General features: G+C 69.2%; 58 protein-coding genes, 1 tRNA gene and 9 pseudogenes (1 of these 68 only partly in view). 40 read left to right on the forward strand and 28 right to left on the reverse strand.

All coding sequences use genetic code 11. From position 1 onward, the window contains the following. The 3 genes from ABZ656_RS16015 to ABZ656_RS16025 form a co-directional block, all read right to left on the reverse strand. On the reverse strand, positions 1-253 hold a 253-nt coding region (locus ABZ656_RS16015; RefSeq protein WP_360268406.1), incomplete at its 3' end, for a GPP34 family phosphoprotein. Positions 254-367: 114 nt separating this feature from the next. Then, entirely contained in the window at positions 368-1,027 is a 660-nt protein-coding gene (locus ABZ656_RS16020) for a response regulator transcription factor (protein ID WP_360268409.1), read from the reverse strand. After that, positions 1,024-2,193, reverse strand: coding sequence for a sensor histidine kinase (locus ABZ656_RS16025; RefSeq protein WP_180362242.1), 1,170 nt, complete (start codon positions 2,191-2,193; stop codon positions 1,024-1,026). The genes ABZ656_RS16020 and ABZ656_RS16025 overlap by 4 nt, the downstream gene beginning before the upstream one ends. A 124-nt stretch (positions 2,194-2,317) precedes the next feature. Between ABZ656_RS16025 and ABZ656_RS16030 the strand changes: the two are divergent. Further along, positions 2,318-2,593: pseudogene (locus tag ABZ656_RS16030) on the forward strand (transposase); the annotation flags it as partial. Between the two features lie 143 nt (positions 2,594-2,736). Next, positions 2,737-3,064 (forward strand): annotated as a pseudogene (locus ABZ656_RS16035) (hypothetical protein); the annotation flags it as partial. A gap of 108 nt (positions 3,065-3,172) precedes the next feature. On the opposite strand, the gene ABZ656_RS16040 reads toward ABZ656_RS16035, so the two are convergent. Continuing rightward, a complete protein-coding gene (locus ABZ656_RS16040) occupies positions 3,173-4,225 on the reverse strand; it encodes an Lrp/AsnC family transcriptional regulator (protein WP_360268413.1) in 1,053 nt (350 codons plus the stop codon). A gap of 303 nt (positions 4,226-4,528) precedes the next feature. Between ABZ656_RS16040 and ABZ656_RS16045 the strand changes: the two genes are divergently transcribed. Further along, the gene (locus ABZ656_RS16045; RefSeq protein WP_360268416.1) at positions 4,529-5,443 is read left to right on the forward strand and encodes an alpha/beta fold hydrolase; all 915 of its coding nucleotides are present in this window, start codon (positions 4,529-4,531) and stop codon (positions 5,441-5,443) included. A 98-nt stretch (positions 5,444-5,541) separates the two neighbouring features. Here the strand turns inward: ABZ656_RS16045 and ABZ656_RS16050 are convergent, their stop codons facing one another. Both ABZ656_RS16050 and ABZ656_RS16055 read right to left on the reverse strand, forming a co-directional pair. Beyond that, positions 5,542-5,850: a hypothetical protein gene (locus ABZ656_RS16050; RefSeq protein WP_360268419.1), complete on the reverse strand. Its 309-nt coding sequence runs from the start codon at positions 5,848-5,850 to the stop codon at positions 5,542-5,544. A gap of 673 nt (positions 5,851-6,523) precedes the next feature. Next, positions 6,524-6,597, reverse strand: a tRNA-Met gene (locus ABZ656_RS16055). A 466-nt stretch (positions 6,598-7,063) separates the two neighbouring features. On the opposite strand from ABZ656_RS16055, the gene ABZ656_RS16060 reads away from it, so the two are divergent. The 3 genes from ABZ656_RS16060 to ABZ656_RS16070 all read left to right on the forward strand — a co-directional run bounded on the left by ABZ656_RS16060 (position 7,064) and on the right by ABZ656_RS16070 (position 11,525). After that, positions 7,064-9,898 (forward strand): DEAD/DEAH box helicase, encoded by a 2,835-nt coding sequence (locus tag ABZ656_RS16060; RefSeq protein WP_101404011.1) that lies wholly within the window; start codon positions 7,064-7,066, stop codon positions 9,896-9,898. After that, positions 9,895-11,133, forward strand: coding sequence for an SWIM zinc finger family protein (locus ABZ656_RS16065; RefSeq protein WP_101402760.1), 1,239 nt, complete (start codon positions 9,895-9,897; stop codon positions 11,131-11,133). Before ABZ656_RS16060 ends, ABZ656_RS16065 begins: the two co-directional genes overlap by 4 nt. 263 nt (positions 11,134-11,396) lie before the next feature. Continuing rightward, on the forward strand, positions 11,397-11,525 hold the full coding sequence (locus tag ABZ656_RS16070; RefSeq protein ID WP_360268422.1) for a hypothetical protein: 129 nt from the start codon (positions 11,397-11,399) through the stop codon (positions 11,523-11,525). Between the two features lie 351 nt (positions 11,526-11,876). Here the strand turns inward: ABZ656_RS16070 and ABZ656_RS16075 are convergent, their stop codons facing one another. After that, entirely contained in the window at positions 11,877-12,419 is a 543-nt protein-coding gene (locus tag ABZ656_RS16075) for a transposase (RefSeq protein ID WP_360268542.1), read from the reverse strand. Positions 12,420-12,455: 36 nt separating this feature from the next. Continuing rightward, positions 12,456-12,956, reverse strand: a complete 501-nt coding sequence (locus ABZ656_RS16080; RefSeq protein WP_360268425.1) for a hypothetical protein — start codon at positions 12,954-12,956, stop codon at positions 12,456-12,458. 658 nt (positions 12,957-13,614) lie between these two features. Between ABZ656_RS16080 and ABZ656_RS16085 the strand changes: the two genes are divergently transcribed. The 3 genes and pseudogenes from ABZ656_RS16085 (at position 13,615) to ABZ656_RS16095 (ending at position 15,271) form a co-directional block, all read left to right on the forward strand. After that, positions 13,615-14,049 carry a hypothetical protein gene (locus tag ABZ656_RS16085; protein WP_101402757.1) on the forward strand — a complete coding sequence of 145 codons (435 nt, stop codon included), beginning with the start codon at positions 13,615-13,617 and terminating at the stop codon, positions 14,047-14,049. Between the two features lie 115 nt (positions 14,050-14,164). Beyond that, a pseudogene (locus ABZ656_RS16090) lies at positions 14,165-14,299 on the forward strand (dihydrofolate reductase); the annotation flags it as partial. A 657-nt stretch (positions 14,300-14,956) separates the two neighbouring features. Beyond that, positions 14,957-15,271, forward strand: a complete 315-nt coding sequence (locus tag ABZ656_RS16095; RefSeq protein WP_360268428.1) for a hypothetical protein — start codon at positions 14,957-14,959, stop codon at positions 15,269-15,271. A gap of 1,141 nt (positions 15,272-16,412) precedes the next feature. Here ABZ656_RS16095 and ABZ656_RS16100 read toward each other — a convergent pair. Next, a complete protein-coding gene (locus ABZ656_RS16100; RefSeq protein ID WP_360268431.1) occupies positions 16,413-17,351 on the reverse strand; it encodes an alpha/beta hydrolase in 939 nt (312 codons plus the stop codon). Positions 17,352-17,435: 84 nt separating this feature from the next. Between ABZ656_RS16100 and ABZ656_RS16105 the strand changes: the two genes are divergently transcribed. Further along, entirely contained in the window at positions 17,436-18,023 is a 588-nt protein-coding gene (locus ABZ656_RS16105) for a TetR/AcrR family transcriptional regulator (RefSeq protein WP_360268434.1), read from the forward strand. A 36-nt stretch (positions 18,024-18,059) separates the two neighbouring features. Here ABZ656_RS16105 and ABZ656_RS16110 read toward each other — a convergent pair whose 3' ends face one another. The 8 genes and pseudogenes from ABZ656_RS16110 to ABZ656_RS16145 all read right to left on the reverse strand — a co-directional run bounded on the left by ABZ656_RS16110 (position 18,060) and on the right by ABZ656_RS16145 (position 23,615). After that, on the reverse strand, positions 18,060-18,185 hold the full coding sequence (locus ABZ656_RS16110; RefSeq protein WP_360268437.1) for a hypothetical protein: 126 nt from the start codon (positions 18,183-18,185) through the stop codon (positions 18,060-18,062). Then, positions 18,180-18,302, reverse strand: a pseudogene (locus ABZ656_RS16115) (ISAs1 family transposase); the annotation flags it as partial. The pseudogene ABZ656_RS16115 and the gene ABZ656_RS16110, both read right to left, overlap by 6 nt. A 353-nt stretch (positions 18,303-18,655) precedes the next feature. Continuing rightward, positions 18,656-19,414: pseudogene (istB, locus tag ABZ656_RS16120) on the reverse strand (IS21-like element helper ATPase IstB); the annotation flags it as partial. Next, positions 19,411-19,728, reverse strand: a complete 318-nt coding sequence (locus ABZ656_RS16125; protein WP_360268440.1) for a hypothetical protein — start codon at positions 19,726-19,728, stop codon at positions 19,411-19,413. The gene ABZ656_RS16125 and the pseudogene istB, both read right to left, overlap by 4 nt. Before the next feature lie 256 nt (positions 19,729-19,984). Continuing rightward, complete coding sequence (locus ABZ656_RS16130) at positions 19,985-20,368, reverse strand: helix-turn-helix domain-containing protein (protein ID WP_360268443.1); 384 nt, start codon at positions 20,366-20,368, stop codon at positions 19,985-19,987. A 468-nt stretch (positions 20,369-20,836) separates the two neighbouring features. Further along, positions 20,837-21,514: an SDR family NAD(P)-dependent oxidoreductase gene (locus ABZ656_RS16135; protein ID WP_360268446.1), complete on the reverse strand. Its 678-nt coding sequence runs from the start codon at positions 21,512-21,514 to the stop codon at positions 20,837-20,839. Positions 21,515-21,896: 382 nt separating this feature from the next. Then, entirely contained in the window at positions 21,897-22,898 is a 1,002-nt protein-coding gene (locus ABZ656_RS16140; RefSeq protein ID WP_360268449.1) for a helix-turn-helix transcriptional regulator, read from the reverse strand. An 18-nt stretch (positions 22,899-22,916) separates the two neighbouring features. Beyond that, positions 22,917-23,615, reverse strand: a complete 699-nt coding sequence (locus ABZ656_RS16145) for a helix-turn-helix domain-containing protein (RefSeq protein ID WP_360268452.1) — start codon at positions 23,613-23,615, stop codon at positions 22,917-22,919. Between the two features lie 153 nt (positions 23,616-23,768). On the opposite strand from ABZ656_RS16145, the gene ABZ656_RS16150 reads away from it, so the two are divergent. The 6 genes and pseudogenes from ABZ656_RS16150 to ABZ656_RS16175 all read left to right on the forward strand — a co-directional run. Continuing rightward, positions 23,769-24,446 (forward strand): SDR family NAD(P)-dependent oxidoreductase, encoded by a 678-nt coding sequence (locus ABZ656_RS16150; RefSeq protein ID WP_360268455.1) that lies wholly within the window; start codon positions 23,769-23,771, stop codon positions 24,444-24,446. Between the two features lie 486 nt (positions 24,447-24,932). Further along, positions 24,933-25,283 carry an LLM class flavin-dependent oxidoreductase gene (locus ABZ656_RS16155; RefSeq protein WP_360268458.1) on the forward strand — a complete coding sequence of 117 codons (351 nt, stop codon included), beginning with the start codon at positions 24,933-24,935 and terminating at the stop codon, positions 25,281-25,283. After that, on the forward strand, positions 25,258-25,680 hold the full coding sequence (locus tag ABZ656_RS16160) for an LLM class flavin-dependent oxidoreductase (protein ID WP_360268545.1): 423 nt from the start codon (positions 25,258-25,260) through the stop codon (positions 25,678-25,680). Before ABZ656_RS16155 ends, ABZ656_RS16160 begins: the two co-directional genes overlap by 26 nt. Further along, a complete protein-coding gene (locus tag ABZ656_RS16165) occupies positions 25,655-25,990 on the forward strand; it encodes a hypothetical protein (protein ID WP_360268461.1) in 336 nt (111 codons plus the stop codon). Before ABZ656_RS16160 ends, ABZ656_RS16165 begins: the two co-directional genes overlap by 26 nt. A 99-nt stretch (positions 25,991-26,089) precedes the next feature. Next, positions 26,090-26,386, forward strand: a complete 297-nt coding sequence (locus ABZ656_RS16170; protein WP_360268464.1) for a hypothetical protein — start codon at positions 26,090-26,092, stop codon at positions 26,384-26,386. Between the two features lie 126 nt (positions 26,387-26,512). Next, positions 26,513-27,085: pseudogene (locus ABZ656_RS16175) on the forward strand (FAD-dependent monooxygenase); the annotation flags it as partial. Here the strand turns inward: ABZ656_RS16175 and ABZ656_RS16180 are convergent. The 4 genes and pseudogenes from ABZ656_RS16180 to ABZ656_RS16195 form a co-directional block, all read right to left on the reverse strand. Continuing rightward, positions 27,063-27,443 (reverse strand): annotated as a pseudogene (locus tag ABZ656_RS16180) (alcohol dehydrogenase catalytic domain-containing protein); the annotation flags it as partial. The pseudogenes ABZ656_RS16175 and ABZ656_RS16180 sit on opposite strands and share 23 nt — an antisense overlap. A gap of 90 nt (positions 27,444-27,533) precedes the next feature. Then, positions 27,534-28,709, reverse strand: coding sequence for an FAD-dependent monooxygenase (locus ABZ656_RS16185; RefSeq protein WP_101402746.1), 1,176 nt, complete (start codon positions 28,707-28,709; stop codon positions 27,534-27,536). A gap of 172 nt (positions 28,710-28,881) precedes the next feature. Continuing rightward, positions 28,882-29,910 carry a LysR family transcriptional regulator gene (locus tag ABZ656_RS16190; protein ID WP_360268468.1) on the reverse strand — a complete coding sequence of 343 codons (1,029 nt, stop codon included), beginning with the start codon at positions 29,908-29,910 and terminating at the stop codon, positions 28,882-28,884. A gap of 88 nt (positions 29,911-29,998) precedes the next feature. Further along, complete coding sequence (locus ABZ656_RS16195) at positions 29,999-30,910, reverse strand: LysR family transcriptional regulator (RefSeq protein WP_101402744.1); 912 nt, start codon at positions 30,908-30,910, stop codon at positions 29,999-30,001. Positions 30,911-31,040: 130 nt separating this feature from the next. Between ABZ656_RS16195 and ABZ656_RS16200 the strand changes: the two genes are divergently transcribed. From ABZ656_RS16200 to ABZ656_RS16245, 10 genes are all read left to right on the forward strand, one after another. Then, entirely contained in the window at positions 31,041-32,042 is a 1,002-nt protein-coding gene (locus ABZ656_RS16200; protein WP_360268472.1) for a fumarylacetoacetate hydrolase family protein, read from the forward strand. Then, the gene (locus tag ABZ656_RS16205) at positions 32,039-33,001 is read left to right on the forward strand and encodes a cyclase family protein (RefSeq protein WP_360268475.1); all 963 of its coding nucleotides are present in this window, start codon (positions 32,039-32,041) and stop codon (positions 32,999-33,001) included. Before ABZ656_RS16200 ends, ABZ656_RS16205 begins: the two co-directional genes overlap by 4 nt. Positions 33,002-33,026: 25 nt before the next feature. After that, on the forward strand, positions 33,027-34,157 hold the full coding sequence (locus ABZ656_RS16210; protein WP_360268478.1) for an FAD-dependent oxidoreductase: 1,131 nt from the start codon (positions 33,027-33,029) through the stop codon (positions 34,155-34,157). Beyond that, positions 34,154-35,158, forward strand: coding sequence for an amidohydrolase family protein (locus ABZ656_RS16215; RefSeq protein ID WP_360268481.1), 1,005 nt, complete (start codon positions 34,154-34,156; stop codon positions 35,156-35,158). The genes ABZ656_RS16210 and ABZ656_RS16215 overlap by 4 nt, the downstream gene beginning before the upstream one ends. Positions 35,159-35,171: 13 nt before the next feature. Continuing rightward, positions 35,172-36,110 (forward strand): VOC family protein, encoded by a 939-nt coding sequence (locus tag ABZ656_RS16220; RefSeq protein WP_360268484.1) that lies wholly within the window; start codon positions 35,172-35,174, stop codon positions 36,108-36,110. 93 nt (positions 36,111-36,203) lie between these two features. Beyond that, positions 36,204-37,175: a fumarylacetoacetate hydrolase family protein gene (locus ABZ656_RS16225; RefSeq protein WP_101402738.1), complete on the forward strand. Its 972-nt coding sequence runs from the start codon at positions 36,204-36,206 to the stop codon at positions 37,173-37,175. Continuing rightward, positions 37,172-37,924, forward strand: a complete 753-nt coding sequence (locus ABZ656_RS16230; protein WP_101402737.1) for an SDR family oxidoreductase — start codon at positions 37,172-37,174, stop codon at positions 37,922-37,924. Before ABZ656_RS16225 ends, ABZ656_RS16230 begins: the two co-directional genes overlap by 4 nt. After that, a complete protein-coding gene (locus ABZ656_RS16235) occupies positions 37,921-38,688 on the forward strand; it encodes an SDR family NAD(P)-dependent oxidoreductase (protein WP_360268489.1) in 768 nt (255 codons plus the stop codon). Before ABZ656_RS16230 ends, ABZ656_RS16235 begins: the two co-directional genes overlap by 4 nt. Positions 38,689-38,704: 16 nt before the next feature. After that, positions 38,705-39,460 carry a CoA transferase subunit A gene (locus ABZ656_RS16240; RefSeq protein WP_360268492.1) on the forward strand — a complete coding sequence of 252 codons (756 nt, stop codon included), beginning with the start codon at positions 38,705-38,707 and terminating at the stop codon, positions 39,458-39,460. Then, on the forward strand, positions 39,460-40,110 hold the full coding sequence (locus tag ABZ656_RS16245) for a CoA transferase subunit B (protein ID WP_101402734.1): 651 nt from the start codon (positions 39,460-39,462) through the stop codon (positions 40,108-40,110). Before ABZ656_RS16240 ends, ABZ656_RS16245 begins: the two co-directional genes overlap by 1 nt. 222 nt (positions 40,111-40,332) lie before the next feature. Here ABZ656_RS16245 and ABZ656_RS16250 read toward each other — a convergent pair whose 3' ends face one another. From ABZ656_RS16250 to ABZ656_RS16265, 4 genes are all read right to left on the reverse strand, one after another. After that, the gene (locus ABZ656_RS16250; RefSeq protein WP_360268495.1) at positions 40,333-40,809 is read right to left on the reverse strand and encodes a hypothetical protein; all 477 of its coding nucleotides are present in this window, start codon (positions 40,807-40,809) and stop codon (positions 40,333-40,335) included. A gap of 439 nt (positions 40,810-41,248) precedes the next feature. Then, a complete protein-coding gene (locus ABZ656_RS16255) occupies positions 41,249-42,262 on the reverse strand; it encodes an NAD-dependent epimerase/dehydratase family protein (RefSeq protein WP_360268498.1) in 1,014 nt (337 codons plus the stop codon). Positions 42,263-42,272: 10 nt separating this feature from the next. Then, positions 42,273-42,992: a DUF998 domain-containing protein gene (locus ABZ656_RS16260; RefSeq protein ID WP_360268501.1), complete on the reverse strand. Its 720-nt coding sequence runs from the start codon at positions 42,990-42,992 to the stop codon at positions 42,273-42,275. Beyond that, positions 42,989-44,038, reverse strand: coding sequence for an aldo/keto reductase (locus tag ABZ656_RS16265; protein WP_101402730.1), 1,050 nt, complete (start codon positions 44,036-44,038; stop codon positions 42,989-42,991). Before ABZ656_RS16265 ends, ABZ656_RS16260 begins: the two co-directional genes overlap by 4 nt. 75 nt (positions 44,039-44,113) lie before the next feature. Here ABZ656_RS16265 and ABZ656_RS16270 point away from each other — a divergent pair, with 75 nt between their 5' ends. Both ABZ656_RS16270 and ABZ656_RS16275 read left to right on the forward strand, forming a co-directional pair. Further along, a complete protein-coding gene (locus ABZ656_RS16270) occupies positions 44,114-44,650 on the forward strand; it encodes a TetR/AcrR family transcriptional regulator (protein ID WP_360268504.1) in 537 nt (178 codons plus the stop codon). Positions 44,651-44,701: 51 nt separating this feature from the next. Beyond that, entirely contained in the window at positions 44,702-44,944 is a 243-nt protein-coding gene (locus tag ABZ656_RS16275; protein WP_360268507.1) for a hypothetical protein, read from the forward strand. 126 nt (positions 44,945-45,070) lie between these two features. Here the strand turns inward: ABZ656_RS16275 and ABZ656_RS16280 are convergent, their stop codons facing one another. After that, positions 45,071-45,952: a LysR family transcriptional regulator gene (locus ABZ656_RS16280; protein ID WP_101404008.1), complete on the reverse strand. Its 882-nt coding sequence runs from the start codon at positions 45,950-45,952 to the stop codon at positions 45,071-45,073. A gap of 598 nt (positions 45,953-46,550) precedes the next feature. Between ABZ656_RS16280 and ABZ656_RS16285 the strand changes: the two genes are divergently transcribed. The 4 genes and pseudogenes from ABZ656_RS16285 to ABZ656_RS16300 form a co-directional block, all read left to right on the forward strand. Beyond that, positions 46,551-47,093 carry a hypothetical protein gene (locus ABZ656_RS16285; RefSeq protein WP_360268510.1) on the forward strand — a complete coding sequence of 181 codons (543 nt, stop codon included), beginning with the start codon at positions 46,551-46,553 and terminating at the stop codon, positions 47,091-47,093. Beyond that, a complete protein-coding gene (locus tag ABZ656_RS16290; RefSeq protein ID WP_101402726.1) occupies positions 47,090-47,425 on the forward strand; it encodes a carboxymuconolactone decarboxylase family protein in 336 nt (111 codons plus the stop codon). The genes ABZ656_RS16285 and ABZ656_RS16290 overlap by 4 nt, the downstream gene beginning before the upstream one ends. 96 nt (positions 47,426-47,521) lie before the next feature. Continuing rightward, positions 47,522-47,854: pseudogene (locus ABZ656_RS16295) on the forward strand (MFS transporter); the annotation flags it as partial. Positions 47,855-47,960: 106 nt separating this feature from the next. Beyond that, a pseudogene (locus ABZ656_RS16300) lies at positions 47,961-48,257 on the forward strand (zinc-binding dehydrogenase); the annotation flags it as partial. Between the two features lie 27 nt (positions 48,258-48,284). On the opposite strand, the gene ABZ656_RS16305 reads toward ABZ656_RS16300, so the two are convergent. After that, positions 48,285-48,764 carry a diadenosine tetraphosphate hydrolase gene (locus ABZ656_RS16305; RefSeq protein WP_360268513.1) on the reverse strand — a complete coding sequence of 160 codons (480 nt, stop codon included), beginning with the start codon at positions 48,762-48,764 and terminating at the stop codon, positions 48,285-48,287. 189 nt (positions 48,765-48,953) lie between these two features. On the opposite strand from ABZ656_RS16305, the gene ABZ656_RS16310 reads away from it, so the two are divergent. From ABZ656_RS16310 to ABZ656_RS16320, 3 genes are all read left to right on the forward strand, one after another. Beyond that, positions 48,954-49,181: a hypothetical protein gene (locus tag ABZ656_RS16310; RefSeq protein ID WP_360268516.1), complete on the forward strand. Its 228-nt coding sequence runs from the start codon at positions 48,954-48,956 to the stop codon at positions 49,179-49,181. A gap of 76 nt (positions 49,182-49,257) precedes the next feature. Next, entirely contained in the window at positions 49,258-49,431 is a 174-nt protein-coding gene (locus ABZ656_RS16315; protein ID WP_360268519.1) for a hypothetical protein, read from the forward strand. Then, entirely contained in the window at positions 49,428-49,634 is a 207-nt protein-coding gene (locus tag ABZ656_RS16320) for a hypothetical protein (RefSeq protein ID WP_360268522.1), read from the forward strand. The genes ABZ656_RS16315 and ABZ656_RS16320 overlap by 4 nt, the downstream gene beginning before the upstream one ends. A 362-nt stretch (positions 49,635-49,996) precedes the next feature. Here ABZ656_RS16320 and ABZ656_RS16325 read toward each other — a convergent pair whose 3' ends face one another. After that, the gene (locus ABZ656_RS16325; protein ID WP_180362238.1) at positions 49,997-50,296 is read right to left on the reverse strand and encodes a hypothetical protein; all 300 of its coding nucleotides are present in this window, start codon (positions 50,294-50,296) and stop codon (positions 49,997-49,999) included. A gap of 219 nt (positions 50,297-50,515) precedes the next feature. On the opposite strand from ABZ656_RS16325, the gene ABZ656_RS16330 reads away from it, so the two are divergent. The 5 genes from ABZ656_RS16330 to ABZ656_RS16350 all read left to right on the forward strand — a co-directional run. After that, positions 50,516-52,192 (forward strand): cellulose synthase catalytic subunit, encoded by a 1,677-nt coding sequence (locus ABZ656_RS16330; RefSeq protein WP_360268525.1) that lies wholly within the window; start codon positions 50,516-50,518, stop codon positions 52,190-52,192. Continuing rightward, entirely contained in the window at positions 52,189-53,190 is a 1,002-nt protein-coding gene (locus ABZ656_RS16335; RefSeq protein WP_101402720.1) for a glycosyl hydrolase, read from the forward strand. Before ABZ656_RS16330 ends, ABZ656_RS16335 begins: the two co-directional genes overlap by 4 nt. Beyond that, the gene (locus ABZ656_RS16340) at positions 53,187-54,944 is read left to right on the forward strand and encodes a glycosyltransferase family 39 protein (RefSeq protein WP_101402719.1); all 1,758 of its coding nucleotides are present in this window, start codon (positions 53,187-53,189) and stop codon (positions 54,942-54,944) included. The genes ABZ656_RS16335 and ABZ656_RS16340 overlap by 4 nt, the downstream gene beginning before the upstream one ends. A gap of 120 nt (positions 54,945-55,064) precedes the next feature. Next, positions 55,065-55,304: a hypothetical protein gene (locus ABZ656_RS16345; RefSeq protein WP_129592193.1), complete on the forward strand. Its 240-nt coding sequence runs from the start codon at positions 55,065-55,067 to the stop codon at positions 55,302-55,304. 2 nt (positions 55,305-55,306) lie between these two features. Continuing rightward, positions 55,307-55,443 carry the 5' portion of a hypothetical protein gene (locus tag ABZ656_RS16350; RefSeq protein WP_360268530.1) on the forward strand. It continues 2,068 nt past the right edge of the window, so 137 of the gene's 2,205 nt are visible here — the first part of the coding sequence; the start codon lies at positions 55,307-55,309; its stop codon lies beyond the right edge, outside the window.

Genomic DNA, 55,443 nt, shown 5'->3' on the forward strand with positions numbered 1-55,443 from the left:
GAGCAGGACGGCGAGGGGGATCAGGGCGACGGAGGGGATCGGGCGCAGGAACTCGATCGTCGAGGCGGTGGCCTCGCGCGGACACGGCACGACCGGTGAGAGTGCCCCCGTCCTCCCTCAGCCGGCCGCGCAACGCGAGGTCGGCGAGGGCGGCGGCACGGACCAGCAGCTCCGTCCGGGAACGGTCGTAGGGGCCTTCGGCCGCGTCGTCGTGGGCCAGCAGATACATGAGGCAGGCCAGGTCGTGGTTCACGCCTCGACGTTATGGCCGGGTACCCCGGCCGCGGATCGGCCACGGGAACGGCCTGGCGCTGGGAACGCAGGAGGACCGCGGCCCGGTCTCCTCCCTGAGGAGGAGGCGGTGCCGTCAGGGGCGGCGCGGCCGCACGAGACCGTGGTCGTAGGCGGCGACGACGGCCTGGACGCGGTCACGCAGGCCCAGTTTCCTCAGCACCGCGGTGACATGGTTCTTGACGGTGGCCTCCGACAGCCGCAGCCGCCCAGCGATCTCCGCGTTCGACAGGGCTTGCCCGATCAGGGTGAGCACCTCCCGCTCGCGGCCGGAGAGGTCCTGCAGGGAGGGCGGCGGCGCCGGGTCGGACGTGGTGCGCAGGAACCGGTCGAGGACGCGGCTGAGCACGGTCGGCGCCAGCAGCGCGTCGCCGCGCGCTGTGAGACGGATCGCGTCGACGAGTTCGGCGGGGCGCATGTCCTTCAGCAGGAAACCGCTCGCCCCGGCCCGCAGGGCAGCCACCACGTGCGCGTCCGCGTCCCAGGTGGTCAGCACGAGCACCCGGGTCCGACTACCCGACTCCGCGATCTGCCGGGTCGCCTCGATGCCGTCCACTACGGGCATGCGTACGTCCATCAGCACCACGTCGGGCGCCAGTTCCCGCGTCAGCCGCACCGCCTCCCGGCCGTCGGACGCCTCACCGACCACCTCGAGGTCGTCCCGGGCATCGATGATCATGCGGAATCCGGTACGGACCAGGACCTGGTCGTCGGCCACCACCACACGCAGCGTCACGGCGCGCCCTCCACCGGCAGCTGCGCCGCCACCTCGAACCCGCCTTGGGGCAGCGGACCGGCGCGCAGGCTGCCGCCCACGAGCCGTGCGCGCTCCTTCATCCCCACCAGACCGCGTCCCTCTCCCGCCGCTGCCGAACCGCCCTGCGGCGCACGCCCGTTGTCGACCACCGTGACCTTCACGCACTCCCCTTCGGCCGTCACGCGCACGCTCACCTTGTCGGCGCCGGCCGCGTGGCGCAGCGTGTTGGTGAGGGCCTCCTGAACGATCCGATACGCCGCCAGGTCCACCGCGGCCGGCAGCCCGTCCGCGGCGCCCTCGCGCTGCACATGCACGGTCATCCCGGTTGCGCGCACCGTGTCGGCCAGCTCGTCCAGACGCGCGAGCGAGGGCCCCGGCTCCCGCTGCTCCCCGGCCCCGTCGTGCCCCACGTCCGGCCGGAACGCACGCAGCAGCAGGCGCAGTTCGCCGAGCGCCGAGCGGGCTCCCGTCTCGATGGCCCGCAGCGCCTGACGGGCCTGCTCGGGCCGTTCGATGAACACGTCGTCGGCGGCGCCCGCCTGAATGACCATCACCGACAGGGTGTGCGCCACGACGTCGTGCACCTCGCGCGCGATCCGCGCACGCTCCTCCACCACAGCCCGGCGCAGCTCCGCCCTCATCCGTGCCTGCTGCGCCCTGCGCCACTGCCCCACGGTCCACGCCAGGACCACCGCCAGCACATAGACCATCAGACCCGCGCCGCCGCCCGACCCGAACGCCAGCGGGGCGGGCAAGCACATCGCCGCGAGCGCCCGCACCGACACCCGCCGCTGCCTGGTGGCCGACAGCACGCACAACGCGACCTGCGCCGCGAGCAGCGCCCCCGTCAAGGTCACCGCGGGCAGCAGCGCCCACACCGTGAGCCCCGTCGCCGCGTTCGCGGCCAGTACGGCGACCGGGGCGCGCGCCTGCCACCTCAGGACGCAGGCCTGCGCGAGGACCAGAGCCACGGCCACGGGCAGTCGTCGGCCGTGCTCCACGCCGGCGACGAGCACCGAGGTACCCAGGACGGTGAGCACCAGACCGGCCGACCCCCACCACAGCGCCCGGGTCGCCCGGAGCGACAGCTCGCCCTGCGCTTCCCCGGCGAACGCGTCGTCGGGCTCTCTACTGCTGCGGTCCACACCCCGAGCCTATCGGCGTGGGACGGGGGCGTTCAGGAGACCAGCGTCTGCACGATGGCCGTCGAGACCGACGGACGGCGACTACTGGACCTGGTCCGACTGTGGAACGCTGGAGGCAGGGGTCCTCCAAAGAGTCGACCTGGGACACATATTCAGGCTCGCACAGCAGACGCTCGGCTGGACCACCCCGAAGCTCCGTACCCCCGAGGCGACGGGACCGGCGGATCTGGCTCCTGGTCGTCGCGCACACCCAGCTCAGGCTCGCCCGGCCCTTGGCCGCCGACCTCCGGCGGCCCTGGGAGAAACCGGCCGAACCTGCACGGCTCACCCCGGCCCGGCTCCGCCGAGGGTTCAGAACATCCGCGCTCACCTGCCCAGCCCGTCCCGTGTTCCCCAACCCCACTGCGCCGGTCCATCACGCGCGTCACACACCCCCGGCTGCGGCAGCCCTGACGATCAGCTCCCATGTGCGGGTGACATCAATTCTCATCGATATTGATCACGGAAACGCGCCCCAAGTGACTCCCGGCGCAGCGCGGACACGGCAGGCCCCTGCCCTGGGCCGAGCCCTACCCGCAGGAGATGATCACGCGGATCACCGACGTGACCCACACCGTGACCACGTACCGCACCCCCCGCGGGTCCGCACCACGACCTCAGCGCGGCCCGACAGGCAGTCGCGACCGGTCTCGACGTCGACGACGCGGCAGAGCTGCTCTACCGGGACTGGATGAGAATCGAGGCCGCCGCCGGGAACCGACAGGGCCTGCACACCGCCATCACCCGCGTCCAGCAGGTCAACCTGGCTTTGGACTTCTCACTGGAGATCGAGACCGAACAGCTCATCAACGACCTGCTCAACGACTCGGGTACGGCAGTGCGCATCCAGGATCCGCAGTTCCGTGAGCAATTCCGCGTGATCATGAGCACCGTGGAGCAAACCCTGGTGATCACGAGCAGCGGTTACGTTCCGCCGTTGTCAGTTGTAGCTCTTCGACGCGGCGTTCACCCGGCCCTGGCCCACTGGTACCGGCTGGACTGGCGCGGGAGTGCGTTTGGCGGCGCGGCTGACGATGGCCGTCTCGACGTGGGTGATGCCCAGGCCGACCAGGTCGCGGGAGAGGAAGCCGTAGAGGGCTGTCAGGTCCGGGAAGTACGCGGCCGCGTGCAGGTTCGAGGGTCCCGACGTCGCGAACGCGCCGTGCACCGAGGGGTGGTCAGCCAGCGCCTGCCCGGCGGCGGCCAGATGGTCGGGGGCCACCTGCAGCAGGAGCTTGGCCTCGATGGGCAGCCCGAGGCGGCGCGGATCGACCAGGACCTGGGTGATCAGGCGGCCCTGGGCGGCCAGTTGGGCGAGGCGGCGGCGCACCGTGCTCTCTGGGTGGCCGGTGCGGGCGGCCAGGGCCGCCGCGGTCAGGCGCGCGTCGGGGGTGAGGGCGTCGATGAGGGACTGTTCCAGGGCATCGGTGTCGACGCCGTACGGGCCCGGAGAACCGGAAGCGGTCGCCCCGGGGACCGGCTCGGCCGGGCTCAGCGCCGCGCGTTCGGCCGCGGTCAGCAGTTGGTGACGCCACTCGGAGGTGAGTCGGAAGACGTGCAGGATCGTGGCGCTCTCCAGGGACGTCACCGCCTGGGTGGAAGGCAGTTGACGGAAGACCAGCGGGTCGCGTGAACCCGGCTCGGTGCGGGCGACCGCGAAGATCTCGTCACCTGAGGTGGTGACGTCGATGAACGGGATGTCCTCGCGTGCCGCGAGCGCGGCCACGATCGTGTCGAGCTTTCCCCGCAGGACCCGGATGCGCAGGAACAGGGCCCCGGCCGAGCCACCGTTGCGCGGTCGCGCGACCGATGAGATCACCACGCGCACGGTGCCGTCGGCGCCGAGCGCGTGCAGGCGGCGGCGCACGGTGGTGGGGCTGAGTCCCAGCACGTGGGCCGCCCGCTCCGCGGTGAGGCGGCCGTTCCACTGCAGCGCGGCCACCAGCCGCTGATCCGTGAGGCTCAGTACGGAATCCGCCGATGCGCGCGCCATGAAGGCAAGTTTCGCTCATTCCGTCGCCGTGCGGAGCTCATCTCGGGGACAGCGCCCCAAGCATGGATCGCATCCACTCCGCCCCGTCCCTGACGCGCGTCAGCGTCGGCGGGCCCGCGCCACGGAAGGAGCACCCGATGATCCTCGACCCGCGCATCTGGTTCCCCGGCCTGATCGGCTGACCGTCGGCACCTCCAGGGCCGCCACCGGCGGCCCGGCGAAGAGAGCCTGCGGCGCGACGACGCCGCAGGCCCGCGGTTTTCAGAGAACCCCGTAAAACGACGATTCACCACGGAGGTCCGTGTGCCCGCGTTCAAGCAACGGGAGAAAGTACGCTTCGCCAGCGGTGACACCTCGTGTGCCGCCTGGCACTATCCGGGGTCCAACGGCGGCTGCGTGATCATGGCCGGCGGAACCTCGGTGACGAAGGAGCCAGCCTCGGACCTGTTCGCCGCGCGGTTCAACGACGCCGGTTTCGCGGTCCTGGCCTTCGACCACCGACGGTTCGGGGAGAGCGGGGGCGCACCGCGCCAGATCGTCAGCTTCGACGAGCAGGTCGCCGACTGGCACGCCGCGATCGAGTGCGCAACCGGTCTGCCGGACGTTGACCCGGACAGGATCTCGGTCTGGGGCTTCTCGCTCGCGGGCGGCCACGTCTTCCATGTCGCGGCCGACCACCCGCGGCTGGCCTGCGCGATCGCGCAGACCCCGATGGTCGACGGCCGCGCGCTCGCTCCCCACGCGCTGCGCTCCATGACGCCCCTTTCGGTGCTACGTCTGTTCGGCCGGGGCGTCGTGGACGCGCTCGGGGGCCTCGTCGGGCGTCCGCCACTGCTGGTCCCGACCGCAGGACCGCGCGGCGCGGTCGCCTCGCTCACCACGCCCGACGCCATGGACGGCGACCGGGCCCTCGATCCCGAGCGTCGCCACGCGAACTGGGAGCAGACGGTCGCCGCACGGATCGCCCTGCGGATCGGCGGGTACCGGCCCGGCCGCCATGCTTCCCGGATCCGGTGCCCCCTGCTGGTCGTCGTCTGCGACCAGGACCAGAGCGCGCTCCCCGGCCCCGCCGTCCGGGCCGCCCGGAACGCGCCTCGGTCCGAAGTGGTTCACCTGACGGGCCGTCACTACGCCCCATTCCTCGAGTCGCACGAACAGGCCGTCGCGGCGGAGATCTCCTTCCTGGAGAAGCATCTGGATTCCCGCGATCCCAGGTGAGGCAGAATCACCCGCTCGATCGACCTGACCAACGGCTGGAACGACAACCGCTGCCGGGACGGCAGCCGGTACTCGGAGTGACCACCGAGGCCATGCTGCTACGCCCCGTTCGGGAGTCGGCCTCGCGCTCCGCCCAGCAGGACCCTGTACGAGCAGGCCCGCTTCCCCAACCTGGCGGGCACCGCAATCGCCCCGGTCAGCCCTCCTGGGCGGGTGAAACCCGCCCGTGCATCCTGAACGAGCGCTACCGCTTTGAGGAATTCCGGGTCTGCCTCGGTCATGTGCCCGGGCAGTGCGCCCACGGTCCCCGGCAGCTCCGCCTCCGTGTCCCCGGCCGGCCGCAGCAGCGGGAGCAGTTCGTGGCGTACCGCCTGGCCGAAGGGGAGGCTCACTCCCACCGCCCGCATCTGGCCTCCGCGGTGCGGCAGGCCGAGGATGAGGCAGCGGGACCACGGCCACTCACCCCGAGGACCGCGGCCACGCTGGTGTGTATCTGCCGCCAGTTCCCCGTTCCGCTTCGCCCCCAATCCGTTCCGGATTCGTCTCCGCGAAGCGTCGCCAGTGCCCGTAGTCGTCCAGGCCGCGGCTCCACTGTGGAAACGCGGAAGACGTTTGACTGTCCGTAACAACTCAGGAGCGGATCCACCCGGGAGTCCGGCGACAGGAAGATGGGGTCGCAAGCTCGCACCCCTACCGCTTGCTTCCGAGCCGGCAGGTCCTCCCACTGCCCAGGCAGCGACCTCCGTACTCCAGCCCGCACCGCGTCACGCGGCACCCAGAAAATCCGCCAACTCATCGCGCCGGCACCTCTCTTGAACGGCTTCAACACGCCGATTCAACAAAGAAGTAAGCAGTTCCGCGTGATCAGGAGCACTGTCCGAGCAAATCCGGGTAACCATGAGCACTGGCTCAGCGACCGCCCTGGCTCCCGGGGCCAGATCACCGAGGTGTCAGAACGTACGGGTTCGTGCCCAGGATGTCGACGTCTTCTTCGTCCCGGAGCCCTGTCGCCTGAGGGCCAGGTTCGAGCGGGACCAGACACAGTGAAGGCCCGGTATCCACCGGGCCTTCACGTTTGAGTAGCGGGGACAGGATTTGAACCTGCGACCTCTGGGTTATGAGCCCAGCGAGCTACCGAGCTGCTCCACCCCGCGTCGGTAGGGTGAACTGTACGGTACCGACCCGGCTCGGCCGAATCGTCTTTCGCCTGCCAGCAGGGCCAGGGCGTGAAGCCGCCCTCTCCGAGCAACACGGTGACGCCCCCTTCACGCAGGACGTCGACGTGCCCGGCGACGGCCGTATGCGGCCCGGGCCTCGTTGAAGCGGGGAAGGACAACGATCGGCAGGCCCGTACCGATGCCCTCGTTGACCAGGCCGAGCGCCAGGGTGTCGGAGACGCCGACGGCCCACTTGGCGAGCGTGTCCCCATCCGCCCGACCTCCACGAGCCCGCGGCCGGTGAACCCTCCTCCCCACCCGTGACGGTATGGCCCGAACTTGCCGATGGGTGACGGTGCATGGTGAAGTCCGGTGGTGGGCGTGTGCGGGAGGACCGCCCCTGATGGCGATGGAGCGGAAGAGCGTGGCACGGATCGTCGTACGAGAACCGGGCACGGGCACGATGAGCGCACCGCCGCTGGCCGCCCCCGAGGCTGCCACTTGGGCACGGGGGCTGCTCGACGGGGGCTGGGCGGCGGTGTTCCTGCCCGGAGAGCCGGCCCGTCTCGGGCGTGTGCTGCTCTGGCAGCCTGCCGGGGCGGTTGCCGAGGACAACGGCATGCGTCCGAGTGTGGAGACCGACTCGGTGGAACTGGTGCTGCCGCACGGCCGCTCGGTCAGACGGCGCAGGGTGGAGGGCTACGCGCTGCCCGTCGCTGTCGCCGTGTCTGCCCTGGAAGGGGCGCGGCCATCGCATCCGTCCGCCACCGCCTGGCAGGCCGCAGCCCGGTTCGCGCTGCGGCTGCTGGCCGACGGCCGCCTCCACCCGGCCCTCACCCCCGCCGGTTACGACACCTGGCAGGCGGGCCCCTTCACCGCCGCCCAGCGGCAGACGCTGGACTCCCTGGCCGCCGCGTTCCCGCCGCACGCCCACTGCCTGCCGGAACCGGGACCGCCACCGCTGCGGATCGCCGAACCGGCGGCCCTGGTACGCCAGTTCTGCGACGCGGTCGCCGACGACCTGGTCCGTACCCCGGCCGCGCCACTCGCCATGGGAGCACTGCCGTACGCCTGGGGTGAGGTGCGTGCCGTGCCCGCCCTGCGCGAGTGGTCCGAAGAGACCACCGCTGCGCTCACCGCCGAGGTCGGTGTCTCGCTGCGCGTCGACCTGCCCGAGGGGCGGCGCCGGCAGTTCAGGGCCGTCCTGCAGTTGCACACCGCGGCGGATCCGGCGCTCCTCGTCCAGGCGGCACGGCTGTGGAGCGAGCCGGCCGAGGTCGAGCGGCTGCTCGGTCCGCGTGCCGAGACCGAGACGCTGCTCGCGCTGCGTCGCGGTGCCCGTGTCTGGCCCCCGCTGCAGCGGCTGCTGAAAGACGCCGCCCCCGACGAACTCCGGCTGACCGACGACGAAGCCTTCGACCTGCTGGGCGACGCTACCGACACGCTGCGCGCGACCGGTATCGACGTGCACTGGCCGCGCGAGCTGGTCAAGGCACTCACCGCGACCGGGGAGATCGGGCAGCGCACCGCCCCCGGCTCCAGCGCCGGCGGTCTCCTCGACGCCGACGCCCTCCTCGACTTCCGTTGGCAGATCTCGCTCGGCGGCGAACCGCTCGCCGACGCCGAGATGGACGCCCTCGCCGAGGCCCGCCGCCCCCTCGTCCGGCTGCGTGACCAGTGGGTGGTCGCCGACCCGAAGCTGGTGGCCCGCGCCAGGCGCCGCCGGATGCAACCGCTCACCCCCATGGAGGCGCTGAGCGCCGCGCTGACCGGGGAGGTGGAAAGGGAGGGGGAGCCGATCCCCTGCGCGGCGGTCGGCCAGTTCGGCGACCTCGTCGCTCGTATCCGCGATCCCGAATCCCGTACCCCCGCCGAGCAGCCGGCCGCGCTCAAGGCCACGTTGCGCGACTACCAGAAGCGGGGCCTTGCCTGGCTGGCCGAGATGTGCGAGCTCGGCCTCGGCGGCTGCCTCGCCGACGACATGGGTCTGGGCAAGACCATCACCCTCCTCGCCCTGCATCTGCACCGCCAGACCGACCCCTCCACCGCGGGCCCCACCCTTGTCGTATGCCCTGCCTCCCTGCTCGGCAACTGGCAGCGCGAGGCGGCCAGGTTCGCGCCGTCCACGCCCGTGCGCCGCTACCACGGCGGCAGCCGCCACCTCGACGACCTGGCCGGCGATGAAATCGTCCTGGTCACCTACGGAGTGCTGCGCCGCGACCGCGAAGCCCTCGCCGAGAGGGCTTGGTCGCTTCTCGCCGCCGACGAGGCCCAGCACGTCAAGAACCCCTACTCCGTCACCGCCCGCGAGCTGCGCGCCCTGCCCGCCCTCGCCCGCGTCGCCCTCACCGGCACCCCGGTGGAGAACAACCTCTCCGAACTGTGGGCGCTGCTCGACTGGACCACCCCCGGACTCCTCGGCCCGCTCTCCACCTTCCGCGACCGGCACGCCCGCCCGGTCGAGACGGGCGAGGACCCCGAGGCCGCCGAGCGCCTGTCCCGTCTCGTCCGTCCCTTCCTGCTGCGCCGCAGGAAGTCCGACCCGGGGATCGCGCCCGAACTGCCGGCCAAGACCGAGACCGACCGCGTCGTGTCGCTGACGGCCGAACAGACCAGCCTGTACGAGGCGGTGGTCCGCGAGACCATGGCGAAGATCGAGGAGTCCGAGGGCATCGCCCGGCGCGGCCTGGTGCTGAAGCTGCTCACCGCTCTGAAGCAGATCTGCAACCACCCGGCCCAGTACCTGCGCCAGTCCACGCCGCTGCGTGGCCGCAGCGGCAAACTGGACCTGCTCGACGAGCTGATCGACACGATCACCGCCGAGGGCGAATCGGTCCTGGTCTTCACCCAGTACACGAAGATGGCGACCCTCCTGGAGAAACACCTCGCCGAACGCGGCATCCCCACCCTCCTCCTGCACGGCGGCACCCCCGTCGCGCAACGCGAGGACATGGTGGACCGCTTCCAGCACGGTGAAGTACCGGTATTCCTGCTGTCACTGAAAGCGGCAGGCACCGGCCTCAACCTCACCCGCGCCACCCACGTCGTGCACTACGACCGCTGGTGGAACCCTGCCGTCGAGGACCAGGCCACCGACCGCGCCTACCGCATCGGCCAGGACAAACCCGTCCAGGTACACAAGCTCGTCGCAGAGGGCACCGTGGAGGACAAGGTGGCCAAGCTGCTGGAATCCAAGCGCGCGCTCGCCGACGCCGTCGTCGGCTCCGGCGAGGCCGCCCTGACCGAACTGTCCGACGCCGACCTCGCCGAACTCGTCGCCCTGGGGAGGCAGTCATGAGCGCCTCGCTGCCCGGCCAGCGGCGTGCGCCCGCCCGCGGCAGGCACGCCTTCGCCGCAACCTGGTGGGGCCAGGCGTGGGTCACCGCCCTGGAGGACTCCACCCTCGACGCCGCGCGTCTGTCCCGCGGACGCACCTACGCCCGCAAGGGCATGGTCGGCCCGACCACCGTCGCCCCCGGTCATGTCAAGGCCTCTGTCCAGGGCAGCCGGCCGCGCCCCTACCGATCCTCGGTCCACCTGCCCGTCCTCACCGACACCCAGTGGGACACACTGCTGGATACCGTCGCGGCCCGTGCCGGGCATCTCGCCGCGCTCCTCGACGGCGAGATGCCCGCCCAACTCGTCGACGACGCCCGCCAGGCAGGCGTCCCCCTGCTGCCGCAGCCCACCGAACTCGACCCGGACTGCTCCTGCCCCGACTGGGGACACCCCTGCAAGCACGCCGCCGCGCTCTGCTACGCCATCGCCGCCACCATCGACACCGACCCGTTCGTGCTCTTCGCGCTGCGCGGTCGCAGCCGAGAGGAGGTCCTCGCCCAACTGCGCGCCCGCCGCACCGCGGGCCAGGCGACGGACACCCTGCCGGCTCCGGCCGGGATCCCCGCCGCCGGCGCCTACGCCGCCTGGGCCGAACACACCCCCGGGCTGCCCGACCTCCCCGCACCATCCCCCCACGCCGTCGCACTGCCCGTCCCCCCACCGTCCGACAGCGGCCTGTCCCTCACGGACCTGGAACGGCTCATGGCCGACGCAGCGGCACGCGCAGCGCAGCTGTTGTCCGGCGACACCACTTGCCTGCACCTGACCCAGCACCAGGACGCCGTACGGATCGCCGCGAGCAGCCCCGGACCCGAGTGGTTCCATAACCTGATCCAGAACACCGGCACCGCACCGACCGCGTTCGCCCGCCTCGTGCGCGCCTGGCGCCACGGCGGTCCCACCGGTCTCACCGTCGCCGAACAGCCCCATACTCCCGACCCAGCGGTGATGGCAGCCGCCCGCACCGCCCTGACCATGACCCTCGCCGAGATGGTCACCGCCCCTGTCCCTCTCAGGGCCTGGCGCAACCGCCTCACCCTCCCCGGCCAGGGCATCCAGCTGCGTCTGGGCCCCGACATCCGCTGGTACCCCTACCTCCAGGACGACGACCGCGAATGGTGGCCCGCGGCACCAGCCGACACCGACCCCGTCGCAGCGCTCACCTCCGTCTGGCAACAGCGGTCACCGACCTGAACAACACCTGGCCAACGCCGCGGATCCCCAGGCGAAGCATCCGGACCAGGAAGCCGGGAGGCACAAGGTCACGGCAGTCAAGCCTTGTCGGGTCTTCGAGCTTGAGCGGGGTCTGGCGCCGATCGGCCTACCCTGCCGTCACTGGTGGTGAGTATGGGGCGAATTGGGCCCTGGATGCAGGAAGCCCGTGATCGCGGGTGATCACGGCTCTTCTCCACGCAGCTTGATCACTTGGACGCACGGGCTTGGATCACAATACGACGTTGCTGCTCGACCTGGACGGCCCGGCCGTCACGAAGGTCGAGCTGCTCGCGAACGGCACCCGGCGGGCGCACCTGATGACCACGGACGTGACCGCGCGGACCTCCCCCGACTGCGGGGTATTCGCCTGACTCACCAAGGGATTTGTGCACACCCGTCCGCATGATCTGCCCTACGGCGAACGGCGGCTGAAGCTCGTGTGGCGCAAGCGTCGCTGGTACTGCACCGAACGGGCTTGTCCGCGCGATTCGTTCACCGAGCAGGTGGGCCAGGTCCCGGCTGGAGCCCGGATCGCCACCCGGTTACAGAAGGCGGCCGGCCGACGGGTCTGCGACGCAGGATCCACGGTCGTCCGACGCCCCGGGACCTGGGCCTGGGCCTGTCCGAGCACGGCTTCGCCCACGTCACCCCCCGGGAATGGATTCCCGGGCTTGCAGCTCGTGACCACCACTGGCGGTGATGGGTCCGGACGCGTCCATAACTCACGCGATGAGCGTGAGTTCAGGGGCCGCTGACCGGGCCCCGCAGACCCACGCCGTCCACCCGCGGTGGGCGATGTTGTGGGAGGAGTTGCGGTCCGCGTGATCAACGAATCCGCAGGACCGCCAGGCGAACCGAGCCTGTGAGGGCCGGTTGCCGCGTTCGATGTGATGACATCGGGAGCATTCCCGGCTGGTGTACGCCGGGTCGACGTACACCACCGGCACCCCGGCCCTCTTCGCCTTGTAGGCGATGAAGACACCCAGTTGCGCGAAGGTCCAGGAGTCGAGCATGGTGCGTTGGGGCTTTCTCAGCCGGGTCCGCGCGCGCATGCCCTTCAGGTCTTCCAGGGCTACTCCGCGACCGGAGTGTTCAGCCTCCGCCACGATCCGTTTCGACATCTTGTGGTTGATGTCCTTGTTACGGCGGGCCTCTTTATCCGCGTGCTTCCTCGCCCGCCGCTTGGCCGACTTGGTCTGCTTCTGCTGCAGCTTGCCTCGCAGCTTGCGGTCGTTCTCCCGCTCCGGTTCACGCCGGTGCCGAATGGGGGTCCGGCCCTGGTGGCCGGACCCCCACTCGTCTCACCGGTTGCCGTTGTAGTACAGGATGTCCCAGTGGGAACCTTCCCTGGCGTAGACGTTGCCTGCCGGGGACTTGTACATCTTCGCGTTGTCACCAACCCTCCGTCCCGCGTAGCGGAAGTTGCCGGTGATGTAGTTGTCCGCGCACTGGTTTGGGCTGATGTCCACCTTGTAGCCGTTCCAGTGGCTGTAGGTGCCCGGCGAGTGCCCCTTCTCGGTACCACCGGTGATGTTCACCGCGCACCTGCTGGCCTTCTTGAACGCGATCACACCCGCGATGGTGGCCTTGTTGATCTGCGTGAAGGAGGTACAGGTGCTCCTGTTCCGGTCGCTGCAGCGACCGGACGAGGACCAGGTGATGCCCGCTTGCCTGAGCTGCTGCGCGGCGGCGTCGTGCGTAGGGTACTTCGCCGGATCAGCGCTGACAGAGGGCACGGCTGCTGCGAGCATCCCAGCAGCCAGCAGGGACGCGCACGCCGTCAGAGTGGCATGGTGCTTCATCAACAGTGCTTCCTTCCGGATTGGGGCTTTGACCCCTGCACCCTGTCCGCGCCCCCTGCCCACTGAACTTCTCACTCAGGGGCGCGATATGGCATCGGGCGCACTGCCCTGCGGCTCGCGCGCCGTAACTCCGCATCAACACTCCGATCATCTGATCGAACCCGCGCGGAACGCTCGGGTGGCAGCGGCTCACTGCTGTGTGATCAAGCGGCACTTCAAGGCGACGGGCAACAGTGTCGGAGTTCCTCGGACCAGTTCCGGAACTGGTCGGCGAAGGTGAGGTTGTCTCCGCGAGCCAGAGCCTGGAGCGGCATGGCGCACACGGTCGCTTCGGCGGCGAGATCAGCCGGACTCTGCCCAGGACCGGGCCGAATGCAGCGGTGCTCCATGCATGCTCACTCTTGGTACCCGACGTTGCCGCTCGTGTCTTCGAAACGTTGGCCGCCGTGCTCGACACCCCGCCCAGCAGCCAGAACCAGTTGTTCGCGCCGCGGCGGAACTGCCGGTGATGGTCGGCCGGAGTGATCGTCCCCATCTTGAAGGCCCGTTGTGTCAGCAGGGCGACCGCTGCTCGCGGCAGGCGACATCGGCTGACGGCTAAGGCATGTCCGGCAGATCTTGCTGGTCAAGTGACCGGGACGCCGTGCATGATGCCGAAGTGGACGACTGGGCGGATTTCTTCAGTGCACCCGATGACGAGTCGGCGGCCGCAGTCAAGGGCTTCAGCCCGCGCAGAGCGTTCAAGATCGTTCCTGTGGGCATCTACGATCCCGCAGACGCCGCAGTTGAGTGGGAGAGCCTTTTCACCGGAGAAAGTCCGCAAGAACTCATGCGGGCCGGTGAGCCGCAGGTGCTGACTCAGATCACGAACGAAGGCTGCTACGTCTTCGTGGTATCGGAGCGGCTCCAAACCCTGCTCGCGACCGAGGGTCCTCGGCGACTTGAAGATGTGGCCCGTAGGTGGTCGCGTCTACGGCGAGCCGATGGCGAGTTCATCGAGGAAGGCGAGGCCGCCAGCCACCTTGCTGAGCTGGCATCTCTGGCCAGCACTGCCGCAGGCCAGGGAGCCCGGCTCTATTGCTCCGTGCGGTAGCGGTCTGGAAGACACCACAGCCTGATCGACGCAAGGGTGAAACAGACGCGGTGATGTGACGCCACGCACCAACGGCCCACCCACGGAGAGTCGTTCTCTAACCCGGCATACGGCCGACGTGCTGGGCCTACACCTCGCGCCCGTCGTGCTCGGTGCCGGGACGCCACTGTTCACCAGCGGCGCGCCGCGCACGCTGGTGCAGCGGAACGTGACCTCGACATCGACTGCGACGCACCTGACCTGCGACGTTCGTCCGCGTGCGCGGCCGCGTTCCACTCGTAGACCAGCCGACTTCACACTCAGGCGCAGCCGCCGGGCGGCCTCGGGTGGTTTGACCTGCTGAGCGAACAACTCCGCCGCCTGCATCCGCGCCGCTTCCCGGCGCCACCGTGCTGTCGGCGTCGGCCCGCCCCCATCCGCATACCTCACACACCACGGACTACCGCCAGCACCACACCCACCCCAGGAAGTTCAGCAAAAATCACCCTGCCGAGCCGAGATCAGTAACGCCACTGCGGAAGCCTGGCCCGCGTCGGGTGGACTTCCCGGGCTGAGGCGTGCGGTTCCCAGGTGAACTTCCGTACGTCGGCGTCGTCGGTGTGGGTGGTTCCCGCAGCTTCCCAGATTGGAACCTGCGGGATGGGCCCCGGACTCCTACCTCGGACACCAGCCGCAAATCCGATCATCCGAGCGTCAGCATAGGTGGTCCGTCCGGGCGGCAAACTACCCCGGACGGCAGAGTCACCGATGGTGCAGGATTGCGATCATGAAGTCACCATGAACCACTCATTACATGATCAGACACGCGATGCGTACGCTCTGCGCCGCCACTCTCGTGGCCGCTCCCCTCGCCCTGACCGCGACGCCTGCACAAGCCCTGACTTCATGTACGGTCAACGGCCGTCCCGTGTCCGGTACGACCATCACTGGTACTGCCGGCGCCGACTACATCAGCTGCGGCGCCCTTGCCGTGGGCGATAGCGTCGACGGCTTGGGCGGGGGCGACTACATCGTCATCAACGGCATCGTTGCCGGCACCGTCGACGGCGGCGCCGGCGGCGACTCCATCATGGCCAACGCCGGTACCACGGCGACCGGCAGGCTCCTCGGCGGCGCCGACGGCGACTTCATCTTCGTCGGCCCGAACGCCGGCACCGTCGACGGCGGACTCGGGTCGGACTTCTGCCGAGTCGCTTCCGGTAACCCCCCCATCAACTGCTGAGCAGCACGCACTCCACCGTCCTCGGCTGGTTCGGCGACGTCTCCCTAGCTGCACGGTCACCGACTCGGCGGTCTCGGTGAACCCGGTGACACGATGCCCGCGCGCGATCGTGCCCCCCAGCCTGAGCGCGTGCTCCTGAAGCAGGGCCTCGGTGCGAGCCCGAGGCAGGACGAGGGAGTACGGGCTTTGGGGTGCGAGCGAGTCGGGGACGAGCATGAGCGATGAGACGGACGGCGTGCTCCGTCTCCGGCTTGAGCCGTGAGGGACCCACTACCGGTCACGCCCACGTCGGCGAAAGGAGCGCCGGCCAGTCACATGACCGGCGGGACAAGCCGCAGAGGACGGTGCAGAGCGAAGCGGTTCTGCTCGGCGGTCAGGCGGGAACGCCGGCCCGGTTCAGGACGGCGGCCATCTCGTCCTCGGGGAGCGCGGGGTTGGCACCCGCGCTGGAGGCCAGTTCAGGGACGTAAAGGACCTCGCGGAGCCGGTGGAGCGGCAGGCGCCGGTCGCCGGCCGCCGCCTGACGTGTCCAGACCGCGGAGTCATGACTGAGCCGTTCGATCAGCGCGTGGCCGCGCGCCCGTCACGGCGGTGATCCTGTCCGCGTGGATCGACGAGGAAGGCACCGTCACCGAACTGCCCGAGACCACCCGGGCCGCCGCCTGGACCGAGGGCTTCCCCGGCGACTGGGACCGGCACGCCCGGCGCGCCGCCCAGTGGATCACCTGCGTGCCCGACCCGAAGGACCCGTTCAACTACACTCGAACGGGAATGGATCAAACCGCGCTTCGACCCGCGCCGCGTGATGAGCATGCCCCTGTCCCTGCGGGCCCAGATGGGGCCGAACCCCAGGATCATCGACGACGCGTCATGGGCCAAGCTCATGGCCGCCGGACTGACCCTGAACGCCGAGGACCTCAAGCCCTACGGCTCCGGCCGGGCCCGCGAAGCCGGCTGGAAGGCAACCTACTACCCCGGTCGAGATGGTCCGCGCGATGGCCGGCGTCCGGCTGTTCGGCGGCTGCCGCGTCGACGAGATCCGCCGCCTCGAACCGCCGTCGATTCTTGGCGCGCGGGAGGAGCCGCAACGTGAATGAGCGGGGGCGCAAGACAGACATGGCGAAACTCCGCCACGAATGTGTCAGCCGTGCGGCACGCCTGCTACCGGTTTGCCACCGAGGAAGTCCTCCAGGATCTCGGTAAACCGCGCCGGCTGCTCCTCGGCCACGTAATGGCCGCAATCGTCGAGGACCACCCCGGTGACATCGTCGGCCGCCAGCCGCATCGTCTCGGCGACCATCGCGCCGCTGTACCGCGCGCCGCCGATGGCGAGCACCGGCAGCGTCAGCCGGGTCTTCTTGCGCTGCTCGTTCTGCGCGATCGTCTCGTCCAGCGCCCGGTAGTACGCGAAGCTCGCCCGCAGCCCGCGAGGATCCGCGACGATCGCATCGACGTAGACGTCGACGGCGTACGCGGGGATCGCGTCCGGGGTGGCTGCCTTCTTGGCGAACTGGTAGCCGAGGAAGAGCCGCTCACGCCCCCGTACCAGCTCCTCGTTGAGGTCGGTGAGCCGGTTGAAGCCGAAGTGCCAGAGCCGTTGGTTGACCGCGGCCGGGCTGAAGACCGAAGGGGTCGGCGTGAGACCGGGGATAATGGCGTCGACGACGGCGAGCCGGCCCACCCGCTCGGGGTGATCGGCAGCGAGGGCGTATCCGGTCCACATGCCGATGTCGTGGCCGACCACGTCGAACCGGTCGTGCCCGAGCGCGGCCATCAGAGCGACCAGATCGGCGGCCAGCGTGCCGGCGTCGTAACCGTCGTCGGGCTTGTCGGAGAGCCCGGCCCCGCGCGAGTCGACGGCGACGACGGTGTGCTCGCGGGCGAGCGCGGGCATCACTTCCCGCCAGGCGTACCAGGTCTGTGGCCACCCGCCGACCAGCAACAGCGGCGGGCCGTCCCCGCCGGTGACCGCGTGCAGCCGCAGCCCGTTCAGCTCCACGAGCCGGCTAGTGAAGACGTCGGTGAACCCGTCGGACAGCCGCAGCGAACTCAAGCTGGTCGTGCCGTCGGCCGTACTCATCTTGGAACGATCAGTGCAACTTGTCATGTCGGCGACCCTACACATCTTGAAACGATCGGTGCAAGATGTGTAGGCTGACGAACCATGGCGGGCCGCAAGCAATTCAACGTGGACGAGGCGCTACGACGCGCGATGCACGTCTTCTGGCGCTGGGGCTATTCGGAGGCCTCGATCGACCGCCTGACCGAGGGCACGGGCCTGGGCCGGAGCTCGCTCTACGGCACCTTCGGCGACAAGAGCACACTCTTCCGGAAAAGCCTCCAACGGTACGCGCAGACCTACCACCCGCTGTACGACCAGGCACTGTCCGGCCCCCACCCGAGCCCGAGCGCCGTTGTGGCCGCCTACCTGCAGGTCACCCTGAACCGCATCGCCGACCCGACGGTCCCGGATGGCTGCCTGCTCACGGTGTCGGCAACGCAGTTCCCGGCCCTCGACGCGGAGAGCCAGGCGATGGTCCGCGCCATGATCGACGGTTTGCGGGCGATGCTGGAGCAGGCGTTGCTGGCCGCGGGGGCCGATGATCAGGAGACGGCAGAGCTGGCGTTGTGCACACTGGCAACGAACAAATCCCTAGCGGTGCTGAGCCGCGCCGGCTTCTCGAGCGACGACCTGGCAACCGTCGCCGCAGCCGCCGCCCGTATCCCCGGGAGACCACATCCTCTACCTTGAGTAGTGCGATGGACACCCAGGGCTCCGGCAAAGTCGTTAGATGATGCCGAGCAGTGCCAGTGGTCGGGGCGCTGTCGCGGCGTGGTGGCGGTTGGCGGCGGCGATGTAGGTGACGCCGGTGATGCGGAGTGCGCCGATGGCGGCGTTGCGCAGAGCAGCCATGACTTCAGGTCCGGTGCCGGTGCGGATCTGGGAGCGGTCTTCGTCGTAGGTGACGTCGCGGACCCAGTGGATCTGGTTCTCGATGTGCCAGTGACGGCGGATCCACGCGGCGAGCTGTGCCGGTCTGGCCTACTGCCACGGCTCGCTCGGTGGCCGCGGCGAGCATGGCGGGCGTGTAGTCAACGATGGTGACAATGGTGCCCGCGGGCCGCGAGGCGGATGGCGTCTCCGCCGTCGCCGCCGGCGAGGTCGAGCATCCGCAGCGATTCGTCACCCAGGTCGTCGAAGTGACGGAGCAGGTTTGCCTCAGCGATCGAGTGGCGCAGTCGGCCCCAGGGGGCGTCCTGCCACTCCTGCCAGGTGGTCATCGCGGTGTTGAACTTCTCAGGAGCTTCAGGCATCTGGCGACGATAGCGGCCTGACGTCCTCAGCCGGCGTTGCCTTGTGCGGCAGACCGGGCCTTGGGTGAGGGCCAGGCGGTAGGAGTCGGTGCCGGTCTGGATCAGGTTGCCACCGAAGGTGAGGCGGTCGACGATGGCCGCGCCCAGCCGGGGATCGGTGAAGGTCTTGGTCCAGCCGCTGAAACTCTCGTTCGAAGCGATGGCGACACTGTTCTTCTCCTCACGCTCCGTCAGAACCTGGAACAGCAGCTCAGCACCCCTGCGATCCAGCTCCATATAGCCCAGCTCATCGATGCACAAAAGATCAACCCGGCCGTAGCGGGCGATGGTCTTGGTCAGCACCTTCTCGTCCGCGGCCTCGACCAGTTCGTTGACGAGTTTGGTCGCGAGCGTGTAGCGGACCCGGTAGCCGGCCATCGCGGCATCGGTGCCCAGTGCGATCAGCAGGTGTGACTTGCCGGTGCCCGAGTCGCCGATCAGGCAGAGCGGCAGGCCCTTCTTGACCCACTCGCAGGTCGCCAGGGTGTGGATGACCGCCGGGTCCACGCTGGGGTTCGCGTCGAAGTCGAAGGCCCGCAGTGATTTCTCGCGGGGGAAGGCGGCGGCCTTGATCCGTCGTTCCGAGCGGCGGCGGGCCCGGTCGTCGCACTCGGCCGTCAGCAGTTCGGCGAGGAAGCCGCGATACGACATCTGGTCACGGGCGGCTGCTTCGGCCAGCTCGGGGAACTGGGCCCGGATGGTGGGCAGCCGCAGCATGCGGCATGCCTGGTCGACGGCGGCGTCGGCGGCCTGTTCGGTCAGTCCGCGGTGGCGTTTGAACGTCGTCAGGGCCTGTCTCCCTCGACGGCGGATCGCTCCGGCCGCCGCCGTGGTCGCAGCAGCTGGTCGTAGGCCGCGACCGACGGCAGCGGCCGGTTGTCGGGCGGCAGGTGGGCCAGCCGCCGTTCGGTCAGGAACGTCGCACTCGCCCGGTCCGGCTCCGGATCTGCCCTAGCGGGCTGGGCTTCGTCGGCCTCGGCGGCTTTGCGGGCCTCCAGCGCAACCGCGTCCGCAGTCAGAGCACCGGCCCGCAGGGCGGCGGCGAGCCCGGTCACCAGGTACTCGTGGTGAAGATGCCGGCCCAGCAGCAGGACCTCGATCAACGCCCGGGTCCCGTCCCGGTCACCGTGGGCCTTGCATGCCGCCGCCCACCACGCGTCATGGACAGGGGTGAACTTGCCTGCGGAGCGGGCCTGTTGCAGGGACTGCCCGCCCGTTTCGGCGACGGCTCGAGATCGGGTCGGGGCGGCCGGACTCCTCGGCCGCGGTGGGCGGGGAGCCGTCGAGGTCGGGCGCGGCGTGCATACGGCACGGGATCCGCTTGCTCGGCGCCTTACTGCCGTCCCTGAACATACGGCCTCAGCAGTCGGCCGCCCCGTCTCCGGAAAGATGGGTCTTCGCCCACTGCGCGAGCTCCATGAGTGCGGGCTCCAGCGCCATGCCTGCGACCGTCAGTCGGTAGGACACCCGCAGTGGCGGTCCCTCATTGACCTCGCGCACGATGAGTTCCGCGGCGGCGAGCTCGGTGAGCCGGTTGGAGAGCATGCGCTCGCCGATCCCGGGGATCGCCCGGCGCAGGTCGGCGAAGTACGCAGGCCCGGCGGTGAGTACGGACACGACCAGTCCGGTCCAGCGCTTTCCGAGCAGTTGGAAGGCGCGTGTAATGCCCTCGCCGGCCTGCACGCCAATCCCCGCGTCGTGGCGGGCCGAACCGTGCGAGGCCGGGTACGTCAGCCGCTTCATACGCCGAGGCCTCGGCGCACGGACGGGTTCTCCGCGCGTGCGGGCGAGGCGAGGCGAAGGGGGATACATCGGCGGTACCCCGTTGCCCCGCACCGAGTCAGCAGTCCCAACTGCCCTTCTTCACACGGCAGTTCCACAGCTGCACGTCGCCATTGGGGCAAGTCGACGGTACCTGGAGACGGTCGTCGAGGTCGACGGCCCCCAGGCACTTGAAACAGAACGCGGGTCCGCCGCGGTCCCGCGCGAAGAATCTCGAGCCACGCTGCGGTGTCGTACGCATAGGTCATGACGCCTCCTCGCTGGGCGGCCACTGGGCGACTTGAAGGGCTGGCGGGACGAGCGGTCGAGGGCCGGGACCAGATCTGGTGGCCTGTGTGACAGACGAGCTTCTGGTGCCTGTCGGCGATGAGTTCCCCTGGCGGTGGTGTCTCCGATGATGGGGGGGAGTGCTGGTCAGCCGGTGAGGTGTCAGGCCCTGAAGATCCGCTCGGGCTGGTTGCGGTGAGTGGTGTGCAACTCCCAGTACAAGGGGGAGATCCGGTCGGCCGTGACCCTCGGCTGTCCGTAGAAGGTGGGCGTGCCGATTGTCGCGTCGATGCCGATGTGGGCGGCCTGAATGCCGGTGCCGTCCAGTTCCTTGTGCAGATTGATCGCCCAGTTGCGCAGGGCCGCCCCGGCGGCGTTGATGTTGGCGGTCGGCGGCTGGGGGTTGGCCGAGCGGGCGCCGGTGGTGAACAGCAGGGTGCCGGTGCCGGCCTCGCGCATCGCCGGTAGCACCGCCTGGGTGGCGGCGATGGCTCCGTAGAGCTGGAACTCAAGCTCCTGCTGCACGTGGGAGGGGTCCGTGTCGGCCGGAGTGCTCAGGAAGGTGGAGTCGAGTCCGCTGTTCGGGGAGTACTCCAGGACGTCGATGCCGCCGAACTGCGCGGTGGCGTCCTTGAGCGCCTGAGTGAGTGCGTCGCGGTTGAGGACGTCGGCGGCGAAGACGGCGGCGTTGATGCCTTCGGCGGTGAGTGTGCCGACGAGACCGTCGAGCTTCTCGCGGTTGCGGGAGATCAGGGCGACGTCGAAGCCCTGGGAGCCGAAGGTGCGGGCGATGGCCAGGCCCAGCTGAGGGCCGGCTCCGACGATGGCGATGCTGGTCACGGTAGTCCTTGGTAGAGGAGCGGGGAGGTGGCGGGCGATGGGTGGTCTCGCCGATGCCGTCAGCCAGACCACCCCCGCCTTTTGGATATGCCTATCCACTTCATGATCCGGATAGGCCGATCCGGATTTCCCGGCCAGCGTAGCACCGAAATTGGATAGAGCTATCCGATTTCGGGAGTGGTCGGCATCACCCGTGGCGACCGCCACCCAGCTCGCCGACCGAACCGGCACCCCTGACCCGTCGGGTCCGCCAATTCCGCCGAAGGATTCCCCAACGCTGCCGGCGTGGGTGAGGGAGCGTCGGGCAGCGCTGCCCTACCGAGCCGGCAACGTGAGCTCGTTCGTCGGCCGAGCGCCTTGGCAAGCCCGCAAGGCTGGCTGGTCAGCGGCTCTTGTGCCGGGTGGGTTCCGTAGCCGGGGGCCGTGTCGCTGCCCAGTCGGCGAGGAGTTTGAGCCGGTCCTCGGCGAGGGTGCCCGGTTCGGCGGTGTAGATGGTCAGGTCGTGCACCGCGCCGCGGGACAGGGGCAGGTCCAAGGAGCGGTACGAAAGCTCCAGGCGGCCCACCTCGGGATGCCGCAACTGCTTGACGCCCTCATGGCGGATACGGACGTCGTACGCGGCCCACATGGCGCGGAACTCTGAGCTCAGCGTGGACAGTTCGCCGACGAGCTCGCGCAGGGACCGGTCGTACGGCTCCCGTCCGGCTTCGGCACGCAACAGTGCGGCGGTGGCGATCACGCCGGCCTCCCGGTCGACGAAGACGTCCTGGGAGCCGGGGCCGAGGAAGAAGTAGCGGGCGAAGTTGGGGCGCCCGTCCTTGGCGGTGGTATGGCTGTCGAACATCGGTGCGTGCAAGGCCCGGGCCAGCGCGTTGTGGGCGACGATGTCGAGACGGCCATTGCGCACGAAGGCGGAGGCCAGCGTCATGGAGTCGAGCGTCCACTGGATGCTGGGCGGGACTGCGGCGTCCTTGCGTCGGGGCGGGGTGCGGCGGGCCGGCCGGGCGGCCCGGGCCAGGTCGAACAGGTAGGTGCGCTCGTCCTCGTCCAGCTGCAGCACCTTGGCGACCGCGTCGAGAACGTCCTCGGACACTCCGCTGATGCGGCCCTTCTCCAGCCGTGTGTACCACTCGGTGCTCACCCCGGCGAGGACGGCGGCCTCCTCGCGCCGCAGCCCCGGCTGAGGCGAAGGCTGAGAGCACCGGCGCCTCCTGTTCGAAGCGATGAGAGCGGCAACGCTGGTGGCGTGCGATGCACAGCTGCATCGAGACCTCCGCCCTCGCCGGGCTCCACGCACCGCGGATCTGCGTGCGCCGCATCCCGCGCGACGTGCCGCCTCGGCCGCCCTTTCCGGGCATGTTGCCGCCGCGCTGCGCCCCGGCATGGCGGGACCGGCCGGAGGTCAGTCGGTCGTGTCCGATTCGGGCGTGGTGAGGTCGGCGGGACTGGCACGGAGCATGGCCTTGTGGAGGTCGTCGTGTGGGGGCGACGGCGGCAGGGGGCCGCGGGCCGGGGCTTCGAGGGACTGGATGAACAGGGCGACGACGCGCCGCCAGGCGTCGGGGGCGGCGCCTCCGGTGGCGTTGACGACACCGGCGTTGGCCATGTGGAGCAGCACGATGTCCGAGGAGTCGAAGTCCTCGCGCAGCCGGCCCGCCGCCTTGGCCCGGCTGATGAGCCGCAACATGCCCTCGAGTGCCTCGTTGCGGCGCCCCTCCATGGCCTTGGCGGTGGGGAAGGACGTGGTCAGCACGTCGGCGAAGCCGTAGTCGGCGGCCTGCATCGCGCAGGCGGTCTCGATGTAGCCGACGAAACCGTGCCAGGGGTCGGGGTCCTCGAGGGCGACGGCGACCGCGTCGGCATAGGCGTCCATGCGGTCGGCGAAGACGGCGGCGACCAGCTCTTCCTTGGTGGGGAAGCGGCGGAACATGGTGGCGATGCCGACACCTGCCTCGCGGGCCACGGACGCCATGGAGGCGTTCAGGCCGTCGCGGGCGAACACCCTGCGGGCCGCAGCGATGATCCGCCCCCGGTTGCGCTTGGCGTCGCTGCGCAGCGGCTGGGCGGCGGTGTCGTCGGGGTGCTGGGAGCCAGGGGTCATGCCCGCCAGTCTAGCAATCGGATTGACCTATCCACTTTTAGTGCTAGTCTCGCTCCAGCGAGCCGGAGAGGCCTATCCGGTTCTGTAATCGGAGAGGCCTATCCGATTGCTGCCGCTCCCCCGCTCCCTACCGAGTCTTACGAAAGGATCGCTGTGACCAGCATCGCCATCATTGGAGCCGGCCCCGGTATGGGCCTGGCCATCGCCCGCACCTTCGGCTCCCAGGGCTTCGACGTCGCCCTGATCTCCCGCAACCGCGAGAAGCTCGACGGTCTCGTCGGCACGCTCGGCGCCGAAGGCATCACCGCCGCCGCGTTCCCCGCGGACGTACTCGACCATGACGCGCTCACCCAGGCGCTCAAGGACGCCGCCACCCGGTTCGGCGGCATCGACGTCCTGGAGTACTCCCCGCTCGCCATGGAATCCACCGTGCTGGCCACTCCGGCCGAGAGCGACCCCTCCCACATCCAGCGCGAGATCGAGGTCCAGCTGTACGGGGCCATGGCCGCCACCAAGGCGGTGCTGCCCGCGATGCGCGAGGCCGGCGCGGGCACCCTGCTCTACACCACCGGCGCCGGCTCGCTCGACCCGCTGCCGATGGTCGGCAACGTCAACGCCGCCGCCGCGGCGCTGCGCAACTGGGTGGTCAACCTGCACAAGGAACTGGACGGCACCGGCATCCAGGCGGCCCACATCGCCATCGACGTGGCGCTCGGCGGCGTCTCGATCGACCCCACGCTCAAGGCGGCCACGCCCGAGGCGGTTTCCTCCGTCTACTGGGAGCTGCACACTACCAAGCGTGACCAGGGCGAGATCGTCTACAGGGGCTGAGGCCGCGTCGGCTCCCGCGCCGACCCTTGATCGCGGCGCGGTGTGGCATGCCCTGCCGCGTCGCGGCCAAGGAGAAGGCATCCGCTCCGGTGAGCGTATTCCTGTAGATCGTGCAGGCCGCTGCCGGCCGCGGCATTCGCGGCCGGCAGCGGCCTGAAGACCACCAAGCCCGCAGGCAGTCACGGTCTCGGCCCCAACGGCCGTGGGTGGTGAGCGATGGCGCGGCCCCGGTGGTGTGAGTTCGGCGTCACCGAGTTCGCCCCGTCCTCGGGCCGGGCCTCCCGCGCTCCGTGGACATCAGGGCCGTGCTCACGCCGCTGACCGCCACCGGCCTCGCGGTGATCATGATGCTGGCAGCCACCGGCCTCGCGGTGACCATGATGCTGGCCGTGACCTTCCTGTGGGGCCGTTTCGGCCACCGTTCCTCGTGGCATCCGGCCCACTCCCCCTTCAGTCCAACTTCCGTATCGTGCAAAGGAGTTGTCGGTGGAACTCGGCATCCTCTCTCTGTCCGACCTGCAGACCGACGCCACCACGAGCGCTCTGCACGACGCCGGGCGCCGCACTCGCGAGATCGTGTCCTACGCCATCGCCGCCGACCAGGCGGGCCTGGACGTCTTCGGCCTCGGCGAGCACCACAGCCCGGACTTCGCCGTCGCCAACCCCGCCGTGCCACTGGCCGCGATCGCCCAGGCCACCAGCCGCATCCGCCTGACCAGCGCGGTGTCCGTGCTGTCCACCGCCGACCCGGTCCGCCTCCACCAGGACTTCGCCCCCCCTCGACCTGCTCAGCAACGGCCGCGCCGAGATCATCGCCGGGCGCAGCGCCTTCACTGAAGCGTTCCGCCTCTTCGGCGTCGGCCTGGACGACTACGACGAGGTGTTCGCGGAGAAACTGCGGCTGCTGCTCGCCATCCGCGACAACTCCGAGCACGTCACCTGGCACGGACGGTTCCGCCCGGCTCTGGGCGGCCTCCCGGTCCCACCTCGCCCCCAGCAGCCCCGACTGCCTCTGTGGCTCGGCGTCGGCGGCACTCCTGCCAGCGCGGAGCGTGCCGGGTATCTCGGGCTGCCCATGACGCTGGGCCTGATCGGCGGGGACATCCGCCGTGCCCGCGCGGCCGTCGAGCACTACCGGGCCGTCGGTACCGGAGCCGGCCACCAGGCCGACCGGCTCCGGCTCGCCGTCTCCACACACTTCTACGCCGGTGCCACCTCCCAGGGCGCGCGATGACCTCTTTCCGTACTACCGGGAGTACCTGCGCCCCAAGCAGCCCACGGGTCGCGGCTGGCACGTCTCCCGCGCCGACTTCGACGCCGTCTCCAGCCCGTACGGCGCACTGGTGGCCGGCAGCCCCCAGAAGGTCATCGACAAGATCCTCACCGAGCACGAACTGTTCGGCCTCGACCGCTTCCTCGGCCAGATCGACTTCGGCGGCATGCCCGCCTCGATGGTCCACCGGTCCATCGAACTCCTCGCCACCGAGGTCGCACCCGCCGTCCGCAAGGAACTCGCCCCGCCGACAGGACCGAACACAGCCTGAAGACCAGAACCGTCTGGCCTCACCCCGGGCCTGATCCCGACGTATTCCCGCCGGCTGATGTCCGCCCTCAGGGATCTCACTCTCGAGGAGAGAACTTCCATGACCGCGACCAACGACGCGTCAGACCTCGCCCCGGTACCACTCGACCCCCGCACGGCACGTCTCGTCGCGGCGTTCAGGGACGCTCTGGTCCGCATGCGCGACGGAGAAGAACTGACCCCCGAGGACCTCAACGTGGCCGCCGAAGTGCTGCAGTTGGTGCAGGCGACCACCGACGCCTCACTGGCGGCGACAGTCATGCCGTGGTTCAGGGAGGTCTTCCAGGGCCGCCAGGACGGCTCCGCCCCTGCACCCAGCCGCCGTGTTCCGAAGCTTCCGGAACCCCGCTGGTGGTGAAGGTGTGACAGCCGGTGAACTCGCCGACCACTACCGCATCGACAGCGTCCGCGTGAAGATCGCCCACCGCACAGGCCCGCAACCCTCACCGGGTTGGTCTGTCACCGACCGAGAAGGGGCGGGTTCGTGGAAGAACAGCACGTCGTCATTGCCGGAGGAGGCCCTGTCGGGTTATGGCTCGCTGCGGAACCGCGGTCAAGCGGGATCCCCGTCACCGTCGTCGAGGAGCGCACAAAGGTCGATGAGCGCTCCAAGGCGCTCTCCATCCACCCCCGCACCATCGAGGTCCTGGCATCCCGAGGAGCGCACAAACCGTTCCTCGCCGAGGGCCTGCCGATCCCGAGCGGCCACTTCGCCGCGCTCGAGGAGCGGCTCGAATTCCGGGACCTGGACACTCCCTTCCCGTACTCCCTCGCCCTGCCTCAGGGGCGCACCGAGACCCTGCTTCAGGAGCACGCGCTCAGGCTGGGGGGCACGATCACCCGCGGGCATCGTGTCACCGGGTTCACAGGGACCGCCGAGTCGGTGACCGTGCAGGTGGCGGGGCCGAAGGGGGCGTACGAGATACAGGCGGCTTACCTCGTCGGCTGCGACGGCACCCGCGGCACCGTACGCTCCGCCGCCGGTATTGACTTTCCCGGTACGCTCTCCACCGTCCTCGGCTGGTTCGGCGGCGTCACCCTCGACAGCCCACCGCGCCCGGGTTCAGCACCCACACCTCCAGGGCGGGGCCTCCACGCATCGCAGGGCGGTCAAGGCCGCCAGGCCCAGGCCGCCGGCCGATACGTCGTCCAGGTTGTCGGGCGTCGGCACCACCCCACTCGCGCGGCACTGCCGCCAACTGCGCAAAGGAACCACGGGCGGCCACGCGCTCGCGGACCAGTCCGAAGGCCCGTTGCCCGACAGCGAGGTCGGTGACGTTGGCGCCGAGGGCATCGATGGTGCCGCACAGATCGCTGCCGAGTACGACGGGGAAGTGGTAGGTCATGTAACGGGCGGCTGACCCGTTGGCGACCATGGCTTCGTGCGGGTTCACCGACGAGGCCGTCACCCTTACCGGAACCTCGTCGTCGGCAGGTCGCGGAGCGGGAACCTCAGTGAGGGGGCCGGACCGCTTTCACCGTCAGGCAGGACGTAGGCACACATGTCAGTAGGCCTCCTGAGCGAGTCGGGTCAATGCTCCCGGAATGCCGAGCTTCACCAGTTGCCCTTCATCGGGCGCCATTTCGCGCCCCATCTCCTGCTTGAGCAGGGCCAGGGACATGTCGGCGACAAACAGAGCACGGTCCCGACGCCGGGCAAACCACGCGTCCAGAGCCGCAGGTACCGCGGAGTGCTCCGCCAACGCGGCGGCGAGGGTGACAGCGTCCTCAACCGCCATGGCCGCACCCTGGGCCAGATGCGGAGGGCTGGTGTGGGCGGCGTCGCCGGCGATCGCGATCCGACCGCGAAACCACGGTTCGCGGACCGTGACGTGCTCCAGCGGCGTGTAATTGATCTGGCCGGCGTCGGTAATGGAGTCGCGCAGCTCGGCCAAGGGCCCGGTGAAGTCACGCATACGCTCGTGCACCAGGCGGACGAAATCCACTGGGTCGTGACGCGGGTTGCCCGGTTCCGGAGTGACCAGTGCGATGTACATCTCGTCGTCACTGATGGGCGTCAGGACGGCCTTCACGTCTTTGCCCATGACGAAGACGACCTGGGTGAGGTCAGCCGACCGGGGCATCCTGATCCGCCAACAGGCGAACCCGGTGAACGTCGGCGTGTAGGCGTCCGCGAACAAGTGCTCACGAACCCGGGAACGGAGGCCGTCGAAACCCACGACCACGTCGTAACGACTGCTCGCCGCGCCGTCCTGGCGCAGCGCTGGGGTGCGCTTGCCGGTCCAGGTCGCCAGCTCGACATCGATGCCGTCGTGGTCTTCGGTCATTTCCCAGATGGTGACACCAGTGATGATGTTGGCACCGGCCTTCTCGGCCGCCGCTCGCAGGATGCTCGTGTACAGCGGTCTGGCGATCCCGTTGTTCGACGGTTGGCCATAACGCCCCTCCGGAGGAGGGATGGTGGCTACCTCGGCACCTGCGGTGTTCCAGATGCCCAGCGGCTCGAACTGGAACCCGGATTCCAGGCAGCTGCCGCGGACGCCGATCTCCTCAAGCGCGGCCAGCGCGTTGTTGGGCTGGTTGAGCCCGACACCGAGCACCGACGCGGAGCCGGTAGCCTCCGCGACGTCGACTTCGATCCCTCGCTGGGCCAGTGCCGCAGCCAGTGTCAGTCCTCCGATGCCACCACCCTGGACGAGGACCTTCCGCACGGCGCTCATCGCTGCGCTCCGGGGCGACAGTTCGGGTCAACGAAATGGGGAATCGTCATCGATCCTCCTTGAGGGTCACCGTTGGGGGGATGACAGCACTGTAAAAAGGATCTTGGTTTGCGGGGAAGACACGATTGGCGATGGGGCTCATCGATCGGATCGATATTCCGACGTCTCACCGCTACTGGCCGCTTGCTTCCTGTGCAGCGTGCAGGACGACATCGCGAAACCACGCGTGCACCGGGTCGTCGTCGTATACGGGGTGCCACCACATCGCAACGGTCAATGGGCCGGCCTCGACCGGGCAGGGCAGCACCCGCACGTCCTCCCGGTGCGGCAGCAAGTTCACGAGCCGCCTCTGCAGCAGCGCGATCCTCTCACTGCCGGCCACGTGCCCGGGCACGGTGAGGAAATGGTCGGTGACCACCTGGACGTACGGTTCGACGCCCTTGAGCCGCAACTCTGCCATGCCGTGGGTAGTGCCGACCGAACTGTGAAAGGTGGCCACCCAGGGCAGTGACCGCAGGTGCTCGACGGTCAGGGCCTGACCGACAGCCTCGTTGGCGGCCGCCACCAGGCAGACCCACTCATCCTGGTAGAGGTCCCGAGAGTGAAGATCGGTGACAAGACCATGCGGCATGATGACGAGGTCGGTGCTCAGCATCCTCGCATCGGCTCGGTCCAACGGCTGCACGACGTTGCCGAGCAACCGCACTCGCGCCCGAGGCGCCTGCCGAGCAAGCCGGTCGGCCACCGCCGTAGCGAGCACCGCCTCGCCGTAGTCACTGACCATCAGGGAGAACTCTCGGGTCAAGGACGCCGGATCGAACTCCCGCTGCATACCAAACACCCGCTCGACCCCAGCGAGCGCCATCCAGGTACGTTCCCGCAGTTCCGCTGCCAGCGGCGTCAGCATGTACTGATTGCCCGCACGGGCCAGCAGTTCATCACCGAAATGCCGTCGCAGTCGCGCCAAGGACGCCGACATCGCAGGCTGCCCCACCCCCATCTCCTGCGCGGCCCTGCTCACGCTGCGCTCTCGCAACAGCGCGTCAAGAGCCATGAGCAGATTCAGATCCAAACTCCGCAGCTGCACGTGCTCACCCGATTGATCCGATCGATACCGAAGCTGCTGTGGCGTCACCGGCCCCTTCGGTGGCCAGACGCTCAGCTTTACCACGTGGCCCTTCGGGCCGCGCTGACCACTCACCTGACCGAGTCCAGTCCCGGGTCCGACAGGTGAATTTCGGCTTTCCCGACGCTTGGCTCGTTGCACCGGGGGCCGGGACGCCGTCCTCCTAGGGCCGGTCCGCCAGTCGTCTGCCGACCCGCGTGGCCGTCTCGCGCAGCCAGATGTGGGCGGCGTCGTGGGTGTGCACCGGGTGCCACCACAGTGCCTCCCGCAGCGGAACGGCCTCGTACGGCGGCTGAACCACTCGCACGGCGGCGAGCGGCGCCATCAGGCGGGCGAGACGGGCCTGCACCAGAGCGATCCGCCGCGTGCCTGCGACCATCAGGGGCAGTAGCTGGAAGCTGTCGACGGATACCTCCACGCGCGGTTCGATGCCGAGCATGCCGAGCTGGCGTACCGCGGGGGCGTCGTACGTTCGCTGGTAGGTGACCCAGGGCAACCGGGACAGGTCCTCCGTCGTGAGGCGGTCCTCGACGCTCGGGTGATCGTCGGCGACGAGAAACACCCAGCGGTCGTCGTAGAGGTCGGTGGCGGGGAAGTCGCTGATGATGCCGTGCGGCATGAGCAGGCCGTCGGTGGCACTGAGCATTGCGGCGGTGTCGTCGACCACGGTGGGCGGGGTCTGGGAGAAGCGCAGCCGGATGCCGGGCGCCTCCTTGTGCACGACGCGGGCGAGTTCGGTGCCGAAGACGGCGACGGCGTAGTCCGACGCGATCAGCTTGAACTCGCGGGTCTCCTTGGCCGGGTCGAAGTCGGCCTGGCTGGTGAAGAGGCGTTCCAGCACGTCATAGGCCGTGGAGGTGCGGTCGAGCAGGACTTGGCCGAGGGCGGTGAGTTCGTAGTGGCCGCCGACGCGGGCGAGCAGGTCGTCGTCGAAGTGGCGGCGCAGCCGGGCCAGGGCCGCGCTCATGGCGGGCTGGCTCAGCCCGACTCGCTGGCCGGCTCGGGTGACGTTGCGCTCTTCGAGCAGCGCGCGCAGCGCGACGACGAGGTTGAGGTCGAGGCGGGCCAGATTCACGGACTTCCCCTTGAGCAGTTCGGGACGACTACCAGCAAGAATAAATCGCATGGATAGCGATCATCCATAGGATCTATTTCCCTGATTGTGGATGCGGGGTCCAGATTAGTCGCACCGCAATCGGGAGGACATGTCCGTGAAACCTGAACCCGCGTCCGCGCTCTTCGCCGGACCGTTCGCCCTCGCCACGCTCTCGGCTCCGGACGGGCCGGCCTTTCCTTCCCTGGTTACGCCCGACGGCCAGGCACTCGACCTGCGGCACGCCTTCGGCGACGAGCGGCTGACCGCGCTGGACGTACTGGACCGTTGGGAGGCGGCCCTGCCGCAACTGCGCGCACTGGCGGCCGATCCCGCCCTGCCCCGCACGCCCCTTGCGGACCTTCGCGTGCACGCGCCCGTCGTGCCGCGGCAGGTTTTCCAGTCGGGCGCGAACTACCGGCAGCACGTGATCGACCTGCACGTAGCCCATCGCGCCCCCGGCGACGACCGCCCTGAGGAGGAGCGCCGCGCGGAGGCGGCGGAGCTCATGGATCGGCGGGCCGCGGAGGATCTGCCGTATGTCTTCATCGGACTGCCGAGCGCGATCACCGGACCGCACGACGACGTCATCCTGCCTGCCTGGGCCGAACAGCCGGACTGGGAGCTGGAGTTGGCGGTCGTCATCGGCCGGGCCGCCTATCAGGTATCGGTGGAGGAGGCACCCGAGTACATCGCCGGGTACACCATCGCCAACGACGTGACCGACCGGGCCACCGTCTTCCGCCGGGACATGCCGCAGATCGGCACGGACTGGCTGCGCAGCAAGAACGCCCCGGGGTTCACCCCGCTCGGCCCGTGGGTCGTCCCGGCCGAGTCGATCGCGCACCCCGACGACCTGCAGGTCACTCTCAAGCTCAACGGCGAGACCATGCAGGACGAGTCCACCAAGGACATGATCTTCAAGGTCGCGCGCATGGTGGCGTACGCCTCGCAGACCGCACAGCTCCTGCCCGGCGACCTGGTGCTCACCGGAAGCCCGGCCGGCAACGGCATGCACTGGGGCCGGCTGTTGCGCGACGGCGACGTCATGGAAGGCTCGGTCACCGGGCTCGGTGTGCAGCGCACCCGCTGTGTGGCGGAGGTTGCGCCGTGACCCTGGACCGCCACAACCCTGAGGCCGCAATCGCCGAAGCGGCCAAGGCCTTTTCCAACTGGGGGCGTTGGGGCGAGGACGACGTGCTCGGCACGCTGAACTTCCTCGACGAGGCCAAACGCCGCGAGGGCGCGGCTCTCATCCGGCGGGGTGTCAGTTTCTCGCTCGCTCAGTCCTTCGACATGAACGGCCCGCAGAGGGGCTGGCGTCGACGCACCAACCCGGTGCACACGATGCTGGACACCGGCATGGACGCGGCCCTGGGCCACCAGCCCTTCCCGCACGGCATGGGCGGCGCCGACGACGTGATCGCGATGCCGCTGCAGTGCTCCACGCAGTGGGACGGGCTCGGCCACATCTTCGACCACGGCAAGGCGTGGAACGGGCGCCCCGCGGAGAAGGTCGTCACCTCCGAGGGCGACCTGGTCACCGGCATCGAGCACATGGCTCCGCACGTCGCCGGGCGCGGTGTGCTGCTGGATGTGGGCCGTGTCATCGGCGACAGCGGCGAGCTGCCCGACGGCTTCGCCATCACCGAGGAGCACCTGACGGCGACGGCCGCGGCTCACGGGGTGACAGTGGGCCGCGGCGACATCGTGCTCGTGCGCACCGGCCGGCTGACCCGGGTCCGGCGTGAGGGCTGGGGTGACTACGCGGGCGGCGACTCGCCCGGCTTGTCCTTCACCACGGCCGGCTGGCTGCACGGCACCGAAATCGCCGCGCTCGCCACCGACACCTGGGGCTTCGAGGTCAGGCCGAACGAGTTCGAGCCCGCCTTCCAGCCGCTGCACCAGGTCGCCATCCCGCACCTCGGTCTGCTCATCGGCGAGATGTGGGATTTGGACGCGCTCGCCGAGGACTGCGCCGCGGACGGCGTGCACGACTTCTGGCTCACCGCCGCCCCCCTGCCGATCACCGGAGCCGTCGGCTCCCCGGTCAACCCGATCGCCGTCAAGTAACCGGCAGAACAAGGGAGTTACCTCTATGAGCAAAGTCCGTACGGTCCTGGTGATCGGCGGTGGTGCAGCCGGCAACGCCGTCACCGTCCTTCTGCGTCGCGGCGGATTCGTGGTGGATCTGATCGAGGCGATGGATGACTGGAACGCCACCGCAGGCTCCGGCATCACCCTCCAGGGCAACGCCCTGCGCGTCCTGCGGGAACTCGGGGTGTGGAAGCAGGTTCAGGCGTTCGGCTTCGGTTACGGCTCGGTCGGCATCACCGCCCCCGACGGCACCGTGCTGTACGTCGCCCGGGACATCCGCACCGGCGGTGACGACCTGCCCGCCACGCTCGGCATGCAGCGTCCCCAGCTCCAGCAGATCCTCATCGACGCCGTGCGCGCGAGCGGCGCCTCGGTACGCCTGGGCACGACCGCCCAGATCCTCGACCAGGACGCGAACGGGGTCTCCATACGCTTCTCCGACGGTTCCGAGGGCCGTTACGACCTGGTGATCGCCGCCGACGGACTCGGTTCCTCGACCCGCGCGGCGATCGGCATCACCGACACGCCGGAACCGACCGGCATGGCCATCTGGCGCATCGCCGCCCCGCGCCCCGCCGGTGTCACCCGCACCGACCTCGCCTACGGCGGCCCCGCCTACATCGCGGGCTACAGCCCCACCAGCGACAGCACCCTCTACGCGTACGTCGTCGAGGACAACCGCGACCGTGCCTCGATCCCGCCGACAACGTATGCCGACGAGATGCGCCGCTTCGCCTGCGCCTACGGCGGCTTCTGGCAGGAGATCACGCAGCACATCACCGACCCGGCGAAGGTCAACTACACGTGGTTCGACCGGCTGCTGGTCGAGGGCTCCTGGCACCGCGGCCGCGTGGTGCTGATCGGCGACGCCGCGCACTGCTGTCCGCCCACCCTCGCGCAGGGCGCGGCTCTGTCCCTGGAGGACGGGTGGGTGCTCGCCCAGTTGCTGACAGCCACGCAGAGCTGGGACGACGCGCTGTTCCAGGCGTACTACGAGCGGCGTATCGCCCGCGTCCGTCCGGTGGTGGAGGCGTCCGTGCAGCTCGGGCAGTGGCAGCTCGACGGCGTCGAAGACGCGGACGTTCCCGGTCTGATGGCCCGGACCATGACGATGCTGCGGGAGCTGCCGTGACCGTGCTCACCGTCGACGTGCACGCCCACGTCCTGCTGCCCGAGATCGAAGCACTGGTGGACGGCCTGCCGGGCCTGGCCAGGGCAAGGGCACTGGACGCCCGGCGCAACGGCCCGGCGACCCTGGCCGTCAACGGGCCGATGGTGCGTGAGCACATCCCCCGGCTGACCGACCCCGCCGTGCGGCTGGCCGCGATGGACGGGCAGGGCGTGGACGTCCAGCTCGTCAGCCCGTCCCCCTCGCACTACCACTACTGGGCGGACGAGAAGACGGCCGAGAAGATATACCGGCTCGCGGGCGAGGCGACGGCGGCGCATTGCTCGGCCACCCCCGACCGGTTGCGCGGACTCGGCCTCGTACCTCTCCAGCACCCGCGGCTCGCGGTGCGTGCCCTCGACCATGCCCTGGAACAAGGGCTGAGCGGAGTGGAGATCTCCAGCCACGCCCCGGGCCGTGAGCTGTCCGACCCGGCCTACGAACCACTCTGGTCGCGGGCCGAGGAGAGCGGCGCCGTCCTCTTCCTGCACCCCTTCGGCTGCACGCTCGACGAACGGCTCGACCAGTGGTACCTGTCCAACACCGTGGGACAGCCGACGGAGAACGCCGTCGCTCTCTCCCACCTGATCTTCTCCGGCGTCCTGGACCGCCACCCCGGTCTGAAGGTGATCGCCGCACACGGCGGTGGCTACCTGCCCACCCACATCGGCCGTGCCGACCACGCCTGGTCCACCCGTTCCGACGCCGGCGCGGGCTGCGCCCACCTGCCCAGCAGCTATCTCAAGCGCCTGTACTTCGACTCCCTCGTCCACGACCCGCACGTCCTTGCGGAACTGGTTCGCGTGGCCGGTCCCGACCGTGTCTGCCTCGGATCGGACTACCCGTTCGACATGGGAACCGAGGACCCCGTCGGCGCGCTGCGCGCCGCCCGGCTGTCCGAAGCCGACTTCGACGCCGTGTGCGGCGGCAATGCCGCCGCACTGCTCAACCTCACCCTCGACTGAGGAGGATCCCGTCATGAGCGCACGTCTGCTCACCCACCTGCGGCACGTCGATCTCGCCGTGCCCGACTACGACAAGCAGCTCGACTTCTACGCCGGTGTCTGGGGCCTGACCAAGGTCGCCGAGGACTCCGGCATCTCCTTCCTCGCCGCCGAGGGCTCCCCCGAGAGTTACGTCGTCCGGCTGCGCAAGGCCGACGAAAAGCGCCTGGACCTGGTGTCCTACGGCGCGGCATCCCACGAGGACGTCGACACACTCGCCGAACAACTCCTCGCCTACGGCGTGCAGTTGATATCCCAGCCGGGCAAGGTCGACACCCCCGGCGGCGGCTACGGCTTCCGCTTCTTCGACGTCGACGGACGCACCATCGAGGTCTCCGCCGACGTCGAGGTCCGCCGGCACCGCAAGATCGAGGAGAAGGAGTCGATCCCGGTCAAGCTGTCCCACGTCGTCCTCAACTCCCCTGATCTCAACCGGACCCGGGAGTGGTACGAGCGTCACCTCGGCTTCCGGCTCTCCGACACGCTCAGCTCGCCGCACATGGGCGAGGTCATGCACTTCATGCGGATCTCCAACCAGCACCACTCCATGGCCATCGCCCAGGGCCCGCACACCGCCCTGCACCACGTCTCCTTCGAGATGCGCGGCCTCGACGAGTACATGCGCGGCTCAGGCCGCGTCATCCGGGCCGGTCACCAGAAGGTCTGGGGGCCCGGCCGGCACATGGCCGGCGACAACACCTTCACCTACTTCCTCGACCCGCACGGCAACACCGTCGAGTACACGACGGAGCTGGAGCTGCTGGACGAGGACACCTGGCACCCGCACGTCTACGACTTCTCCCAGCCCGAAGTCACCGACCAGTGGGGCACCGCCAACCCGATGAACGAACTGGTCGCCAAGGAGTCGTTCAACGAGCCCGACCGCGGTGTCTTCGTCGCCCCGCCGGTCTGATCCCACCCCACTCCCGGGGGCGCGACGGCCCTGTCAACTGCCCTGACTGCACCAGCGCCGCGCCCCCGGACCCAGCCTGCCAGGAGCCGCACCATGCGTTTCGCCGCCTACGAGCACCAGCACCACCGCCGCGTGGCCGTCGTGGAGGACGACGGCACACTCCTCCCGCTACCCGGCGTCACGTCGTTCACCGCCCTGTTGACGGAAGCCGGCGGCCTGCCAGGGTTGCTGGCCGCGGGCGCGGCGGCGCTGGACGTACCGCCCGGCCCTCATGTCTCCCAGGTCCGGCTGCTGCCTCCCCTCCAGCCCGCCTCGGTACGGGACTTCGCCACCTTCGAGGAACACGTGGAAGGCGCACGGAGGTCCGTGCAAAGCGCCGTCGGTGTACCTGAACAGTGGTACGCCGCTCCGACCTTCTACTTCACCAACCCGCACGCCCTGTACGGCCCCCACGACAGCATTCCGGTACCACCCGGCTCCACGGTCCTGGACTTCGAACTGGAGGTCGCCGCCGTCATCGGCCGCGAGGGCCGCGACCTCACGCCCGAGCAGGCCCGAGACCACATCATCGGCTACACCGTCTTCAACGACTGGTCCGCCCGCGACCTGCAGTCCGCCGAAATGCAGGTCGGCCTCGGCCCCTGCAAAGGCAAGGACACCGCCACCACCCTCGGCCCCTACCTGGTGACCACCGACGAGCTGGAGCGCTACCGCGACGACGAAGGCTTCCTGCGGCTGGCGCTGACCGCCGAGGTCAACGGCGAGGTCGTCGGCCAGGACCTGCTGTCCAACATGAGTTGGACCTTCGAGGAGATGGTCGCCTACGCCTCACGCGGTACACAGGTGATGCCCGGCGATGTCCTGGGCTCCGGCACGTGCGGCAACGGCGGCTGCCTCGCCGAGCTGTGGGGCGTACGCGGCAAGCAGACCCCGCCACCCCTCAAGCCGGGCGACACCGTCACCCTCACGGTGGAAGGCATCGGCACCGTGTCCAACACCGTCGTCCCGGGCGCCGATCCGGTACCTCTTCCCGCCGGCCGACGCCGGAACCGGGAACGGCCATGAGCGACCTGTACCGCAAGAGGCTCCTGGGCAAGGTCGTCGTCGTCACCGGCGCGGCGCGCGGCCAGGGCGCTGCCGAGGCGGAGGCACTCACCCGGGAGGGCGCGCGGGTGATCGCCACCGACGTACGGCCGGAGGGCGACTGCCGCCGCCTCGACGTCACCAGCGAGAACGACTGGGCCGAACTCGCCGCCGAGCTGAAGGAGGCGTACGGGCAGGTGCACGGCCTGGTGAACAACGCCGGCATCACCTGGCGCGCCCGCCTCGGCGACGTCCAGGCCGAGGACTTCGACCGGGTCCACGCGGTCAACGTCACCGGCCCACTCCTCGGCATCCAGTACCTCGCCCCCCTCATGCCACCCAGCTCCTCGATCGTCAACGTCGGTTCGACCGCCGCACTCACCGCGCACTATCCGGTCGCCTACACCGCCAGCAAGTGGGGGCTCCGCGGCCTTTCCAGGGTGGCCGCACTGGAACTCGGGCCGCGCGGAATCCGCGTCAACACCATCCACCCCGGCTACATCGAGACCGAGATGACCGCCTCCGCCGCACCGGCCTTCCGCGAGACCGGCATCCGGGAAACCCCTCTGGGGCGCACCGGAACCGTCGGCGAGGTCGCGCCCCTTGTCGTGTTCCTGCTGTCGGACGAGTCGTCGTTCATCACGGGCACCGAGATCCCGGTCGACGGCGGCCTGACCGCCCACGGCGGCGTCAAGTCCTTGTCCGACGCCCTGCGCGAGGGGACGCCGTGAAACGGCTCGACGGCAAGGTCGCCCTGATCTCCGGCACCGCCCGCGGCCAGGGCCGGGCCGCCGCGCTGCGTTTCGCCGCGGAGGGCGCGCTCGTGGTCTGCGGCGACCTGCTGCACGAGGAAGCCGTCGAGACCCAGCGGTTCATCGCCCGGGAGGGGGGCACCGCCCTCGCCCCCGGCCCCCTGGACGTCACCGAGGAGGACTCCGTCCGCACCTGGGCCGAGGAAGCCGTGGACGCCTTCGGCGGTATCGACATCGTCTTTGCCAACGCCGGCGCCGTGCGCTTCGAACCGGTCGACGGCCAACCGTACGACGACTTCGGATCCACCCTGCGGGCCGAGCTGAAAGCGGTGTGGCTGACCGCCCACGCGGCCTGGCCGCACCTGGTCCGCAGCCGCGGCTGCATCCTGACCGCCGGCTGGACACCGGTACTCGGCGGCTCGCTCAGCAACCGGCGCACCGCCAAGGGCGGCGTGATCGCGCTGACCCAGCAAATCGCCGTGGAAGGGGTCCCGTACGGCATCCGTGCCAACTGCGTCACCCCCGGCATGATCGACACCGCCGGCTCCCGCGCCGATCTCCTTGCCGAGGACCATCCGATGCGCGACATAGCCCGCCACATCCCGCTCAGCCGGGTCGGCACTCCCGACGACTTCGTCGAGGCGGCCGTCTTCCTCGCCTCCGACGAGGCGTCGCACATCACCGGTACCCATCTGGTCGTCGACAGCGACTGGTCCACCGTGCTGCCCGGCGCGGCGCACTGAAAGGAAAACCCACACCGTGGACAAAGTCATCGCCAGCGCCACCGAGGCGGTCGCCGACATCCCCCACGGCGCCTCGCTCGCCGTCGGCGGCTTCGGCCTCAGCGGCATACCCGACGTTCTGATCGGCGCCCTGCACGGCCAGGGCACCGGCGGTCTACGAGTCGTCTCCAACAACTGCGGGGTCGACGGCCGCGGCCTCGGCGTCCTGCTCGCCGACGGGCGCATCGCCCGGGTCACAGGCTCCTACGTCGGTGAGAACAAGGAGTTCGCCCGGCAGTACCTGTCCGGCGAGCTGGAGGTGGAACTCGTTCCGCAGGGCACGCTCGCCGAACGCCTGCGGGCGGGCGGCGCAGGCATCCCCGCCTTCTACACCCCGGCCGGCGTCGGCACCCAGGTCGCGCAGGGCGGCCTGCCCTGGCGCTACGCCCCCGACGGCTCGGTCGCCGTCGCCTCCCCGCCGAAGGAGACCCGCGACTTCGCAAGCCGCCCGTACGTCCTGGAGCACGGCATCACCACCGACTACGCACTCGTCCGCGCCTGGCGCGGCGATCGGCACGGCAACCTCTGCTTCCGCCGCGCAGCCGCCAACTTCAACCCCCTGGCCGCCATGGCCGGCTGCATCACCATCGCCGAGGTCGAGGAACTCGTCGAAGGGGGCGATCTGCGTCCCGACGAAGTGCACCTGCCCGGCATCTTCGTCCAGCGGGTCGTGACTCTCACCGCTGAAGAGGCCGCCGACAAGCAGATCGAGAAGAGGACGGTACGTACCTGATGGCCTGGACCCGCGACCAGATGGCCACCCGCGCCGCCGCCGAACTCACCGACGGCAGTTACGTCAACCTCGGCATCGGCCTGCCCACCCTCATCCCCGGCCACCTCCCGCCCGGCGTGCACGTCGTCCTGCACTCCGAGAACGGCATCCTCGGCACCGGTCCCTACCCCTACGAGGACGAGGTCGACCCCGACCTGATCAACGCGGGCAAGGAGACCGTCACAGTCCTGCCCGGAGCCAGCTTCTTCGACTCCGCCCTGTCCTTCAGCATGATCCGCGGCGGCCACATCGACACCGCCGTCCTGGGCGCCATGCAGGTCTCCGAACGCGGCGACCTGGCCAACTGGATGATCCCCGGCAAGATGGTCAAGGGCATGGGCGGCGCGATGGACCTCGTCCACGGCGCCCGCCGCGTCATCGTGCTCATGGACCACACCGCCAAGGACGGCAGTCCCAAGATCCTCACGGAGTGCACCCTGCCGCTCACCGGTGAGCAATGCGTCCACCGCATCATCACCGACCTCGGCGTCCTCGACGTCACCGGCGACGGCCTCGCGCTGGTCGAGACCGCTCCCGGCGTCACCGTGGAAACCATCACAGCCCACACGCACGCCCCGGTACGTCTGGACACCCTTACGGCCGCCTTCTGACCCGCAGTTTCCCAGCCGCTCCCCGTCGAACAAGTCCTCGCTGCCGCGGACATGGCCGAGAGCTGTATCTGCCCAGGTCCTGGACCAGCACCCCGGACCGCACCCGCATGGCCAGGATCTCCGGGACCGCACGTTCGCAGCCAAGGGCGAACTCGCACGGCGCCTGCTGCTGCGCGCGCTCGCCTTCGACCAGTGCGGTGACGCCGCCGTGCTGGGAGTCGGTCACCGCCGGCGCTGATCCCTGTACCGCCACGATGTCATGGCCAGGTCGGGAGATGGCTCAAGGGGCTCCTTGCCGAGGAGCAAGATGACGCGCTCCTCGCGGACAACCACCGGCTCGACGGTGAGACGGATGATCACGCTGAAAGGCTGAGCACAGAGAAGATTCAACAGGCCGCCGACACGGTCGCGCGCGTCGAGCCGATCATCGTGAAGGAGCCGGTGCGCGATCTCCTTCCGTTCGTCCTCGTCGAGAGCTTGGCTCGGAGCGTTCTTGTGACGCGCCGGGATGCTGATGTTGGCGGCTCGCTTGGTGCGGACAGCCCAGAGAACCAGGTCGCGCGTGTATTGCTGGGTAGTCGGCACGCCTTCCAGCCAGCGGCCGACATCACGTTGGCCGACAGTCTCCAGATCCAGGCCTTCGGCTCGCAGCCAGGCCAGGAAGTCGATCGCTGCCTTGACGCTGCGGCGGGCGGACACCGCCTGGCCAGCGGTAGTGCCTGTTGTCGATCCTCGGTCTTGTGCAGCTTTGGACCCTAGGCCGGGTGGGTGTGCGATGACGCCGGGCGGCCTGCCAGGCGAGTCTGTGAGGGCTGTGGTGAAGGGCTGAGGCCGAAGGCTCCAGCTCGTACGAGGTTCTGCTCGGTGGCCTGTCGGTCCAAGCAGTGGCGTCAGGACCGTCGGCTGCGCAAGCGGGTGGCCGCCGAGGCCGAAGGAGCCGGGCCAAGTGCCCCGCGTGCGGGGCTACTTGGGCGGCCGGGGTGGACGGTCGTTCCAACGCGGTCCATTGCTCGCGGCGGTGCGTGACAAGGGCCTGGAGGGCCCGGAAGGAAACGTTCGGCGAACAGTCACAGTGACCGCACCGGAACCGCAACTCCGGTCAGACACCTCCCAGTTGCGGCCACTTGTTATGAGCCGGTCATGTCCCGATGCCGTGGGCGAGGAGGCTCTCGGCGGTCTCCGCGATGGTGTCCTCGATGGGACGCGCTCGCCACCCGAGAAGCTTCTCCGCTTTGGCGCTTGTGGCGTCGAGATCCCGGCCGAGCTGGTGCTTGAGCAGTCGCAGTTCCGGGTTCACGATGCCCAGTGCGCGGGCCAGCCACACGGGCAGTTCACGGGTCGGGGCCTTCGCGGCGCGCTCACCGAGGCGGTCACGCAGAATGCGCGCGATCTCGACGACCCGCAGGCTGTGCCCGGCGATTGCAAGGAAACGCTCGCCGGCGGCTGCCGGATCGGTCATCGCGCGCAGGTGCAGATCCGCGACGTCGCGCACGTCGACGAAGCCCATCCCGAAGGGAGGGCACGCAGGAACCTGTCCCTCGAGCATTCTGCGCACAAGGCGCAGGGAGGGTGGGTCGTCGGGGCCGAGCAGTGGTCCAAGGACCCCCACGGGATGAACCGCTGCCAGTTCCAGTCCACCGCCTTCGTCCTGGACGAACTGCCAGGCGGCGCGTTCGGCGAGTGTCTTGGAGCGCTGGTAGGGCGGGATGTCGCTGTCGACGTTGGTCCAGTTCTCCTCGGTGAACGGGGTCGAGCGCGGGGGGTGCCCGATCCCGATGGCGCCGAAGGCACTTGTCAGGACGACCCGGCGCACGCGGGCGGCGCGCAGCACCCGCAGGACGCCCTCGCGTGCTGGGACCACCAACTCGTCGTCGTTCGCCGGCGTATGGCGCAGGGTCGGCGAGGCCACGTGGAGGACGAAGTCGCAGTCGGCGACGGCAGCGTCCCAGCCGTCGGGGTGTTCGAGGTCGGCGCGTACGACCTCGAGACGGTCGTCGTCGAACGGTGCGGCCGCGTGGAGCCAGGAGCGCAGCGCCGGCTCGCGCCGCAGGTCACGGACTGTGGTGCGTACGGTGTGCCCGGCGTCGAGCAGTGCCGTCACGCACCAGCTCCCGATGAATCCTGTTCCTCCGGTGACCAGTACCTGTGTCATCCGTCTCTCCTCAGCTCTCGACTCGTGCGGTAAGGGGTGCCAGCGGGTGTGTCGCGCGATGCCGCTGGGCAGCGGGCACGCTGCTTCCGAGGAGGGCGTAGCCGATCATGATCGGGTAGATCACGGCGCGCTCGAACATGCCGATGTTCCACATCCAGCCGGTGAACACGTCAGTCATGAAGAGGGGGAAAGCGATCAGTCCGGCGGTGCCGAGGGTGATGCTCGCGATCGACCGGCCCCTGGTGAGACCGATGCGGGTTCCGCCGGCTCCGATGACGATCGCCATGATGTTGCCGGCGAGCATGACGCCCTGCGCGCCGACGGTGTGGAACGCGATCAGGCCGTTGTCGACGTTGGCGTTGGAGCCCTGGAAGATGCCGACGAGTGAGACCCCGACGCCGGCGAGGACGGCGAGGATCATGATGATGATCGGGCGGGTGCCCTTGCGCGGGTCGAACACGAGGAACGCGCCGATGATCAAGAGGGTGCCGTAGATCACCCAGCCGGTGTCCATGACGGCGCCGAGCGGGGAGTTGGCGACCTGTCCGAACGCGGTCTGCGGCGGGCCGGTCAGGCCGAGGTGGCTGACCCAGTTGTACAGGGGCGAGTACGGCGGGTCCTGCCATGCGGCGGCGGTGATGAACTCGGCGACCCAGGACACGAGCGGGCCGAGAAGGATGAGGAGGGCTCCGGCGCGGGCAGCGGCGCCGGAGCGGACGATGGGGTTCATGCGAGGGCCATTCCGGGGACGCGCTTGCGGATGGCCTCCATCTCGGCTTCGTCCGAGACGCCCTGCCAGTCGTACCGGGGGGTGTAGGGGGCTTCCAGGGCACGCGCCTCGTCGTCCGTGAGCTCGATGTCGAGGGAAGCCACGGCCTCGTCGACCTGCCGGATCGAGCCGGCGCCGACCAGCGGTGCGGTGACGACCGGCTGGCGTCGCAGCCAGGCGAGCGCGACCTGTGCGCGGCTGACGCCGTGGGCGTTCGCGACCTGCCCGACCGCGTCGATGATCGCGTGGTTGGATGCCTCCTGCTCCGGCGAGTAGAGCAGGTCCGCGTAGGCGCCGTCCGTCTCGGAGCGCACCGTCGAGCGGGCGTCGTCCCACGCGCGGGTGAGGCGGCCGCGGGCCAACGGTGACCAGATGATCGTGCCCACGCCCTCGTCCAGGCACAGCGGGATCATCTCGCGCTCCTCCTCACGGGCGAGGAGGTTGTAGTGGTCCTGCATCGACACGAACCGCGCCCAGCCGTTCTGCTTCTGCAGGTGCAGCGCCTTCGCGAACTCCCACGCATGCATGGACGAGGCGCCGAGGTAGCGCACCTTGCCTGCCTTGACGAGGTCGCTGAGGGCTTCGAGGGTCTCCTCCAGCGGCGTCGCATGGTCGTTGCGGTGCACCTGATACAGGTCGATGTAGTCGGTGCCGAGGCGGCGCAGCGAATGGTCGACCTCGGTCATGATCGCCTTGCGCGACAGTCCCCGTCCGTTGGGCCCCAGCCGCATCGGATGGCGCAGCTTCGTGGCGATCACCACGGCATCACGGTCGGCGAAGTCCTTGAGCGCTCGGCCGAGGATTTCCTCACTGGAACCGTTGGAGTACATGTTCGCGGTGTCGAAGAAGTTGATCCCCACCTCCAGCGCGTGCCGGATGAGCGGGCGCGCTTCCTGTTCGCCCTTCGACCAGACGGGGTGCCCGCGGTCGGGCTCGCCGTAGGTCATCGCGCCGATCGCGATCGGGGACACGTCGAGGCCGGTCATGCCGAGCTTGATGTAATGCATGACGCTCCTTAAAGTATGTGGAGAGCTCTCCGAATAACGTAGTGGAGAGCTCTCCACTTAGCAAGGTGAGGTCCCGTGGTCCGCTCAGACGCCCGCGAGAACAGGGCACGCATCCTCGCCGCCGCACGCGAAGCGCTCGCGGCGGACGGCAGCACGTCGATGAACCAGATCGGCCAGCGCGCGGGAGTCGGCGCGGGCACCCTGTACCGCAACTTCCCCACACGCGAGTCGCTGGTCCTGGCCGTATACCAGGACGAGGTGGCACGCATCATCAACACCGTGCCCGATCTGCTGGCCCAGATGCCGCCACTGGAAGCGCTCCGCCACTGGACGACCGACCTCGTCGAGGCCATGCGCAGAAAGCACGGCCTCGGCGACGCCCTCAGCCCGGGCGCGCACCAGGCGATCAGCGAGCAGAGCTACGGGCCTGTCATCGCCGCGATCACAGAACTCCTCGACGCCGGCAAGAAGGACGAAAGCATCCGCCCAGACGCCGACCCAGGCGACTTCCTCCAACTCACCGGCGCCTTGTGGCGCGCCGCGTCCAGCCCCGAGGACCGGGCACCCCACATGCTCGCGCTCATCCTCGACGGACTCCGCACGCACCGGTGAACGACGCGCACGCGACAGGGCCTGTCAGATGGACGATTTACAGTCCCGTCATTGCTGGTGACCGGCGCGCCATTCGGCCAGGAGAACGGTGGCGTCGTCGTCAAGCCGACCTTGGGGCTGGCCGTCGAAGCAGTAGCGGATGATGCAGTCGACAGCTTCCATCGCAGCCCCTCCCAGCTGCTCTTGGTGAGCCGCCGCGGTGATGCTGCGCCGAACGAATGGGGCCCGTCGACTCCCCTCGGCAAGTCCTCGCTCCACACCGAGGTTCAGAAACAGACATCTCACAGATCGTGACGAATCTCCGAAGCATTCGACACTCCTGAATGGGGCGCCAAAGCGCGCCAAGCAATGCCAGACTTTCTTGAGCGCCTGCGTGTCGTGATGGCCTGTGTCGCGTCCTGCGTCGGTGGGGCATCAGGGTCAGGGCGTTGCGGGGCCAAGAGCGAGGAAGGCCCGCAGCGGCCGGGTGGGCTGCGGGGTGCCCCGCCAGATCAGTGCCTTGCGGTAAGCGAGGGAGGGACTGACCGGGACGGCGCTGACTCGGGGGTTCCCGACGAGAGCCCGGTCGGTACCCACCGTCAGGGAGACGCCGACACCTTCCTCCACGAGAGCGACGTGCAGGGCCCCGTCGTTGATCGCGTACCGAGTACTGAAGTCGATGCCGGCGGCATCGAACGCGGACTGCAGCCATGGCCTCAGTCCGCTGTTCTGGCCGTAACTGATCAGGGTCTTTCCGGACAGCAGCTCGATGGGGATGCTCTTGCGGCCTGCGAGCGGGGAGTCCGTCGTGACGACGGCCACGATCTCGTCTTCGAGCATGACCACACTGCGCATGCCCTGGGGCAGGGAATGCTCTGGCAGGGCCACCACGGCGGCGTCCAACTCGCCGTTCCCGACGCGCGAGATGAGCTCGGCGCTGCGCCCCTCGACGAGCTGCACGGCGACGCCCGGGTACTGGCGGTGAAAGGCGCCCAGGAGCGCGGGCAGACGGGTGTGTTCGACCCCGTCCACGGCGCCCAGGAGGAGCGTGCCGGTGACCAGAGCGGTGCGGGAGGCGAACTCGGCGATCACCCTGTCCGCGTCAGCGAGAGTCCGGCCGGCCAAGGGCAGCAGCACCCGGCCGGCCTCGGTCAGCCGGACGCTGCGTGCGTTGCGTTCGAAGAGCGCTTCGCCGAGTTCCTTCTCCAGGGAGCGGATCTGGTGACTGACGGCGGGCTGTGCGACCGACAGCCGCTCGGCGGCGCGCGTGAAGCTCTGTTCCTCAGCCACGGCGACGAAGCACCGCAGGGTTCTCAATTCCACGATCATTCACCTCATTTATTACTGGAATCAAAAATTGGTCTTTGACCTCTGCGCAACTTATCTTCAATGTAGAGGCATGGCAGAAGCGATACAGGCGTCGAAGCGCCTTGACGGGGTTGGTCCGGAAACTGTGGACACCTCTGAATGGGCCGGATTCGGCACGTAACATGAATGACGATCGCGGCCGGCGTGAGCGTCGCCACGGTCTTCACCGTGGACGCCCGCCGACGACTGGCGCGAGCACCCCGTCCGCCCTGCACAGCAGACTCGTGACCTGCAACTTCGGATACACGGTGCTCGATGCACCGTGGGCACATCGGCGGTGCATTGATGGGCAAGCACTCCGGTCCACCGGTTCTAGGGTGATGGCATCCGGAGAAAGCAAGCGGATGCCGTGTCCGAGGCAGTGGCGCCGGTGATCCCGGTGCTGGAACCCGCGGCGACGGCCGGCCCGCGCCACCTCATCGCCCTGCCCCGCCGAAGGCCACAAGGCGGTCGACGGATAACCGAGGGCGGTCGAACCGGCAATGTCCGGTGGGCCTTCCCCTGCACAAGCCGGCCCGGCTCCAGCCGTGGCCCTCGCTGAAGGAAGCAAGCAATGAGTGATTCGAAGAAGGTCCTGTCCACCTCGACGGAACACGCGCCGCTCGACGCGCCCTGGGACGCGATCGACATCGCCGACTGGCTGCTGAACCTTCCGGACAAGGAATACCAGCGCTGCGCTCCGCCCGACCACAAGGCGGCCGGCTACACCACGACCGACGACGGCCGGCCGATGTCGATCAACGTGGAGATGATCGGCACCGGGCTGGTGATCCAGCACTACGTCGCCGAAATCGCCGAGAAGCACCACTGTCACATGGTGTCCCTCTCCGACGTGTTCACCCCGCACGGCTGGACGACGGTCCAGGTGATCTGGGACCTGTCGGCCAAGGACAACGGCGACGGCACCGTCACCTACACCAACCAGGTCACCAGCCATCCCACCCAGGAATTCATGGAGTTCAACAAGAAGAACGGCGGCACCTTCGAGGAGGCCGCGGCCGCACGGCAGGCCGCCTCCGGTGATCACAACCGTCGGGAGACGCCACTGTTCGCCGCGAGCATCGCGCGCCACGCCCTGGCACGGAGCTCACGATGACCACGCAGGCCGACCCGCGTTCGACGCCTCCGTCGCCCCGCGAAATGGCCCGTGCCTTCACCCCGGCCCTCACCGAGTTGGTGGAGGACCCCCTGTACAGCGAGGTGTGGGCAGATCCCGCCCTCAGTCCCCGGGACCGCAGCATCGCCACCGTCGCCGCGGTCGTGGCGCTCTACCGCCCCGAAGAGCTGCCTGCGCAGCTGCGGCGCGCCGTCGACAACGGTGTGACACAGGCCGAGCTCGCAGCGATCATCACGCACATCGCGTTCTACGCGGGCTTTCCCGCAGCCATCAGCGCCTCGGCCATCGCGGCCCGCACGCTCCTGGACTGAGAACGCGGACCCCGCGTCCCTACGGGCCGCCGCCCGTTCCCGTCCTTCCACGTACGTCGAGGACCACATCCGTGCGTCCCGCGCAGCAGGAGTCCGATGACGACAGAGGAGGGCCGGGCGGTTGGCCCGTGGTCCTGGCGGCTGGCTCCCTGGCAGGCGTTCTGCCTCCAAGCCTCGGTGGTGGTCTTCTTCCTCGCCGGGGCAAGTGCGCCCACTCCGCTTTATGCCACCTACCAGCGGGAGTGGCACTTCTCGCCGATCACCACCACGGTGGTCTTCGGCGTGTACGCGGTGGCCATCCTGCTCGCTCTGCTCGTCGTCGGTTCACTCTCCGACCATGTCGGACGGCGACCGGTGATCTTCGGCTCCATCGTGGTCCAGGCGGCAGCGGTCGTCGTCTTCGCCGGCGCCGACGGAGTGCCCATGCTGCTCTGCGGCAGGGTTCTCCAGGGCCTCGCGACCGGCACGGTGGTGGGTGCCGTGGGCGCCGGCATGATCGACGTCAACCGCTCGGCAGGAAACCCGCAACGTCCGCGCCCTGGCTCCCGACGGACGCCTCGTGATGATCGGGGGCGGTGTCTCCCCCACGCCCCTCGGCATCGGCGAACTGATGGCGAAGCGCGGGTCCGTGGCGGCCACGACCCTTCGGTCACGCAGTCACCGCCAGAAAGCGGAGATCGTCGACGCGATCCGCGTGAACCTGTGGCCCATGGTGGCCGACGGCCGCGTCCGGCCGGTCGTGGACAGCGTCGTCCCCATGGACAGCGCAGCACGGGCCCATCAACTCCTGGCGGACGGCAAGGTGGTCGGCAAGGTGGTGCTGACCGTATGAGCCTACTGATAGCGTCCCGGCCCGCCTTCAGTGCACCGAGCGAAGATGGTCCAACTCATCCTCGATTGCCTTGCGCAGTGGGTCGTGCTGCGGACCGAGTGCGAACTGCTCGTCGGTCCATCTGTCGCGGGGATAGAGCCACACCGGCTTGCCGACCAAGTCGGTTGGCTCCCACCCGAATCGCGGCCATATGTGCGCATGCAGGAATCCATCGGTGTTGCCCAGGATCTCAAGATTGACTCGCCGGAAGGCTGCGTCCATGCGACGTGACACTCGCTCGACTGCCTCGCCGAGCTGGTCCATGTCGGACAGGAACGACATCCGTCTGGCCCTGGGCAGATCCGACAGTCTCTCCACCTTCGGGTCGTTCACCAGGAGCACCGAGTAGCCCGGCAGGAACTGCACATCGCCGATCACTGCGAACCCCACATCCAAGCGGCGCAGCACAGCCGGGTTCTCACCTCGCAGAGCACTACCGATCCGGTCCATCCGCCAGTCACCAACCATGGCCAGAACCTACCTGACCGCGACTGCCCGACCCTCGGCCAGCGTCTCAGAGCACCGCGCCCCACCGGCACTTCGTTAGTTCGGAAAAGCTGCTCCTGCTCCCTGTGCGTCTACGCCTCACGCCGCGACACGCTGCTCTCCACCGGACGGCGCCCACGGCTCGCCGACCTGTACGCCGAGGTCGAGCAGGTGCGCGGCGACAGCTTCCGCGCCGACTGGCGCATCACTGACCTCATCCGCCCTGCGAGGACGTGCGGGGCACCCGACCCCGGCGTCGTCTGTCCCGACGACGGACCCGAGTTCACCGCGCTCCGGATACAGGTCCGCGCGGCACTGCAACTGGAGCCCCGCAAACTGCCCGGCCTGGCCCGCGACCGCGGCCGCGCCCTGTGCAACGACTGCGCCGCCCGACATTAGAGGTCCCCCACCTGAGCGCTGGCCGGGCGCGTTGCCGCCCTACTGGTAGCAGTTGCCGCTGCGCAAAAGCGGCGCCGTGGCCGCAGCCGTCATCGCCACCCGGCGAGGCCTGATCTGCGCCAAGACCACCACCGTGCACGACCAGGCCGGGACACCGATCGTGGTGTCCCCGCACTCCGAGCGGCCCCCCGGCCGGACGTACTGGATCAGCGGCCCTGTCACGCAGGTCTTCGAAGGAGAACTCGCATGAAGCCCATGATCGACGCGCGCGACCGCGACCTCATCGGCCAGGAGACGGCCGCCCTGCAGGCCTGGGAGCCCGGCCCCGTGCCGGTGGGCCTGGTTTACGGAGGGGTGTCGGTCGAAGACCGGCTCTCCAAGAGCAAGAGCCCCGTCGGGCAGCTTTCTTCCACGGCCCTGGGCGACTCGCTGACGGAGCTCGGCCTCACGTGACAGGTCGTCGGCCCTTGCACATGCGGGCCGGGTCAGCGCCCGGTAGATCTTGGACGTGACATCGATGCCGTTGCGCCCCATCCACTCGGCCACATCGGTGATGAGACTGCCATTAGATATGGCATTTCAATCGTCGGCCTTGAAATGCTTGAGCCGACCATATTTCCAGGTGCTCTGGTTCACTTTCTCCAGGATGCGATATACACCGTCGGGAACAATGTTGTTCATGTTTACCGCTGCCGCTTCTCCATTATGCATCCCGCATCCACTCATGGGATCCGCGATCAATGGAAAGGAATGCTGCCTACCGTACTTGTCTCTCTTAGCTGCGCCACAGAGGGAATGACGTTCCGGGTTGCATTTTAGAGGCTGACACCCTCCAACGGGTTCTCGTCGAAGATGCCCATCCTGTACGCGTCGAGGAGAATTTCCTTGAATTCATCGTACGCATTGGACTGGGTCGCCGGACCAGTGGCACTCCGCTCCATCGCCCAGACGAAGCCGTCCACAACCTTGCGGTCGAACGAAATCATCCGGCGACCGCTTACAAGCAACGCAGGTAAGAATGCCTCCGCGACAGCGACAACGTCGCCCTCGGCCACACAACCCACATGACCCACGACCCCATCGAGGGGTGGATCCCCTCCGACGAACCCGCCCACGACCGCTCACCGCGGGGAGTGCAGGGGCAAGCCGTTCCTTGGTGCAGGAGTCGTGCCCCTACAGCCCCCTGTTACCTCGGCGCGGACATGCCTCGCCGCGTGGGTCACTAGCGTGTTCGGCGTGCTGTCGGTCGGCCGACATCGGTCGCCGTGTCCGTACATCTGGACAGCATCCTCGTACGACAACCTCACCGGCCGCCCTCTGGAGCCCCCGACGTCATGGCAGCTCACCGTGTACTTGTTTCCGCCACGTCCGCGCGGCCGCCCGGCCGGACGCGGCGTTCCGGGAACAGCAGGCCACCGCGCGCGGCCGCTCCCGTCGGACTGCTCCCGACGCCCCCCGACGACCGCGAGAAGTACTCCTACGTCGTTCGCCGCACCTGGGTGCTGACCGGCACGTCGTTCATCGGGTTCGGGTGCGTCCTCTACAGCCAGATCGACTCCGCCCGGCACAGTCCATGGATCTGGTTCTTCGCTCCGGCGCTGCTGCTGTCCGTGCTGGGCTTCCTGATATCGCTGCGGCTGGACGCCTTCACCCCGGACTTCGACCTCCAGGCCCACCGCAGGACGGTGCGCTCCTGGTCGCCGCAGAAGTACCCGTCGGTCGATGTCTTCCTGCCGGTGTGCGGCGAGCCGATCGAGGTGCTTCACAACACCTGGGCGCATGTTCAGCGACTGGCCGAGACCTACCCCGGACCGGTCACCCCCCTCGTCCTCGACGACTCCGACAGTCCGGAGGTCGCCGCCATGGCGGACGACTTCGGCTTCCATTACCTGGTGCGGCCCAACCGGGGCTGGTTCAAGAAGGCAGGAAACCTGCGGTACGGCTTCGAGCAGTCCGGCGGCGAATTCATCCTGATCCTGGACGCCGACTTCGTCCCGCGCACCGACCTCCTCCACGAGCTGCTGCCGTACATGGACGCCGACCCCCGCGTCGGAATCGTGCAGTCCCCCCAGTTCTTCCGTGTCCTGGACCAGCAGAACTGGATCGAGCGCGGCGCCGGCGCCGTCCAGGAGCTGTTCTACCGCTCGGTCCAGGTCTCCCGGCAGCGCAGCAGCGGCTCCATCTGCGTCGGCTCGTGCGCCGTCTACCGGCGCACCGCGCTCGCAGAGGTGGGCGGCACCAGTCTCATCGAACACTCCGAGGACATGCACACCGGATTCGAACTGCGGGCTCGCGGCTGGGACCTCCAGTACGTGCCGCTGGCGCTGTCCACCGGTCTGTGCCCGGACACCATCGGTGCCTACCACAACCAGCAGTACCGCTGGTGCATGGCCTCCATGAGCATGCTGGGCAGCCTCGAGAACTTCTGGAGGGTCAGGATGCGCCTCGCCAGCCGCCTCTGCTACGTCTCCGGCTTCGTCTACTACATCGAGTCGGCCCTGATGATCTTCACCGGCCCACTGATCGTGTCGGTCCTGCTGCTGTTCTTCCCCGAGCAGGTCAAGGTCACCGACATGATCCTGCTCCTGCCCGGTCTGTTCCACCTGGTCGTCGTGTACCCGCTGTGGCACCGCAACCCCTACCGACTGGAGGCGTGGGCGACGCGGGTCCTGTACAGCTGGTCGCACGTCTTCGCCATCTGGGACGTGCTGCGCCGCCGCGCCATGGGCTGGCAGCCCACCGGTTCCGGGGGTGCGAGGAGGAACAGGACCCGGCGCCTCTGGATCGGTATCTGGGCCTGGACCGTGCCCGCCACCGCACTCTGGATCGGCGCCGCGGTGTGGCGGATGGACACGATGGTCCCGGAGGACTTCGCACTGCCGCTCGCCTCCGGGCTCTTCTACGCGGCGGCCGTACTCCGCGTCCTCGTCCTGCCCCGCCCGGAAGAGCCCGAGGGCGAAGCCGACCCCGCCGCACAGATCGCGGTCCCGGCCGAGAGGGCCCTCGTATGACGGTCATCGGCCGCAGGACCGCGATGCTGGGAGCCCTCGCCGCCGCGGCGTCGGCGGCAGCGGGGTGCGCCCCGACCCCCACGGCTCCGATCGGCGCCGGCGGACAGGGCCCCTTCGCCCGGACCGCGCCCTACGTCCCGTACGACGTCACTCCGATGATCCGGCCCAAACACAACCGCAAGTACCTCGGAGCCACTCTCGACCGGGCGCCCGCAGCGCTCGACGCCGTCGACACCTGGACCGGACAGGCCGGCAAGGCGCCCAACCTGCTCTCCTACCACCTCACCTGGGGCAACGATTTCCAGACGGACGCGACCCAGGCCGTCTGGCAGCGCAGAATGCTGCCGTACATCGTCTGGGAACCCTTCAGGCCGACACTCCGTGAGATCTCCGAGGGCCGTGACGACGACTACATCCAGCGCACCGCGCTGGCGGTCCGCGACCTCAACGTGCCGGTCGCCCTCAGCTTCGCCCACGAGATGAACGGCGCCTGGTACCCGTGGGGCACCGAGAAGGCCGCCCCGGCCGAGTTCGTCGCGGCGTGGCGGCACATCCACGACATCTTCCAGGACAAGGGAGTCTCCAACGTCATCTGGGTCTGGAGCCCCAGCGTGATCGCCCCGGTGCCGTCCGTGCAACTGCGGCCGTACTACCCGGGCGACGCCTACGTCGACTGGCTGGGCCTCGTCGGCTACTACACCGGGACCGGGCCGCACACCTTCGACACCCTCTTCGCCCCCACCATCAAGGAGGTCAGAGCCTTCACCCGGAACGCCGTGCTCATCGCCCAGACCGCTGCACAGCCCGGCGTCCGCAAGCCCGCGGACATCAGGGACCTGCTGCACGGCGTGACCGCCCGTCACGATGTCGTCGGCTTCATCTGGTTCGACCAGAAGACAGCGGCCGACTGGCGGATCGACAGCAGCCGCGAGGCGCTGGCGGCCTTCCGCAGAGGCGTCGCCGATCCGAGCATCGGCTTCGACGTGAGGCGCCCATGACGACCGGTGCACGCGCCACGGGCGACATGGGCGGGCAGCCTGAACGCCTGCCCGAGTTGCGGCCGCCCGCGCCCCGGGAACCCGACGCCGACGAGGCGTTCGACTCCGAGTCGACCCTGAGACTGCGGGTGCTGCCCGCCCGGGGCCCGGAACCCGCCCCCGGATACACCTTCGAGGAGATCACCCGAGCCGACTGGGTGCTGGGGCGGATTCCCGAGAAAGGCTGGTCCGCCGAGGCCGGCCCCCGCCGGACGTTGGTCAGCCGTGCCCTGCTGGCCTGTCTGCTGCTGGTCCAGGCGTCCCTGTCGCTGCGGCTGCACAACACCGCCTTCGAGGACGAGGCGCTGTACGTCTACGCCGGGCACGCCATGATCGACCACCTCTTCCACGGCGCTCCCGACTACGGCGGCTTTGACAGCTACTTCTCCGGCTCACCCGCCCTCTACCCCGTCCTCGCCGCGTGGGTGGACTCCGCCTGGGGATTGACCGGGGTCCGGGTGATGAGCCTGCTGTTCATGCTGGCCGGCACCGCCGTGCTCTACTCCTTCACCCGCCGGCTGTTCAACGAGCGCACCGGACTCTGCGCGGCAGGGCTCTTCGCCGTCAGCCAGTCGACGCTCTTCCTGGGCAACTTCGCCACCTACGACGCGATGGCGATCCTCCTGCTCGCACTGAGCACATGGATCGTCATCCGGGTGGCCCACGGCCACTGGGCGCTGCCGCTGGCCGCCGCACCGGTGGCCGCCCTGGCGGTGGGGGTGAAGTACGCGTCCGCACTGTTCCTCCCGACCGTCGCGGCGTTGCTGGTGCTGGCCGCCCACCAGCGCCTCGGCAGGCGCCAGGCCTTACTGCGCGGTGCGGTGTTCACCCTCGGCGTGGCGATCCTGCTCGGCATCGCCCTGTCCACCACCGACTACCTGCAGGCGATCCGGAGCACCACCACCGCCCGCACGCACGGCACCGCCGCGGCCATGCCCATGATCTGGGACAGCGTCAAGTGGGGTGGCCTGCTTTTCGCCCTGGCCTGCGTCGGCACCGCGCTGTACACGCGCCGCGGCCGGCTCGGCGAGATACCGGGCCGGCGCCGGCCCGTGCCCGGGACCGGGTGGCGCCTCGCTCTGGGCGTCGTCCTCACCGGCACCACTCTGCTCGCCCCGGCGTACCAGATCCATCTGCAGACCAGCGTCTCGCTCCACAAGCACATCGGATACGGTCTGCTGTTCGCGGCGCCGATGGCGGGCGTGGGCATCACACGTCTGATGGGAGCGCACTTCAGGTTTCCCCAGACGGCGATCGCCGTCGGAGTGCTGGCCCTCACTCTCGGCATGTCACAGTCGGCCCAGAACTACGGCGTCTGGCCAGGCACCAGCTATCTGATCCCCGAACTGGCCAAGAACGTCCGGCCGGGGCAGAAGTGGCTGGGCCAGCCGCACGAGGCACCCGTGTATTACCTCAGCGGCATGGGTCTCACCGACTACACCCTGTGGACCTCCATCTACTACATCGACTACACCGGACGTGGGGGCCGCCATCTCATGGGTCCGGACGGCTACCGGGCTGCGATCGAGGACGGCTGGTTCGACGGTGTCGTGCTGGACTGGTCCGACCAGCCAGGAGACATCCAGACCATGGTGCGTGGCGAGATGCGAAACAGCGGCAGGTATCGCCTGGCCAGCGCCCTGACCTATCGCACCTCGGTAGGGTCGGGCCATTTCGAGATCTGGCTCCGCACCCGGTCCGCCCACGCACCCTGACGGAACGGAACCCGCCCCCCAGGGGTCCAGTCCGCCGTACCGTGTCCGAAGGCGTATGGGCGGGATCCCTGCCCATACGGACAGAAAGGCCTCCCCGGCGGCGCACCGACAGCGTCGGCCATGGTCGATTTCTATATCATCGGCCCGGACGTCACGCCGGGGGGAGACGGTTCCGTTGCAGATGAGGTAACCCACAGCACCACAACGGAGATTCCGCGGATGAATCGCAGTCAGGTGACCGGATCAGTCGAGATCCGGCCATCGTGTCACGCTGCCGTCGACGGCGGTCCCGGCCCTCGCAACGACGGCGCCGCCGTCACCGGGTACGGCAGCTTCGGGCCGTGGCAGACAGGCACTTGACCTTGAGAAACAGGACCGGCGGCGGTGCGGCCGGCAGAAAGCTCCCCTGGCTCTCACCGCGGGCCCGATCCGTGGAACCCGCCGAGCCGCACGGTGCCCGCACGGCCGATCTGACGGTGCGCCGGGTCGGCGGTGCCTG

It is taken from the genome of Streptomyces sp. NPDC007095, assembly GCF_040634475.1.
Taxonomy (GTDB): Bacteria; Actinomycetota; Actinomycetes; order Streptomycetales; family Streptomycetaceae; genus Streptomyces.

What these genes read in the sequence shown, in the direction of transcription:
- ABZ656_RS16335 (WP_101402720.1), top strand. Translation starts at nt 52,189, where the DNA reads ATGACGGTCATCGGCCGCAGGACCGCGATGCTGGGAGCCCTCGCCGCC.
- ABZ656_RS16345 (WP_129592193.1), top strand. Translation starts at nt 55,065, where the DNA reads ATGGTCGATTTCTATATCATCGGCCCGGACGTCACGCCGGGGGGAGAC.
- ABZ656_RS16110 (WP_360268437.1), bottom strand. Translation starts at nt 18,185, where the DNA reads ATGGCTGCTCTGCGCAACGCCGCCATCGGCGCACTCCGCATCACCGGC.
- ABZ656_RS16285 (WP_360268510.1), top strand. Translation starts at nt 46,551, where the DNA reads ATGAGTGATTCGAAGAAGGTCCTGTCCACCTCGACGGAACACGCGCCG.
- ABZ656_RS16130 (WP_360268443.1), bottom strand. Translation starts at nt 20,368, where the DNA reads ATGAAGCGGCTGACGTACCCGGCCTCGCACGGTTCGGCCCGCCACGAC.
- ABZ656_RS16255 (WP_360268498.1), bottom strand. Translation starts at nt 42,262, where the DNA reads ATGACACAGGTACTGGTCACCGGAGGAACAGGATTCATCGGGAGCTGG.
- ABZ656_RS16245 (WP_101402734.1), top strand. Translation starts at nt 39,460, where the DNA reads ATGGCCTGGACCCGCGACCAGATGGCCACCCGCGCCGCCGCCGAACTC.
- ABZ656_RS16305 (WP_360268513.1), bottom strand. Translation starts at nt 48,764, where the DNA reads ATGGTTGGTGACTGGCGGATGGACCGGATCGGTAGTGCTCTGCGAGGT.
- ABZ656_RS16290 (WP_101402726.1), top strand. Translation starts at nt 47,090, where the DNA reads ATGACCACGCAGGCCGACCCGCGTTCGACGCCTCCGTCGCCCCGCGAA.
- ABZ656_RS16140 (WP_360268449.1), bottom strand. Translation starts at nt 22,898, where the DNA reads ATGCCGGGGCGCAGCGCGGCGGCAACATGCCCGGAAAGGGCGGCCGAG.
- ABZ656_RS16170 (WP_360268464.1), top strand. Translation starts at nt 26,090, where the DNA reads ATGACCGCGACCAACGACGCGTCAGACCTCGCCCCGGTACCACTCGAC.
- ABZ656_RS16265 (WP_101402730.1), bottom strand. Translation starts at nt 44,038, where the DNA reads ATGCATTACATCAAGCTCGGCATGACCGGCCTCGACGTGTCCCCGATC.
- ABZ656_RS16230 (WP_101402737.1), top strand. Translation starts at nt 37,172, where the DNA reads ATGAGCGACCTGTACCGCAAGAGGCTCCTGGGCAAGGTCGTCGTCGTC.
- ABZ656_RS16225 (WP_101402738.1), top strand. Translation starts at nt 36,204, where the DNA reads ATGCGTTTCGCCGCCTACGAGCACCAGCACCACCGCCGCGTGGCCGTC.
- ABZ656_RS16105 (WP_360268434.1), top strand. Translation starts at nt 17,436, where the DNA reads ATGGCGGGCCGCAAGCAATTCAACGTGGACGAGGCGCTACGACGCGCG.
- ABZ656_RS16185 (WP_101402746.1), bottom strand. Translation starts at nt 28,709, where the DNA reads ATGAGCGCCGTGCGGAAGGTCCTCGTCCAGGGTGGTGGCATCGGAGGA.
- ABZ656_RS16060 (WP_101404011.1), top strand. Translation starts at nt 7,064, where the DNA reads ATGAGCGCACCGCCGCTGGCCGCCCCCGAGGCTGCCACTTGGGCACGG.
- ABZ656_RS16260 (WP_360268501.1), bottom strand. Translation starts at nt 42,992, where the DNA reads ATGAACCCCATCGTCCGCTCCGGCGCCGCTGCCCGCGCCGGAGCCCTC.
- ABZ656_RS16200 (WP_360268472.1), top strand. Translation starts at nt 31,041, where the DNA reads ATGTCCGTGAAACCTGAACCCGCGTCCGCGCTCTTCGCCGGACCGTTC.
- ABZ656_RS16220 (WP_360268484.1), top strand. Translation starts at nt 35,172, where the DNA reads ATGAGCGCACGTCTGCTCACCCACCTGCGGCACGTCGATCTCGCCGTG.
- ABZ656_RS16145 (WP_360268452.1), bottom strand. Translation starts at nt 23,615, where the DNA reads ATGACCCCTGGCTCCCAGCACCCCGACGACACCGCCGCCCAGCCGCTG.
- ABZ656_RS16080 (WP_360268425.1), bottom strand. Translation starts at nt 12,956, where the DNA reads ATGAAGCACCATGCCACTCTGACGGCGTGCGCGTCCCTGCTGGCTGCT.
- ABZ656_RS16040 (WP_360268413.1), bottom strand. Translation starts at nt 4,225, where the DNA reads ATGGCGCGCGCATCGGCGGATTCCGTACTGAGCCTCACGGATCAGCGG.
- ABZ656_RS16050 (WP_360268419.1), bottom strand. Translation starts at nt 5,850, where the DNA reads ATGCGGGCGGTGGGAGTGAGCCTCCCCTTCGGCCAGGCGGTACGCCAC.
- ABZ656_RS16210 (WP_360268478.1), top strand. Translation starts at nt 33,027, where the DNA reads ATGAGCAAAGTCCGTACGGTCCTGGTGATCGGCGGTGGTGCAGCCGGC.
- ABZ656_RS16330 (WP_360268525.1), top strand. Translation starts at nt 50,516, where the DNA reads ATGGCAGCTCACCGTGTACTTGTTTCCGCCACGTCCGCGCGGCCGCCC.
- ABZ656_RS16100 (WP_360268431.1), bottom strand. Translation starts at nt 17,351, where the DNA reads ATGAGTACGGCCGACGGCACGACCAGCTTGAGTTCGCTGCGGCTGTCC.
- ABZ656_RS16320 (WP_360268522.1), top strand. Translation starts at nt 49,428, where the DNA reads ATGAAGCCCATGATCGACGCGCGCGACCGCGACCTCATCGGCCAGGAG.
- ABZ656_RS16340 (WP_101402719.1), top strand. Translation starts at nt 53,187, where the DNA reads ATGACGACCGGTGCACGCGCCACGGGCGACATGGGCGGGCAGCCTGAA.
- ABZ656_RS16065 (WP_101402760.1), top strand. Translation starts at nt 9,895, where the DNA reads ATGAGCGCCTCGCTGCCCGGCCAGCGGCGTGCGCCCGCCCGCGGCAGG.